We start from the raw sequence: 57,671 nt of genomic DNA, 5'->3' as shown, positions 1-57,671 counted from the left end.
ACCTGAGTACGTTGACATTAATTCAATTGAGGACTTGAAATAGGTTAGGTTATAGTAAAGTGACTTCAGATTTTTTGGACGGTACCTCTGCTAATAGGGGTGGCTTTAAGGATTAATCAATAGAACAAAAAAGGGACTTCCAGCATTGGGGTCCCTTTTTTGTTGAAAGCAGGAAGTGTAAGTATTTAATTAAGTTAACAAAATAATTATTTAAATTTTTGTGATTTTAGAAAATTTAGCATTGACAATCCAATAAAACGCTTTCATAATATGGATTGTAAACGTTTCAATTTTTATTTAAATAATAATTGAAACGTTTCAAATATAAGGTATGGTGATTGGTTATGACGACAATAAAAGATGTTTCCAGGCTCTCAGGAATTTCAATTGGGACCGTTTCAAGGTATCTAAATGGTTACAAAATTAAAAAGGATAACGAGGAAAAAATTAAACAAGCCATCAAGGAACTTGATTATAAAGTGAACCAAATGGCTAGGGGATTGAAAACTAACAAAACGTATACAGTTGGAGTTTTGATCCCGAGCATTACTGATATTTTTATCAATCAAGTTATTGAAGGAATGGAAGAGATTTTAGATAACGAGAATTATAGTCTTATTGTTTGTAATTCCCGCCAATCTCTTAAAACTGAAAAAGAAAAAATTGATTTTCTAAAAGATAAACGTGTCGATGGAATTATCATGATGCCAGTATCTAATAAAAGTGAGCATGTAGAGGAAATAATCCAAAGCGATATCCCGATAGTCCTAATTGATAGGCTCATTCCCGGAATCGTAGCGGATGCAGTTATTTGTGACAATGTAAACGGTTCCTATAGGGCTGTTGAAGAGGCAATCCGTCTGGGGCATAGAAGGATTGGAATGATTGCTGGGCCCACCGATATATTTACAGCGCAGGAACGGTTGAACGGTTATATCAGGGCTTTAAATGATTATATGATTCCTATCGATGAGAGTCTGATTCTGCACGGTGAGTACAAGAAGGGTGGTGGCCTTGATGCCTATCAGAAGTTTACTCAAATGGAAGAGCCGCCAAGTGTTATTTTTGCAACTAACTATGAGACAACCATGACAGGTATAAAATACTTTATGGAAAAAGGGATAAAAATCGGGGAAGACATCAGTCTTTTTGGGTACGACGACTCTGATGTGTTTCAAATGCTTACCCCAAAGATTTCCACTGTCAGACAGCCTATGAATGAAATTGGAGAAACAGCAGCACTGCTTTTACTTAAACGAATTGACCAAGACTACTCTCTGTTCCCGACAGTAAGCCGTTTGAAAACAAAGCTATTGGAAGGCAATTCAGTAAAAAAATTAAGTTAACTATTGGACCTTTAAGGAGGTGGTGGAGAGGGACTTTCCATCAGTTGTAATAAACAAGATTAATAATAGCTTTAATTATCCAAATGATAAACGGGGGAATATCTAATGAGAAAATTGCTGGCATTTATTTTACTCGCAAGTATGATGGTTCTTGCTGCATGTGGAGAAGAAAAAACATCCGGTGAAGGCAAATCAGGTGATATCACGATAGGAGCAAGCTTGTTAACTCAGTCCCATCCATTCCAGGTGGCAATTAAAGAGGCAATTGAAAAAGAAGCTGGAAACCAAAAAGTTAAAGTCGAAGTTGCTATTGCCGACCAGGATTTGAACAGACAAATTTCAGCTATTGAAGATTTCATTAACAAAGGTGTTGACGCTATTATCATGGTTCCAGTTGACTCTGATGGAGTTAAAGGTGCTGTTATGAAGGCAAAAGATGCTGGAATCCCTGTTGTTACTGTTGATATTAAGGCTAACGGCGTCGAGGTTGATTCACATATTGCAACCGACAACTATACAGGCGGTATGATCGCTGCTGAAGCAATGGCTAAATACCTCAATGGTGAGGGTGAAGTTGGGCTGACTACATATCCTGAGGTTCAGTCTGTACGTGACCGTATCGATGGGTTTAAGGAAAATGCGAAAAATCATTCTGGTCTAAAAATTGTTCAGGAGTTGCCAGGCCGTACTCGTGAAGAGGCTAAAAAGGCATCTGAAGATATGTTGACCGCTAATCCTAACCTTAAAGGGATTTTTGGATTCGGTGATGATATGGCCATTTCGGCTGACCAGGCTATGACAGACCGTGGAGTGGATGGTGTTGTTATCGGCTTTGATGGTCTTGAAGAAGCGCGGAAGGCAGTTGATAGCGAAAATACATTTAAGGCTGTTGTAGTCCAGTTTCCTGACAAAATGGGTGAAGAAGCAGTCAAGAATGCTGTGAAACTTGCAAAAGGTGAAAAAGCTGAGAAGGAAGTTCCAATCACACCAGGACTTTACGTAAACGGAAAAGGTTTCGTTGATGTGAAGGTGGAAGATGGAAAGGTAACGATTTCAGAATAATCACTTAGGAGGAAATGTCCGCGGGCATTTCCTCCTATTTAAAGGAAGTGTTTGTATGGGGACAATTTTAGAAATGAATGACATCAAAAAAGTCTTTCCAGGTGTCGTAGCTCTTGATGGGGTCAATATCTCTCTTGAAGAGGGAAAAGTGCTTGCGCTGTTAGGTGAAAATGGGGCAGGGAAATCAACGTTAATGAAAATTTTATCTGGAGCCTATAAACCAGACGGTGGTTATATCAAGTTATTTGGAGAGAAAGTCGAGATAAAAGATGTCGTTCATGCCAGGGAACTGGGGATCAGCATTATCTACCAGGAACTTTCTTTAAGTCCGAATATGACAGTTTCAGAGAATATTTGGGCCATGTACGAGCCAGTCAAGAATGGTTTAATTGACGATAAAGAAATGAACAAAAGAACGAAGCAGCTTCTGGATGAACTGGATATACATATCTCTCCTACCAAGCTTGTAAAGGATTTATCTATCTCAAGTCAGCAGATGGTAGAAATCGCAAAGGCTGTTTCATCAAATCCAAAAATTATCATTATGGATGAACCGACCTCGGCGCTGAGCTCGAAAGAAACTAAAACGCTTTTTACGATAATTAATAAATTGAAATCACAAGGAAGTTCGGTTATTTACATTTCTCACAGAATGGAAGAGTTGTTTGAAATCACCGATGATGTGAGTGTTCTTCGTGACGGCAAATATATTGGCAGTGTAAAAACAAGTGAAACCACTTCCGATGAACTGATTACAATGATGGTTGGAAGAAGTATGGAGGATGTGTATCCTCATAAGGATTTCACCTATACCTCTGAAGAAACTCTTCTTGAGGTAAAGGACTATCACAAAGAAGGCAAGTTCCACAATATTTCTTTTTCAATAAAGCCAGGTGAAATTCTAGGATTATATGGATTGATGGGTTCCGGTAGGACTGAGATTGTACAGGGAATATTCGGCATGTTAAAGAAGGACCGGGGAGAAATGTTCCTCCATGGAAAACAAGTTAAAGTTAATACACCATTGGACGCAATTGAAAAACGGATTGCTTTCGTGACGGAAGACCGAAAGCATGAAGGATTAGTATTGACTGCCAGTGTTTATGAAAATATGACATTAGCAAATCTTGATAAGGTCTTGAGTAAATTTAAACTTATTCAACACGAAAAAGAAAAAAGCATCACAGAGCATCACATTAATAGTTTGAAAATCAAGACACCTAGCATTTATCAAACTGTTAATAAACTAAGTGGAGGGAACCAGCAAAAAATTGTTCTTTCCAAGTGGTTTGAAATAGAGCCTGAAATCCTGATTTTGGATGAGCCGACTAGAGGAATTGATGTTGGCGCGAAATTTGAGATTTATAAATTAATGATTGAACTTGCTTCCAAGGGTGTAGGGATTATCCTGATTTCCTCAGAACTTCCTGAAATCCTCAATATGAGTGACCGGCTTCTGGTCATTAGGGATCACGAAATAGCAGCAGAGTTGGATCCTAAGCAAGCTACCCAGGAAGAAATCATGACCTATATAACGAAGTCAAAATCCAAAGTAAAAAATCAACCTGTATCCTCATAGGGGGAAGGAGTGAACGTGATGAGATTAAAACAAACTTTTCAGGACAACACGGTATTAAAAACGTATGGAGGGGTCTTGGCTGCATTATTTGCCTTAGTTATACTTTTTTCTTTCCTAAGCCCCCATTTTCTTAACACAAATAATATCTTTACCATTCTTTCTCAGGTCAGCATCATTGCTATTATGGCCTTCGGTATGACATACGTACTGATGATTGGAGAAATTGATCTATCAGTAGGAAGTATAGCGGCCCTCTCAGGACTTATTTTAGGGCTTGCGCTTACTTGGGGACTTTCCGGACCGATTGCGGTTCTCGTAACACTGTTGGTAGGGGCTCTTGCCGGTTTTACTAATGGTCTTATCTCTGCCCGTCTAAGGATTCCTACTTTTATTGTTACTGTGGCAACGATGGGGATTTTCCGTGGGGTAGGTTATGCAACAACTGACGCGAAACCTATTGCTGTTGACGACTCTTTCATCTTGCTTCTAGGGAATAAAAAGCTGTTTGATATTATTCCGGTGCCAGTCCTCATCATGGCAGTTTTACTAGTGTTTTGCCATATCCTCTTGAGTAAAACAAAATTCGGCCGCCGCGCAAAAATGGTCGGTGGAAATAAGACCGCTGCAGAGTATGTAGGTATTAACACAAAGTCGCTACAAATAAAAATATTTATCATATCAGGTATGATGGCCGCCGTTTCCGGTATTCTCCTGACATCAAGGCTTTATTCAGCTCAGCCTAATACTGGCGCTGGCTATGAACTTGATGCAATCGCCGCGGCGGTCCTTGGTGGAACTAGTTTGTCAGGCGGATATGGAACTGTATTTGGAACATTCATAGGCGCATTAATTATGGGGGTCATTAATAACGGCATGAACCTAATCGGCCTACCGTATTTTTACCAGCAGATTGTAAAAGGAGTCATTATTATAGTCGCTGTTTATTTGGATGTTCGCAATAAAGGAAGGATTCTCGGTAAGTAGGAGGAGAAACGATGGCAGACATTTTAACGATAGGCGAAATCCTCGTAGAAGTAATGGCGAAAGATGTAAATCAAACCTTTGATCAAACGGGAGAATTTGTGGGCCCTTTTGCTAGTGGAGCCCCAGCGATTTTTATCAATCAAGCTGCAAAAACAGGCAGTTCCGCAGGCATTATATCCACCATTGGTGAGGATGCGTTCGGCGAATTAAATTATAAAAAATTGAGTGACGATGGAGTGGATATCTCCTTGATTAATAAATCAAAGGAACGCACAACTGGTGTTGCCTTTGTTACTTACAAAGATGGAGGAGACAGGGACTTTATTTTTCATATCCATCATAGTTCAGCGGCCCTAATCGGACCTGAGGATATAAAGAAAAGCGATTTTGAAAACTGTCAGTACTTCCACGTTATGGGGACCTCGCTATTTACTAAGGGTCTCCGGGAAGCTGTTCGAAAAGCAATTGGCTTCTGCCGTGAGACTGGAACAAAGATCAGCTTCGACCCAAATATGAGGAAAGAACTTCTGCATGATCCTGAAATGAAGGAATTTTTACTATTTGTATTAAAGCATACAGACATTTTCCTTCCTGGCAGCGATGAGCTCCTGCTTCTTATGGAAACTAGTGATGAAAAAGAAGCGGTTGCGAAGCTTCTCGAACAAGGTGTCGAATATATTGTCGTAAAAAGAGGAAGCAAGGGCTGCCATGCATATAGTAAGGATCTTGATTTTTCTGTAGAATCTCTGAAAGTTGTTGAAGTCGACCCGACCGGAGCAGGTGACTGTTTTGCAGGGACTCTGATCTCCTGCCTCAACCAGGGAATGGGGCTGCGCCAGTCTGTAATATATGCAAACACAGCTGGTGCACTCGCAGTAACCAAGAAGGGACCTATGGAAGGAAACACAACACTCGAACAGCTTAAAGCATACATTATCTAAAATCGGGGGAAATACTCATGACAATAGTATCTACGAATGAAATGTTTAGCAAAGCATATAAAGAGGGATATGCCGTTCCTGCTTTTAATATACATAACCTTGAAACTTTCCAGGTTGTTGTCGATACAGCCGCGGAATTAAATTCGCCAGTTATTCTTGCAAGCACGCCAGGTACCATCTCTTATTCCGGTGGAGACTATCTTGTTGCAATCGGCAATACAGCTGCAAAGAAATATGACATTCCGATTGCCCTCCATCTTGATCACTTTGAAACGTTTGATGAAATTAAGAAATATATAGACCTAGGCTTTAAGTCGGCGATGATAGATGCCTCTCATCATTCTTACGAAGAAAATATTGCAATTGTAAAGGAAGTCGTTGAATATGCCCACAAGTTTGGTGTTTCTGTAGAAGCGGAATTGGGACGCCTTGGGGGAATCGAGGATGACCTTGTTGTCGATGAAAAGGATGCAAAGTTTACAAACCCAGTTCAGGCCAAGGAGTTTTGCGAATTGACCGGTATTGATTCCCTTGCAGTGGCAATCGGGACAGCACATGGCCTATACAAAGGTGAGCCTAAAATTGATTTTGAGCGGCTTGAAGAAATTCGTTCAGTAGTTGAAATTCCGCTAGTGCTCCATGGCGCATCGGACATCCCTGAAGAAATGGTAAAGCGGACGATAGGACTAGGCGTTTGTAAGGTCAATATTGCAACCGACTTAAAGATTCCTTTTTCGAATGCGGTTAAGAAATACTTTATTGAGAATCCTGACGCGAACGATCCTCGTAAATATATGACTCCAGGAAAAGAAGCAATGAAAAAGGTGGTTATTGACAAAATTCTCATGTGCGGTAGTAACGGTAAAGCATGATTACAACGATTACCTTAAATCCCTCGATTGACAGGCGGTACTTTATTCAAGATTTTAGGACGGGACAGATGTTCCGGACTACTGAGTATGAAGATACCGCCGGTGGAAAGGGATTAAACGTAACGAGGGTTGTTCATCTTCTTGGTTCCCCAGTTATTGCGACTGGACTTCTTGGTGGCAAAAGCGGAGAAAGTTTAGAAGAAAAATTAAATCAGTCAGGCATTACCCATAGTTTTCTTAAAATAAATGGAGAAACAAGAACCTGCATAGCCATCTTATCAGGTGCGGAACAGACAGAAGTCCTTGAGCCAGGCCCATATGTGGCTGAGCGCGAAGTGGATACGTTTCGGATGCATTACGATAAATTGCTGGAGAGAGCAAGCGTGGTCGTTGCTTCTGGCAGTATGATGCGAGGGATGCCTGTAACTTTATACAGGGATTTGATTAACAAGTCAAAAGAGAAAGGAATACCTTTTCTCCTTGACACAAGCGGTCAAGCACTTATGGAAGCCATCGAAGCAGGCCCTAGCTTTATTAAACCCAATAAAGAAGAGCTGGAAGCCGCTTCGGGAATATTACTAAAAGATGATCAAGATATGATTCGGGCAGTGGATACCCTTTTTAGAGGAAAAGTTGAAACGGTAATGGTCTCCTTGGGTGGTAATGGTGCTCTCTTCCTCCATGAAGGGAGTTACTATAGAGTAAGAATTCCAAAGGTTTTGGTTAAAAATCCTGTGGGATCAGGTGACAGCACAGTCGCCGGATACGCCGTCGGATTAGAAAGAGAATACAGCTTCGAGAAAAGAATTGCACTCGCAGTAGCCAGCGGAACAGCCAACGCAATGGAAGAAGCAACCGGCCACGTCAACCCGGACCAAGTAGTGAATCTGATGAAACAAATAACCGTTGAAAAAATGTAGTGGATTTTTAGGGACCTTTTGGGGGTCAGACCCCTGTCGTGGACTTTTTGATGATTTGTCCGCGTGAGATGGACGAAATAAGAAAGGCCGCTGGTGATTGAGTTCACCAAGCGGTCTTTTTTGTGTTTAGGTATGAAAAGGTTAAAAGGTTCTGGAAATGTATAGAAAGGAGGATTAGGATGTGATGAGTATGCGTGGACATTCTATGGAGTCAGAATATAAGTTTTGCAACCGGTACTTCACTCCTCCAAGAATTCATTTTGAGGTGCAAATTGAAAACCGTCATTAAAGCCGACGTAGTGTTCTCTTTTTTTATGTCAGCAACTATTTCCAGAACATTTATACTTCGGCATATTTTTACAAGAAATTAATAGTAGATTAATAATAAAACTATACAATTTGATAGAAAAGGTAGATAAGTAACATGAGTAATTGCTATAAATTGGCATAATGATTTATGCACCAAAGTTTGTTTGCAAGCCTTTACTTAAGGAAAAAGATGACTTAAACTAAAAATGGTGAATTTAAGCAAAATTGGAATTAATCGAAATTAGGTATAAAAGTCAATAAAAGGGCGAATTCTCTTTTGAAAATAAAGAGTCGCAGAGTTTGACTTTTTTCACCAAATACTTAATTGACATTAGTAATAGGAGAGGGTGTACATAAAAGACATGGGATTTTAGGGTACATCCTTTTTTTTGAGGTGTAAAATTTGTGGCGCGATACCATTTAGGTTTACCTATGGTATTTTCAATAATATTAAATAGTAGAAATAGGGGGAGATAGAGTAGTACTAGACTTGATGATTTAAAGGGTTAACTGGAACAATGTAAAAAATCATGTGTTGAATCAGCGTAATTAAGCTCTTGAATTCAAGGACGGTCATGCTAACTGTCCAACAGATTGCAATTTCATGTACTGAACTAAATACAGTTCTTCTAATGATTTACAAGATTTTAAACAGGGGTTCAGAAGAAAGTTATAGTCGTATAGTGGTAAGCGCGCTGCTTCAGGAAATTATTATTCTTGGTCTATCAATCGGGTTTTAGATTTTAAGATTACTTAGGTAATAGACTTTGCATTGATTTTACCCAGAAACAAAAAAGATAAACATGACAAACGCAATTCCACACATGAGATTTATAATACGATCCAAAAGGGAGAGAAATATGAGACCTAGATTAAAAAAGAAACTTTTACCGATCATACTAGTATTTAGTTTGGTATTTTCCAGCTTCCTGGCTAATTTTGCGCCTGTTGTAAGCGCGGCAGAAGCAGCGTTTACTAATCTAATTATTTCTCAATACGTTGAGCCGGATGGTGGAAACGGTAAAGTTCTAGAAATCTATAATGGAACCGCAAATACCGTTAACCTATCCGAGTATACGCTTGAAGCATATACTAATGGAAATCCAACTGGACCTTCAACATATTCTTTAACTGGTGAATTGCAAGCGGGTAAAACAGCTGTTGTTTATAACCCTGCGCTAGATACAGAAGCAGATAGAAATTATCAAGCTTTTAAAGCAGTTAAGGATTCAGCAACAGCTGGAACTATATTCCTTAGTACAACTCGTGTGACCCAGTTTAATGGTAATGATCCTATCGTTTTAAAACATAGCGGAAATGTCATTGATTCCATTGGTAAACTAGGTTCTGCTGATAACTATGCTCTTAATGCAAATCTTATTAGAGAGTCTTCGGTAGTAGTTGGTGACACAAATACAAGTGATGATTTCACAATGGACGGCCAATGGTTTAAATTAGCCGCAAACACTTATGATGGTTTAGGTTCTCACCCGAATGACAACTTGAAACCAGAACCACCGAAAGACCAGCCAATTAAAATTGCAGATGCTCGTAAAGCAGCTTTAAACAGTACTGTAACAATTGAGGGAATCGCAACTTCCCATACTGGCCTTTGGGGCGGGGACTCATTCTATATGCAGGATGATACTGCAGGTATGTTTATCTATAATAGTCCGCAAAATGTTAAACCGGGTGACAAAGTAAAATTAACCGGTGAATTGATTACATACCAAGGTGAGCTTGAGGTTAAACCAACAAGTCTTGTTATTGTTTCCTCGGGTAATCCTCTTCCAGCAGCACAGTCTGTAAAATCAGTAGATGATTCTACACAAGCTGAATTGCTTAAGTTGGAAAATGTGGAAATCACTGAATTGACTAAAGATGGCTATGGGACTGTTCTTTTCAATGCATTGTTTGAAAGCGGAGAAAAAGTCAGGGTTATCCATGACAATCGTACAGGATCCAATTATGACGAATTCGTTAAGCATTATAAAGAAGGCGACAAAGTCCATATAGTTGGACTTGGATCTATTAATGATGGCGGATTCCACTTAAAGACTACTGGTCTAGATAGCTATGATTTGGTTAACAAGCCTGCCGTTTATGCAACTCAAACACAAGGTGTTGTTCCAGCTGGCACGAAGATTGAATTGAATTCAGGCGTTGAAGGCGCAGAAATTCATTACACAACAGATGGTACAACTCCAACTGTAGAAAGCACAAAATATGTTGAGCCGATCGCATTGCAAACAGGCGAGACTACTATTAAAGCCATTGCGGTTACAAACGGTACTGCAAGTGAAGTATTCAGCTTTACGTATAAAATCCTTGATACTACTGGCGCTAAAATCCATGATATCCAAGGAAAAGGACATGTTTCCGACTTTGCTGGAGCTTCTGTTACGAACATTACTGGTATTGTAACTCACGTATTCGGTTCAAGCAGTTTTGTTATGCAAGATGCTACAGGTGATAACGATCCTGCTACTTCAGAAGCAATTGAAGTAAGCAAATCCGCTCATGGCGTTGCTGTTGGTGACCAAGTATCTGTAAACGGAACTGTTACAGAATCTGGCGGTGGTGCTAACCTTTCAACAACACGGATTTCCGCAACTGCTGTTACAAAAACAAGTGACACTAAAGCGGAACTGCCTGCACCACTTGTTGTCGGAAAAGATATTACTCCTCCAAACAAGGTCATTGACAATGATATGATGCAATCATTTGATCCAGCAGAAGATGGCATCGACTTCTGGGAGTCCGTTGAATACATGCGCGTTTCCTTCCCGGATGCCCTTGTCGTTGGACCTCCATACAATAGGGATGTTCCAATCATTGTAGAAAGCACGACAAATAACGAATTGAATTCACTCGGCGGATTGAATATCGCAGCTGATGATTACAATCCTGAAAAAGTATTCCTGGACAATGCTGGCGAGGATTTCCGTTCCGGCGACCGTTTTGATGGCGATGTTATCGGTATCCTTACGTATTCAAGCGCTGGCTATCAGGTAGTTGCTGACAAAACTCTAGGTTTGCCGACTTTAATCAAAACAGAATTGAAACAAGAAGTTACTCATATTGAAAAAGCAGATGGAAAACTGACTGTCGCTTCTTACAATGTCGAAAACTTCTCTAATAACACATCAAACACACCTGATGCAAAGGTTGCTAAGATTGCAAAGACCTTTGTTGCAAATATGAAGTCACCAGACATTATCACTCTAGTGGAAGTACAGGATAATGATGGCGAAACAAATTCCGGCAATGCCGATGCTTCACAAAGCTATCAGCGTTTAATTAATGCAATTGTTGCTGCAGGCGGACCGACTTATAAATGGACCGATGTTGAGCCTGTAAACAACACAAGCGGCGGAGCTCCTGGCGGCAATATCCGTGTTGGGTACTTGTACAACCCTGAACGTGTATCTTTGGTTCCAGGAACTAGAGGCGGAGGTACAGAGGCTAATGCCTGGACAGCAAACGGAAACTTAACGCTTAACCCTGGATTTGTTAACCCTTCTGTATACTCGGATACTCGTAAACCGATTGCCGCAGAATTCGAATTCCAAGGCGAGCGAGTTGTAGTAATTGGTGCCCACTTGAATTCAAAAGGCGGAGACCAATCACTGTGGGGCTCAAATCAGCCTCCTGAATTAGGTTCTGAAGCTGAACGGATAAAATTGGCAACAGAAATCAATAATTTTATAAAAGCAGGTCTTGCAAAAAATCCTGCACTGAATGTTGTTGTTGCTGGAGACATTAATGATTTTGAATTCACACCGGCTCTCAAAGCTTTAAAGGGCAATGTTCTAACAAACATGGTTGATAAAGTTCCTGCTGCAGATCGTTTCTCTTACTTCTTCCAAGGAAACAACCAGGTTCTAGATCATATTTTAGTATCAAATAATCTAGTTCATGCTACTAAAGCTGATATGATCCATATCAATGCAAACTTCACTGAAGCACAAGGACAAGCATCTGACCATGACCCTGTGTTAGTTCAGATTGACTTAGCTGATAAATATGATTTAACAATTATGCATACGAATGACACGCATGCAGCTTTGGATAATATGCCAAAGACAGTTACGGCATTAAAAGATGCAAGAAAAACGTATCCTGATTCACTTCTTCTTCATGCGGGGGATGCCTTCACAGGAACATTGTACTTCAATGAATTCCAGGGTAAAGCTGACCTGGCTTTGATGAACTTAATGGGCTTTGACGCCATGACGTTTGGGAACCATGAATTTGATCTAGGTTCTTCACAAGAAGGGCATCAAGCATTGGCTGACTTTATTAAAGGGGCACAGTTCCCTTTTGTAAGTGCAAACGTAGATTTCTCTAAAGATAGCAAATTCGATGGCATCTTCAATGATTCTATTGAAACAGCTTTTGAAAACGGCGAAATTTACAATGGCATCATTAAAGAGGTGAACGGCGAGAAAGTTGGTATCTTCGGCCTGACAACAGAAGAAACCGCTGATATTTCAAGCCCTGGCTCCATTGAGTTCGAAAACTACCTTGCTGAAGCTGAAAAAGCTGTAGAAGCTCTTGAAGCAAAAGGCGTTAACCGAATTGTGGCTTTGACTCATATTGGTTACGATGATGCTGCAGCAGTCGATAATGACCTGGAGCTTGCTAAACAAGTAGAAGGCATTGACGTGATTGTTGGCGGGCATACGCATACTGCATTGGCAAAACCAACTGTGGTGGATCCAAATGGAACTCCTACCGTTATCGTTCAAACGGGCAACTCCAATGGCAACCTTGGCGTTTTGAATGTTGAATTTAATGATAATGGGTTAGTAACGTCCCATAATGGCCAATTAATTGAAATTAAATCTCAAGCTGCTGATGCTGAGGCAACGGCAATTCTTAAACCATATCAAGAAAAAGTTAACGCTGTTTCCCAGGAAGAAATCGGTGTAACAACTGAAAAAGCACTGGAAACTCCACGTACAAACGGCGATAATACAAAACCAAGTGTACGTAAAAACGAAACAATTCTTGGTAACCTGATTACAGATGCAATGCTAGAAAAAGCAAAATCCTTCACTGGCAAAAACGTAATCATGGCGCTTCAAAACGGCGGCGGTATTCGTGCAGCCATTCCTGCTGGGCCAATCACTGTCGGCGAGGTTATTACTGTACTTCCATTCAACAATACTCTTGCTACGATGGAAGTAACAGGTGCTGAGCTGAAGGCAGCTTTCGAAGTTTCTGTTGGTTCATACCCTGCAGAAAACGGTGGATTCCTGCATGTAGCCGGCGGTAAGGTGAAATTTGATTCTACACAACCGAAAGGTAATCGTGTAGTATCCGTATCTTATCTTGATGCAAATGGAAAGTATGTAAAAGTTCAGGATGACGTGAAGTACACGATCGCAACAAACGCTTTTACAGCTAAAGGCGGCGATGGCTATGATGTTTTTGCAAAAGCCTATTCAGAAGGCCGTGTGACAGACCTTGGCTTATCTGATTGGGAAAACTTCCGCGACCATTTGGTAAGTATTGGTTCTGAAGGAATCCCGACTGAAACTGAGCGCAGAATCGTTGATGTTGTAGGCGAATATGACTTAACCGTCATGCATACAAACGATATTCATTCGGCCCTTGACAATATGCCGAAGACAGTAACTGCTGTAAAAGAAGTTAGGCAGCAAAGTGCTAACTCACTTCTTCTTCATGCAGGTGACCAGTTTACAGGTACCTTGTATTTCAATGAATTCCTTGGTGCTGCTGATTTAGCAATTTTGAAGTTGATGGGCTTTGATGCAATGACTTTCGGCAACCATGAATTTGATCTAGGTTCTTCAAATGATGGCCATCAAAAATTGGCTGATTTTATCAAGGGAGCCAACTTCCCGTTCGTAAGTGCAAACGTCGATTTCTCTAAAGACACCAAATTCGAAGGAATATTCAATGATTCTATCGAAGCAGCCTACGAAAATGGTGAAATTTACAATGGAATCATCAAGGATGTCAATGGTGAGGAAGTCGGTATCTTGGGTTTAACAACTGAGGAAACAAAAGATATTTCCAGCCCTGGAGACATTACGTTCGAAAATTATCTGACAGCAGCTAAAGAAGCTGTAGCATCTCTTGAAGCACAGGGCGTCAACAAAATCATCGCATTGACTCACATTGGTTATGACGACAATGCAGCTGTAGATAATGACCTGCTTCTTGCTGAAAAAGTTGAAGGTATTGACGTAATTGTAGGCGGACATAGCCATACTGCACTGAAAGAAGCAAAAGTAGTTGCAGCGGATGAAACCCCTACAGTAATCGTTCAAACAGGCAATGCCAATGCTAACCTTGGCGTACTCGATGTAACATTTGACAACAATGGTGTTGTGGTTGAAAACAATGGCCGCCTGATTGAGATCAAATCACAAACTGCTGATCCAGAAACAGTTGAAGCGTTGGCACCATATAAAGAAAAAGTTGAGGAAATTTCAAATAAAGAAATCGGAGTAGATGCTCCAGTTGCCCTGGAAAATCCACGTACAAATGGTGATGATACAAAGCCAAGTGTACGTAAAAACGAAACAATCCTTGGTAACTTGATTACCGACGGTATGCTTGAAAAAGCCAGAGAATTCACAAAGAAAGACATCATCATGGCCCTTCAAAATGGCGGTGGAATCCGTGCCGCAATCGATGCTGGCCCAATCACTGTCGGTGAAGTAATTGGCGTTCTGCCATTTGGCAACACGCTTGCAACCATGGATGTAACAGGAGCCGAACTTAAGCAGGCATTTGAAACATCTTTAAGCAGATATCCAGGTGAAAACGGCGGATTCTTGCATATTGCTGGCGGTAAAGTCGAATTCGATTCTACGAAACCAGCCGGTGAGCGCGTTGTTGCTGTTTGGTATCTTGATGCAAACGGCGAGTATGTGAAACTTCAAGATGAAGTCAAATACACTGTTGCAACAAACGCCTTCACAGCTAAAGGCGGCGACGGCTATGACGTATTCGCAAAAGCGTATGCAGAAGGCCGTGTAACAGACCTAGGTCTTTCCGATTGGGAAAACTTCCGTGACCATCTAGTAAACATCGGCAGCGAAGGCATCCCTACTAAAGTTGAGGGCCGAATTGTTGATGTAAGTGTGGACCCAGGTGAAGATCCAGGCGAAGATCCAGGCGAAGACCCAGGTGAAGACCCAGGTGAAGATCCAGGCGAAGACCCAGGTGAAGATCCAGGTGAAAACCCAGGAAACAACCCAGGTGACAATCCAGGTAATAAACCGGGAGAAAACCCAGGCAATAAACCAGGAGAAACTCCAGTCGGAACTCCAGGGAATAAGCCAGGTGAAAAACCAGGTAATAAACCTGGTGAAAAACCAGGCAAAGAAATTAAAGTGCCAGCAGCTAAAGAGGGTAACAAGTATAAAATTGATGAAGAGGCACTTAAAGATCTTGAAGATGGAGCAATAGTAGTTGTTGAAGTTAAAGATAAGAATAATGCAACATTGACACTTACTAAAGACCAAATTCAAGCTTTGAAGGATGCGGGCGCTTCAATTGAAGTGCGAAATGGAAATGTTGATGTACTAATTCCAGCTTCTATCCTTCCATTAGTAGAAAACCTGGATATTAAAGTGAAGAAAATGGATGTAAAAGGTTCACTGGGAGTTTACGATTTTACAATTGAAGCAGATGGCAAATCATACCATGAATTCAACGGTAAAGTTAAACTTACATTCAAAGTTGATCCGAAACAAATTAAAAATCCTAACAATGTAAAAGTTTATTATTGGAATGAAGAAGAAGGAAAATGGGAACTGATTGGCGGAGAATACAAAAATGGTGAAGTATCTGTATATACTGATCACTTCAGTACGTTTGGGGTATTCGAGACAGCACCAACTTCTTCCATGGTCCCAACTCATCAACTTCCTGACACTGCAACAAACAACTTTAACATTGTACTTGCTGGGTTCATGTTACTTCTCTTAGGTGGGGTTTTATACTTCATTCAAAGAAGAAAAACCAGCTCAAATTAATAAGTAATTAATGGAAGAAGGCGTGCCCAATTTGGTGCACGCCTTTTTCTGTTAATGTCCAGACACAAAAAAGAAGCAGAGCGGACTCTGCTTCTTTAATTTGGCATTTGGCAAATGGAGAACCGCTCCCGACTAACGCAACCGATTAGCGGGAATGGCAAACCGGAGAAGCCTACTTGGTCTTTTTTGGTTTTTTGCGTTTGCGAATTTTGAATTTCTTGATTCGAATTCCGCGGATTGGCATCCATTTGATTTCCTTCTCTCGGACAAAACGGAAGACCAGGAATACGATGTACATGGCAAGTGCGATCCAGAAGAAGACTGGTATGCTTTCCAGTTTTACTTTTGCGGCCCAATACATCATATAGAAGATAAAGGCTGTAATAATGACGCCGTACCGTGGTAACGGGATTTTTTTGAAGCTTGGAATTTTAAGTGTACTGGCCATCAAATAACATAAAAGAATGTAAATAATTGCAAACAAGAGAACTGGGATACTGTTGTGAAACAAAATCAAAAACGTTACAAGGCCGCCGGCAAATGTGATTGGAACCCCCTGAAAATGGTTCAATGACACGTCGGACTGAGTCAGATTGAACCGCGCGAGCCTGTAGGCGCCGAATAATGGGAAAGCCCCGGCTAGAACGAGGCCAGTCATACCGAAATCAGCGAAGTACGTATTAATCGCCAAATACGCTGGCACCACACCAAAGGACACGATGTCCGCAAGTGAGTCCAATTCTTTCCCGAATTCATTGGATACGCCGAGAATCCGCGCAACCCTTCCATCCAATGCATCGAGCATCATCGCGATAAAAATCAGGATCGTCGCGTTTCTAATATCCCCGTGCATGATATACCCAATCGCAAGGAACCCGCAGAAAAGGTTTCCGAAAGTCAGTGCGTTGGGGATGAATCGTTTTTTTGACATGGTTGTCACCCTCTAGTTAAAGTACTTTCATTTTATCATTGAATTACTCATTTACCACCTTGAATATGCAGGAGAAACATTGTTATGCTTCATGTAATTATGTAGTATGGACTCTTTATTCATTTCCTTATCACGTATTGCTAAACATCCTAAATTCTTCTTAATGTTTCTATCCCCTTACAGCCCCTGAACAAACCCCACGCTTGACTTTATTATAACAGGTTTCAGAAACTGTTCACCTTCAAAAATAAAAGAAGAGGGCACCTGCTTCTTTTATTTTGCCCTCCTCTTTGACGGAACCAGCCTGAACATGGATACAGGCGCAGGTACGCTTATGCTGGATAATCTGAGCATCGAAGAGATTCCTCCAGGCCTGGCCTATAATAATTTCAGCATTTCAAAAAAATGAAGACTAAGAAGTAAAAAATCGTGCGGACCCGTCAAATTGATGGATCCGCACGTGCTATTTTAGGGTACTATTTTTATAGAAGAGGGAGTGTGTTTAAAATGGCTAGAGTTGTTTTTGTAACAGGAGCTAACCGTGGACTTGGCCTTGGATTGGTCCGACGGTTGTTGGAAAAGGACTGCATGGTGTTTGCAGGAATTAGGGCTGAAGCTTCATCTGAATTGGAGCAACTGAAAGCTGCATATTCTAATCATCTGGAAATCGTTGCAATCGATGTGACCGACAGTAAAAGTATTGATGAGGCCAAAGTCCGGGTTGAAGCGAAATCTAGTAAACTTGACTGGCTGATTAATAACGCGGCAATCCTTGGGGATACCAGAGCGACCGTTCTTGACAACATGGATTTTGGAGACATGATGAGTGTATTCGATACGAATACGCTGGGGCCATTGCGTGTTGCCAATGTCTTTCTTCCTCTGCTTTTAAAAAGCAAAACCAAGCTTATTGTAAACATCTCATCCGAAGCAGGAAGCATAGCAGATTGCCATCGGATTAGCAACTTCGGGTACTGCATGTCCAAAGCTGCACTTAATATGCAATCTGCATTAGTACATAATCATTTGAAGGAATATGGAGGAGGCGTTCTGATCTTTCATCCTGGCTGGGTCCAAACGTATATGCAGGGGAAACTGGATACAGCCGCACCACTAACCGCCGACGAATCCGCCAGCAAGCTCGTTGCGCTCGCAGAACAATATGAATATGTAAGAGAAGCCAAGCCCCTATTTCTGGATTACCTCGGAAATCGGCTGCAGTGGTAAAAGTGTTGAAATGGGGACGGTTCTCGCCTGCCAGAACCGTGTTGCCAAAATTCAAAAAATAATTCAAAATATTTTAGCGAAATAGATTATAATTAACTCATATTGTACTGCCATTTATGTAGGAGGAAATATATGAGTGTTGAACCTGAACTTCTGGGTTTTCCGGAGGGTATATCATTTGCACTTGATGAAACGATTGCTTTGTCCATGACAGATTCAACAGGGAAGTTTGTATACGTCAATGATGCTTTTTGTATTTTATCCAAGTATTCAAGGGATGAACTTCTTGGAAAACGTCATGATATGTTAAATTCCGACTATCATTCCGATCATTTTTTTCAAGAGGTATTGCAAACAATACAATCGGGGGCAAAATGGAAAGGTGTCATACGAAATAAAGCTAAAGATGGCAGTATTTATTGGGTACAGGATAAAATTATTCCCCAAATTGGAAAAGACGGCATTCCCGAAAGTTACATATGCATAAGTAGGGATATAACTGAGCTTATGTTCAAAGAAGAAAATTTAAAAATTAGCTTGAATTCATTATGTTCGATCGCCACAGCGCTCAATGAGTCTTCCATTATTGTAATACTTGATCCAGATGGCATAATTACCTACGCTAATGATCATTACTGCAATATTTCCAAATACAGTAAAGAAGAACTTGTAGGGGAAAAGCAAAGTATCTTGAATTCGGGACTCCATCCGGAATCGTTTTTTAGGAATATTTGGAAGGTTATCAATCAGGGGAAGGTATGGAAGGGAGAAATTTTTAAGAAGGCAAAAGATGGCTCTTTTTATTGGATTTATTCAACGATTGTTCCAGTGCAGTCTTCGGATGGCAAAATAAAAAACTTTGTGGAGATTAGCCACGATATTACATCCAGGAAAAAGTCTGAGGAAATGCTGATGAGAACGGAGAAATTATCGGTGATTGGGGAATTGGCCGCAGGGGTTGCTCATGAAATCCGAAATCCTCTCACTTCACTCCGTGGTTTCGCTAGGCTTCTAAAGGAAAACAACACGATTAACCGCGATATGTATTTGGATATTATCATTGATGAAATTGAACGAATTAATCATATTGTCAATGACTTTATGGTGCTGGCCAAGCCGTATGTTCTCGAGTTTAAAGAAAAGAAAATCCTCCCTATCGTGATGCAGGTGATATCACTGCTTGAATCGGAATGCCATTTAAATAACATCCAAATTCACCTGATTTATAAGGAGAGTTTTGACGAGGTTACAGTCCTATGCGATCAGCATCAATTAAAACAAGTATTTTTAAATCTAATAAAAAATGGAATTGAAGCCATGCCAAAAGGTGGGGATATAAATGTTTCCCTAACTATTGATGAGGAGAATGTCTGCATCGACATAAAAGACAATGGTCTTGGCATGTCAGAACAAATGATTAAAAGAATTGGCGAGCCATTCTACTCCACAAAGGAACAAGGAACCGGCCTTGGTTTAATGGTCAGCTTTAACATCATTCAAAACCACAAAGGGACCATAAACGTAACAAGCCAACCCGACCAAGGCACAAACTTCCGAATTCAGCTCCCAAAGAGCTAAATAAAGACGGTTCTCATTTGCCAACTGCAGAAGAGAACCGTCCTTATTTGTGTCTCCCGTCATGGTTATTCTAAAACCGCATATATTTTTGCTGACGAATCTTCCTTAAAGCCTCGGATCCAGTTCCTTCTCTTTTTGCTCTTCAAAAAGAAGGTTGGCGACGGTCTGCTGGAATGGCACGTTGGTTTCGTTGATAGTGCTGGCCGGGTGGGCGAGCATTTCCTTGCCCAGCCTGTGCTCGTTAAGAGACGTTTGCAGCTTTTTCGCAATCGACTTTTCCTTTAACAGCTTCCTGTATTTATGCGGGAAGGTGTAATCGTAGCCGTAAACAATCGTCAAATACTCCGGATTGCGCACCTTCATGAACGGAACCACACCCGGCGCGTCTAACTCGGGCTTGATGACCACGCCTTCCATGCCTTCGTCCATCGTCAGCGTCTGAAAAAACTCCTCCGCCAAAGCAAACGACGAATCGTCATTCAGGTTCAGTACAAGCTGGCGGTCTCCATTCACCAGCGAATAAATCTCAGACGTCCTCATCTCCGGTATTTCCTCGTGCCCATCTTCATAAACAACCTTCAGGACATTGAACGGCTTGTAATGGACTTCGGACTCCTTGCCATACAGCTCAAGCTGGCGTTTGAACACCGAGCTCGCCTTGATGTGCTCATCAACTGGGTGATACGTTTCAAGAATTTCATCCATATCCTTATAATTTCCGTAGGCAGTTGTACCAAAATCGCGGACCAAATCCTTTTTCGAGCTCTTCACCTTCGCAGCCTTAAAGCCGCTTGCTTCATACTGTTCAACAAGCTTGCCGAGCTGCTCCTCAAATCCATTTTCCTTCAAATAGAAAAGCTCCGTCTCAAGCGCCTTTTCAACGACCTTGAACTGCTTGTCTATCAAACCCTTCCCAAGTGCGCTCCACGGCAAAAGCTCGCCGTCCAGGACCAGCATCCGAACGCAGTTTCTTTCCATATAATCCGAAAACTTTCCGAGAAGAGCCTCATACACAGGCCCAAGCTCAACATGATTCACCTTGAACCCATTCCGGCTCGTCGCATAGCTTTCTTCCTTCGCCAAATAAATCGTACATCGCGACCCCATATACTTCGGTTGCAGCACAACCTCGGCGACACCCTTATTCTTGAAGTAATAGAGGCCTTCCTTCAGCGACTCCAGCACCCCGGACGCCAAATCCTTATTCGCCGGGCTCATCGTCCCCGAAATATAATTAATCTTATTCTCCAGCACATAGCCTAGCCGTTTCCTCGAAGACTCCTCCAAATTCGCAAGGTCAACTGCCTTTTCTTTTTTTGAAAAAAGGACAGGAAGTTCGGCACCCTCGCCGGCTTTGATGGTCCGATAAAATGGTTTATACCCGTTCAGCGTTACACTTGTCAGCGCATTTCCGTGCACCGCTCCGGTATCGATGCCAAGCTTGTTATTCAGCATCACCACGTCTTTCGTGGCAATATGGCCCCAAACATGGAACGGATGGTTATTCACCGCTTCCTCTTTTAAAAAGTGAAGCCCGTCCTCGATGTTGGCAAAATTGGTCGCGAACCGGCGTTGGGCTTTGCGCGAGTCCTTGTCGAGCTTCCCGAGATATTTATTTTCGCAAGGGGCATGGGTGATGTAATAACCAGGCTGAGTCAGGCCAATAAACCGGTAGAAATCCTTTGCGAGTGAAAACAGCTCCTCGAATTTGCTGCGTGACTCGGCATCCTCCTCGAAATGAGGGATGCTGTCGAAGTACAGGCTGTTGTTTTCCTTAATGTTTCCATTTAGGAAATGGTAGACGAAGTTCTCATGATTTCCTTTTACAAACAGGAAATGGTCCTTATTTTTATAAAGGAAGTCGATTGTCGCCTTTGTATTGCCACCCTTGTCGATGTAATCGCCGATCAAGACGAATTTCTTATCCTTATTTTTCTCGTCTGGGCTCATCTGGCCGTCGGTAATCGTGAAGCCGTGCTCTTTGATGAGCTCCTTCAATGCATCCACCTGTTCATGCACGTCCCCGATAATGACATAACGGTGGCCGTGCGAAAGCAGGTGGGACAGGTAGACTTCTCTGTCCGCTGCGACAATTTCAATGTCGGTAAAATTTTTCTCACGAATGCGGTGAATGGCGTCGAACCTATTCCGCTTCAGATTCGGCAGAACCTCCTGGCGCATCCGGGTCAGCTGCTGGGCAATGATCCGCTTGCTGCGGTCGGAAGCGTAGTGGTCGCGAATATTTTTGTAATCAAACAAAAGAATCTCGACCCGATAGTTATTTTTCCGGCCAATCTCGAGGATGTTGTCGCGGAAGCCCTCCGAAAGCCCTGTTGTATCGACGATTGCATAATCACAATTAATCGGGAACTGGGTGACAAGGTCAAGCTTTGTGTAAAGCAGGCTGAACGCCTGGGAGCTTGCTTCCATCATGTTTTCATTGTACTTGTCGTAGTCGTAACCAAGAATGTCCTGGCGAATGCTGTCCGATGACAGGCACTGGATGTTCGTCCGGTAGCCAGTCGCCTCATCGGCAAACTGCAGCGCCGGAATCAGTGTTTCAGTTACGAACGTTGTTTTGCCAGCCTCCGAAGGCCCTACGGTTAAAAAAATCGTGTGAGTATGTGCTGAAATCCTCATTAACCTTCGTCCTTTCCGGTTGTAAGTGCGGGTTCAGCCGACAGAGACAGGCTTCCCTTTAAGAAAGCGGTTTTCGTTGCAGGTTTTCTTTTAGAAATTACCGCCTGGGTTGTATGGATTCCGTCCACCGAGTCGCCAATTCCGACGCATTCAGCTTCGATCCCAGCAGGCAGGATGCTCTTGATCCATTTTTCAAACTCCGGGCTGCCAAGCTCCCATTTATGGTCGTCATGCCTTGAATCGATAGAATAGTAGATATTAAAGTCATGGTTCGGTGTTGTCAGAAGGAATGTGTTCCAGTTTACGGTTTGCAGAAGCTGCTTAACCAGTTCTTCCGCTTGGTCCATGCTCATATGCTCGATCACTTCGGTCAGGATGACATCGACATCTTCTCCGTCATATGTATCGAGGAACGTTTCCAGCGAGTTATAAAGCACGATGTTGTCAACTTCCCTCACGCGCATCTTGTGGGAAACTTTAGCGCGTGCCTCGTCATCGATGTCGATGGCGTGCACGAACTGCGGAGCAATTTTTTTCGCATACGGAAGGCTGTAAGCTCCCTCGCCGCAGCCGAGATCAAGGATTGGCCGCTCAAATGTAAGGTTTTTCGTAATCCAGGCTTGCCGCTGCTGAGCGGTGCTTCCATAGGCGAGATCGAGCTTATAACGGTTCGTCTGCTGCAAATCTTCCTTATATTTATAAAATTTCTCCTTCGACACGAACGCATTCCGCGCGAACAGGTAGCGGATGAAATAGGGCGCATCGATCGTGTTAATGCTCCGCAGGAATTTTTCAACGATTTCATTATTCAAGTCAATGTATTCCTTACCCATAATCGTCAGGAACAGGAATAGCACGTTGGCATAATTCAGGAGCTCGTGAATCGATTTTGTCGTCGAAACTCTGATCCGCGCGTGTTTATGGGCAAGCCATTCCCACTCAATCTCGTAATCTTTGAAATGAGTTTTAAAGAATGAGAGATAGTGCTCGTTTTCGATATGGGTCATGTTGACGGTGAAAGTATTAGTGAAGCCCTCGCCGTCCTTTTCATGCCGCTTTTTCGAGGCTGTCGAGAAAAAGTCCGCAATCACGGTAAGCGGAATCCGCGGCGAATTATACCGCGACACATTCAGATACTCAAACTTCTCATCTTTATTTTTTGGAAAGGAAATCTCATTATCGGCATCCTTGAAATAAATGCTGTACGTAGTTGGGTTCGGATACCACCCGAACGCCCGTCCCTTGCGAATTCCCTTCACCAGCATCCCGCTCGCAGGATTCTTGGAAATGATATAGGAAAAATCCGGATTCTGTGATGACACTTCGAGAATACTCATTTGGGTAAACTCCCTTTTACGTTATTACCATTAACAGTAAATGGGAAGAGGGGTGTTGGCAAGAACTTTTTTATGGCAGATTGGGGAGCGTTCTTGTTAGCCGAAGCGTTATCGGGTTTCATCTAGTAAACAGTATTTTCTAGACGAATCAGGCTTCTAGCTGTTGGGTTTCGTCTAGTAAACAGTTTTTTCTAGACGAAACAGGCCCCTAGCTCTTGGGTTTCGTCTAGTAAACAGTTTTTTCTAGACGAATCAGGCTACTAGCTGTTGAGTTTCGTCTAATAAACCGTTTTTTCTAGACGAAACAGGTCCCTAGCTGGTGAGTTTCGTCTAGTAAACAGTATTTTCTAGACGAATCAGGCTTCTAGCTAGTGAGTTACGTCTAGTAAATAGTATTTTCTAGACGAAACAGGCCCCTAGCTGTGGGGTTTCGTCTAGTAATGGAGGTGAGAACCGTTTCCAATTTTCCTGTTTTTTTTTACGTGGAAAGGGTAGAGGGAGTTGGGAGCTCTTTAAGAGCAATACATATGAAACATTAGGAGGATGATGATGGGAGATAACCGCAATTCCGAGATGAATAAGAAGCAGGAACAGCTCGAGCAGTTTAAGGTGGATGATACTGGTCAGAAGCTGACGACGAATCAAGGTTTAAAGGTGTCAGAGGATGAGTTTTCCCTGAAAGCCGGTGTCCGCGGACCAACGTTGATGGAAGACTTTCATTTCCGTGAAAAAATGACTCACTTTGACCATGAACGGATTCCGGAAAGGGTCGTTCATGCCCGAGGATTTGCTGCTCATGGTGAGTTCCAGGTGTACGAGTCAATGAGGGAATATACAATGGCGAAGTTCCTGCAAGATCCTTCAAAGAAAACGCCAGTCTTTGTCCGGTTCTCGACAGTTCAGGGATCGAGGGGTTCGGCGGAGACGGTCCGTGATGTCCGCGGGTTTGCGACTAAGTTTTATACAGAGGAAGGGAACTATGATCTGGTGGGTAACAATATGCCGGTTTTCTTCATCCAGGATGCGATTAAGTTTCCTGACTTTGTGCACGCTGTGAAGTCGGAACCGCATAATGAAATGCCACAGGCGGCGACCGCGCACGACACGTTCTGGGACTTTATTGCCAATAATCAAGAATCGGCGCACATGGTGATGTGGGCAATGTCGGACCGCGCTATTCCACGCAGCTATCGGATGATGGAGGGTTTCGGTGTTCATACATTCCGATTTGTGAATGAGCAGGGCAAGGCACACTTCGTCAAATTCCATTGGAAGCCAGTGGTCGGTGTGCATTCACAGGTGTGGGACGAGGCCCAGAAGGTTGCTGGGAAGGACCCGGATTTCCATCGCCGCGATTTGTATGAAGCGATTGAAAGAGGCGATTATCTCGAGTACGAACTGGGTGTGCAAATGATTCCTGAGGAAGAAGAGTTCCGGTTTGAATTTGATATTCTTGATCCGACCAAGCTATGGCCTGAAGAAGAGGTTCCGGTCAAGCTTATTGGAAAAATGACATTGAACCGGAATGTTGACAACGTGTTCGCCGAGACTGAACAGGTTGCATTCCACCCTGGCCATGTTGTGCCAGGAATAGATTTCACGAATGACCCGCTGCTGCAGGGAAGGTTGTTCTCTTATACTGATACACAGCTATTGCGGCTCGGCGGTCCAAACTTCCACGAGCTGCCGATCAATCGTCCTGTCTGTCCGTTCCATAACAACCAGCGCGATGGCTTTGGTCGCCAGACTATCAACAGGGGTCAGGTAAGCTACCACAAGAATTCTCTTGCGCAAAATACGCCAGCACCAGCTTCTGCTGAGGAAGGCGGTTATGTGCATTATCAGGAGAAAGTCGATGGACAAAAAATCCGGGCTCGCAGTGACAGCTTCAAGGATCATTTTTCCCAGGCGTCGATGTTCTGGAACAGCATGAGCCCGCCTGAAAAGCAGCACATCATTGATGCGTTGACCTTTGAACTCGGCAAGGTGAAATCACCGGATGTACGCCAGCAGGTTGTTGATATGCTCGCAAATGTCAGCATGGACCTGGTAACCCCGGTTGCCAAGGGGATTGGAGCCAGTGTGCCGGAGCCAAGAGAACCTGCTTCGTCCAAGTCATCACCGGCGCTAAGCATGGCCAATACGGTAAAAACCGCAAAATCTCGCATGGTTGGTGTTCTGATTGAAGAAGGGTTTAATGGAAATGAAATTAAGGGTATCCTTGATGCTTTGAAAGCAGAGGGAGCCATCCCTGCGATTGTCAGCGAAAATCTTGGTTCCATCCGAGGGACTGATAACTTTGAGCTTCCAGTTGAATACTCCTACGTGACAGCCGATTCTGTAATCTTTGACGCAATTTATATCGTTGGCGGAGCGGAAAACAGCCCGAAATTCAAAAAGACAGCCCTGGACTTTGTACAGGAAGCCTTTGAGCACTACAAGCCAATTGGCGCCACGCATGCCGGTGCGGAAATCGTAGAACAAGCCGGTATTCTCGGACAGCCTGGTGTCATTACGGGATCAGACCCCTCAGAGTTCGCTGCCCAGTTTGTTCAGGCAATTGCAGCCCACCGTTTCTGGGACAGGGAAGTTATGTAAGTGCATTAAATCTAACAAACCCGCTAAGCCAATACGGTTTAGCGGGTTTGCTTTTAAGAAATAGATATTTGCCTGTCGCTGGGTGTTGTGGCAGAAGAGAACCGTTCTAATTAGCCCGCCCGGAAGACGAGAACCGTCGCTAGTTCCACCCTTTTTGGCTAAGTTGGTCCTCAATCTGGATAATTTCTTCCTTTGTGTCGCCTGCGAGGATGGCGCTGATTCTTGTTTTCGCGTCTTGCCCATCTTCTGGCTTGTAGATGGCAAGGGGGAAGAGCTCACGATTTTGGATCAGCTGTTTGCAGTCGTTGTAAAACTCCTCCCAATCGGCCTCGATTTCCCATGTCCGGTACAATAGGTATTCTTTATCCGTGGAACGAAGGATGCTGTCCTTCAGCAGCAGGGCAGGCGTTGAAGCGTTCAGCCTGAAGTTGAGATCGATGCAGACAATTCTCCCATCCGTCGTGGTCAGGATGTCAAATCCGCCTACACCGACATAGTCGAGCTTGGCGGCGTTTTCCATGATTTTTTCGCCAACGGCCATGACTTCATCAGGTGCCGCCTCACAGTCACTTATCCAATTTCCGCGGTGATTTCCTTCCTCTGTCGTGATTTGCTCGGCTGCTCCAAGGCAGACAATCTCACCCTTGTGCGTCCTCGCAAATTGAACGCAGTAGTTTTTCTCGATTTCCACCAGTTCCTCCACGACAATTTGTTCGCTATCCTTGAATTCTTCCCAGGCCTTCGCGACATCTTCTTCCGTTTGGCAGAGGGCTACATCGATGCCGCCTCCATTCGGAAGGTCGGTTGCTGTTTTTAAAACAAACGGCAGTTTCCATTCCTTCTTAACGCGGTCGAACTCTGTTGGCTTGACTGCCATCCGGCGCGGATAGTGGCCTTCGGGGACAAGTTCTGACAGACTCGCTTTGTTGTTCAGGTATGAGAGCAGGTCGGGCTTGATCCAATAGCCTTTCGCCGGAATTTCCTCGGGAGGGTAAATTTGATTGATGACTTGTTTCGTTCCTTTTTCCACACAAGAGTTTATCACGCTTTTAATCGACTCTTCGTCGTTGTATACATAAAGGTTGGCCGGCTCGCTCATACCGGCAAGCCGCATCAGCTTAAGCGACTCTTCCGTAATGACACGTTCATTGGCCACCACTGGCATCTCACCTGCAATCGACAGCGGAGCACCAGTGCGGAAATCATCAAAGTCGACGTTATCGGTCGGTATCCAGCCAAAGCCCGAGTACGATGTCCGGGGGTTGAGAATAAATTCTGGTCCATATATATCAGCCAAAGTTAAATTTGGGTTTACTTGCATGCTTCGTCACCTCTCTGATGTGTCCTAGATTGCTTGTATATGAAATAACCGCTGACAGGAACATTCAAACGTGCTAAATATAGGAAGATAGTTGAGCGTTGGCATGAAACGGGCAGCGGGGAGCGTCGACCGATTTTTCAAAAAAGAAAAGAACTAGGGTAAAAGTCTTATAAGAATATTCTGAATATTAGTAATTTAGTTGGTTGTTTTTGGGAGAATAGGTGGGCTAGGATATAGGTGTGACTACGAGACTGCTGATCAGAGATTAGTAGTCTATTATTTTAGGGGGGATTGGATGGTTTTTCGGAGGAAAGGGTTAAAGGTTGCAGCTTCATTATTGGCGGTGTCGATGGCATTTGGTTCGGTGGGGTATGCGGCGAATGATGGGGCGGGTAAATCGGCCTACTCGCAGGATCAGAAGGTGGTTGCGCGGGTCGATGCTGAGCGGGCGATTGAGCATGTCCGGTATTTATCCGAGGAGATCGGGCCTCGTCCGGGCGGGCTTGAGGCTGAAAAGCAGTCTGCCGACTATATCGCTAAGGTTCTGAAGGGATATGGTTACGATGTCGAGTACCAATACTTCCCGGTTGCCGATCAATACATAGGGGCTGCTAGTTTTGGTGACGGCACATCGTGGCAGATGGGCGCCGCTCCGAATGGGAAGATTAGCAGCGAGGGCGTGACAGCAGAGGTGATTTTTGTGGAAGGCGGAACGAACCTGAGTGACTTCCCGGCCGATACGGCTGGAAAAATTGTTGTCATGGCAAGGGGAGCCTCAACTGCAGATTACCGGGCACAGGTGAACAATGCAGTTACAAAAGGGGCAGCCGGTGTTATTCTCCAGAGTTTAGTAGGCAGCCGCGGCAATTATGGGCAGACGTTCAATCCTAGCTTAACTGCAAAAGTCGATGTCCCTGTCTTTGGCGCAGCATTTATTCAAGGGGAGTGGATCAAGGACAAGCTAGAGAAGGGGCCTGTTAAAATGACGTTGACAGCCGAGCAATTTAGCAACCTTCAATCGGTGAACGTCATCGCAACAAAACCAGCGAAATCAAATGGCGATGGAAAACAGGTCATCCTTGGCGCACACCATGACAGCGTCGTCGGTGCTCCCGGAGGCAACGATAATGCCTCGGGTGTCGGCTTGATGCTTGAGCTAGCGCGTGTGTACAAGGGCTACAATACCGACAAGGAAATGAAGTTTATCGCATTTGGCTCGGAAGAACGCGGCCTCCTTGGTGCTAGGCATTATGTGAACCAGCTGTCTCAGGCTGAGAAGGACAATATTGAAGCGGTCTTTGTTCCGGATATGGTTGCGACCAGCTACGGACCAGCGAAAAACCTGTATGCGATGACACCTGACGGCAGCAAGAATGCTGTAACGGATTCCACTACGGCGGCAGGCGCGCGTCTTGGAAATTCTGATATTTTACCAGGAACGTTCGGCTCCAGTGACCACGTTCCGTTCCACCAGGCTGGAATACCGGCGGCGCTGTTCATCTGGATGGGTGTCGACAGCTGGAATCCGCTCGTCTATCACATTGAAAAAGTCTACCATACTCCTCAGGACACTATCGAAGACAACATCTCGGTTGAACGGATGCAATCCGCTCTCGACGTCATCGGCTCTGGGTTGTTTGATGTCGTTAGGAAGGATGTACCGGCGTTGAATAAGTAAAATAACGAGAAGGCATTGATTCGCTCAATGCCTTCTCGCTTTTTCTAGATTAATATCGTCCCCGCTACGAACACGCTGAACAGCAGTCCCAGCAATGTAGCAAACAGGGCAGCTCCCATCAGAATTGCTCCATGGGCGCGGCTCCGGTCAAAAAATGTCATTGCGCCCATATATAATGCTGCCCCGCCGAAGAGAAGCGGCAGAAACACTACTGAAAGAGCGACGAACAGCCACCCTAACAAAATATAAAGAAACCCCTTTTTATCCTGTGCTTCCTTCTCAACTACAAATGCAGCCTGCCCGCAGTGTTGGCACACATTCGCTTCCATCTCCATCATCCTTCCGTTTAATATGGTTTTCACTATAATGGTGTTAAAAACTATATAAGTATAATATTTCCTCTGTTTTAATTTTATTACAATTGTCAGAAAAAAGACAAATAAAATTCACAAAAAGTTCAAAAAACATTTAAATTTGAGAAGGTCTGTTTCGGTTGGTGTGGAAAGTAGCTACGTAAGCCTGGAAACTTAGGAATTGGGCATGCCGGGCGAGAGAAGCAAAGCCCTGCTGCGTTTTTGGCGTAGGATTCCGGCTGACGATGGCGCATTTTTCGCGTCGACCAATTTTTCCAAAAGGGAAAGGATGAGAGTATGGCATACAAAATTCGGTGTAAGTCAAAAAAGCTTGTCATTTATGATTCGCTGGCGGTGAGGATGAAGTTGTCTGATGACGAGTGGTCGTATTATTGTAATTTGGTAAAGGGATTTGAAGGGGAGGTGCAGTTTGATGGTTTGACGGAGCAGCTGCAGTGTGAATGCATTGTACTGAATGATTTGCTGCTTGAGGTTGGCGGCCGGTTGTTTCAGATTGATACGCTGATAATTACGGCGGACCTGATTTATTTGTTTGATGTGAAAACGTTTGATGGTGAGTATTTTTATGATTCTCGAGAGGATCGCTTGTTTAAACGGCCAAAATATGAGGTCGATAATCCTCTAACCCAGTTGAAAAGATGTGAAACTGCGCTCCGTCAGTTGCTCCGCGAGTTAGGCTATTCTTCATTCCCCATTAATGCTTCGGTTGTTTTCGTCAATTCCGAATTTACTTTGTTCCAGGCTCCTCTTGACAGACCTTTCATTCTTCCGACTCAGGTTTATCCTTTTTTGCGAAAATTAAATAATGCGCCTGCCGGTTTGGGTGATAAGCAATGGCGGCTGGCGGAAAAACTGGCTGCCCTGCATCAAAATGAGTCACGTTATGATAAGTTCCCAACGTATACGTTTAAGGGTTTGCTGAAGGGATTTAGATGCTGGAAGTGCGGGTCTTTGCTGGTGACAGTGGTGGGCAAGAAATGTGTCTGCGCATGTGGCGAGGAGGAAAAGGTGGTTGACGCGGTAATCCGGCATGTGAGGGAATTCCAGTTGCTGTTTCCGGATGAACCGATTACCACTGATGTAATTTTTGACTGGTGTGGCAAAGTACGATCTAAAAAGAGAATAAGCGTTATTCTAAAGGACGCTCTAACCAAAGTTGGAGTTTACAAGGGTGCTTATTTTAAATAATTCTAGAGGGGGCTTGAGGAGTTTTTAGACAGACACGGGGTCGGCGCGTGTGGTTAGTCTGGAAAATATATTTACTAGACGGATAGAGGGTTGTCGGAGTGAGCTTCGTCGAGAAAAGATTTACTAGACGGAACCAGGGCTAGCGGAATGAGATTCGTCGAGAAAAAGCATTTACTAGACGGAACTATGGCCAGCAGAGTGAGATTCGTCGAGAAAAAGGTATTTACTAGACGGAACGAGGGCTAGCGGAATGAGATTCGTCGAGAAAAAAGATTTACTAGACGGAACTAGGGCTAGCGTAGTGAGATTCGTCGAGAAAAAAGATTTACTAGACGGAACTATGGCCAGCAGAGTGAGATTCGTCGAGAAAAAGGTATTTACTAGACGGAACTAGGGCTAGCATAGTGAGATTCGTCGAGAAAAACGAAGTAAATAAATAATGTAGAGGCGCGTCCCCAATTCGGTGACGCACCTTGAAAAAGTTATAACCAGGTCTCCCCAATCAACATCACCTTCAAACGCTCCTCCGGCAGCCCATGCTCCGCCCATGCGCGCAGCAGCCGTTCGAGCGCTTCGGGGCCGGTGTCGTCGGCTAACCGGTAGGCGCCGTAGTGCATGGGAACAAAGTGGCGTGCACCCAACTCAATAAACGCCTTAACGCTGTCCTCTGGTGAAATGTGCGAGGCGGCCATGAACCACTCAGGTTCGTAGGCACCAATTGGCATGAATACCGTATCGATCTCGAACTTGGCCGCAATCTCTTTGAACCCGCGGAAATACCCGGTATCACCAACGAAGTAGAAAGTTTCGCCATCCCGCTCGAACACCCAGCCGCCCCAATGGGAGGTATTCATATCGTTCAGCGACCGCCTTGTCCAATGCTGGGCCGGTACAAAGTGGATTCGCAGCCCGCCAAACTCCTCGCAATCCCACCAGTTCATTTCGACAACTTTTCCAAAGCCTTTTTTTAAAAAAAGAGCCTTTAAGCCTGCCGGGACGAAGTATTGTGGATTGCCCTTGAGTTTCCGGAGGGTAGGGAAGTCGAGGTGATCAAAATGCCCGTGGGAAATCACTACGATGTCAATTTCCGGGAGTTCGTCCAGTCGAAGGCCAGGCTCGGTCAATCGTTTTTGAAATCCCATTCGTTTCGCCCAAACTGGGTCGGTCAGGATATTCAAGTCATTCAGCTGAATTAGAAAGGTAGAATGGCCAATCCATGTGTAGGACGTCCGACCGCGATTGCCTAACAGTTCCTTTACTTTTTTAACAGGGCTCTGTTCGATGTTGACCGTTAAATCCTTCACCTTACTGCGGCGTTCCTTTTGCCATCGCCGCATGTCCCGAAATGTTTTGTTGTTTGACACGTTGTCTAAATTGGCATACCTCTTCATAATGAACCACCTTAAATCCAGGAATTGTATTGTGAGTATAGCAGAAAACCTGTTGGAGAGTACATTTCTACTATCGCAGGTGGCTTAATGTATAGGGTTTGCTCACCGACCGACCCTAATTAGCAAAACCTTCAAGTGGACACTAGACTGATTCTGCCCTACACTAATATAATATTTTCATCGTTAGAAAGGTGTTTTGGTGTATGTTGAAGAACCCGACAGGAAGACAGCGGATTGGTTTGGCATTTCTTCTTAGTATGCTTTCTATTTTGGGTCCGTTGAATATTGATATGTATTTGCCGAGTTTTCCGGAAATCGCGGAGGACCTCGGTGCACAGGCATCACTCGTGCAGCTCAGCCTTACAGCTTGCTTGCTTGGGATAGCGGTCGGACAGCTTATTGTGGGACCAATTAGTGATTCGAAGGGGAGACGGAAGCCGCTTTTGATTTCCGTTTTTCTTTTTGCGCTCTCTTCACTGTTTTGCGCCTTCGCGCCAAGTATTGAGATGCTGATTGTTGGCCGTTTCATGCAGGGATTGACTGCGGCGGGAGGAATTGTCCTTTCCCGGGCAATTGTGAGGGATATTTTCGATGGAGAGGCTCTGACGAAGTTTTATTCGCTTTTGATGGTAATTACGACAGTAGCACCGCTGGTTGCGCCGATTGCGGGCGGGCTGATCCTCCTATTGCCATTTGCAAATTGGGGAACGATCTTTTTGTTTTTAGGCTTAATAGGATTCATCATCCTGGCTGTAGTTGGTATCAAATTAAAGGAAACATTGCCTGAGGAGCAGCGGACACCAAGCTCGATCGGCTCGACTTTACGGGCAATGGGCGGGTTGTTAAGGGACCGTTCATTCATGGGATATGCCCTTATTGTCGGCTTTGTCCACGGCGGAAGTTTTGCTTATGTGTCAGGGACTCCTTTTGTTTACCAGGGAATTTACGGAGTTTCCCCGCAAACCTTCAGTATTCTTTTTGGCATAAATGGTATTGCTTTGATTTCAGGAAGTTACATCACTGGCCGTTTTAGCGGGCGGGAGAGGGCACTCTTGCGTACGGCGGTGCTTACAGCATTAACTGCCACGGCAGTCCTTTTGATCATGACATTTGTAAAAGGCCCGCTAGCTTCTCTAGTAATTTCGATTTATATTTACATGACCGCGATGGGTGTGGTCCTGACCAGCTCTTTTTCACTTGCGATGGAAAAGCAGGGGCATCGGGCTGGAAGTGCCAGTGCGTTTTTGGGGATGTTCCCTTTATTGATCGGCTCTGCTGTTTCTCCGCTCGTCGGAATCGATGAAACAACCGCGGTGCCGCTGGGAGCAATCCTTTTTACTACTACATTAATAGGGGCAATCTCCTTCTTTACATTAACGAAGGGGACACAGGAACCACAAAAGAACGTTGCATAGAATCGCTATTAAATCGACCGAAATTTCTTTGCAGGTGAGAGTTACTTTATTTACATTCTAGATGACCGAAATTTCACTGAAGGTAAGAGTCCCTTCCTAAATAACCTACGGAAATCTATTTGGGGGCCGCTATAAATTGTGTGTGAAGCAGGGAGTGTTCCCTGCTTCTTTTTCTATGTGGTATACTCTATAAAATATTAATTAAAAATTTTGAAATCTACATATCAAGGGGGACTCGACACAATGAATCTAGTTGCTTCCGCTAAAATGGAAAAGTTGACGACGGGAATTTTCACGGAGCTTGCCGAACGCAAACAGGGATGCTTCATGCGAGGTATGGATGTTATTGATTTAAGTGTAGGCAGCCCCGATTTGCCCCCGCCGAAACAGGTTATGGAAACAATAGCAAAGTACAGCATGGACCCGGCGAATTATGGCTACACGCTAAAAGGGACAGCTGAATTCAATGAGGCTGTCAGCTATTTTTACAAGAAGCGGTATGAAGTTGAACTTGATTCGAAGACAGAGGTCCTCCAGCTGATGGGATCGCATGACGGGATAGCGCACCTGGCTATTGCAATGGTTGATCATGGTGAATATGTTCTTGTACCCGACCCAGGCTATCCAATATACGAAGCGGGTGTAACGATTGCCGGTGGGAACATCTATCCAATGCCCCTGCTTGAGGAGAACGGGTTTTTCCCCGTTTTCGAGGATATACCGGAGGACGTTTTAAAAAGAACAAAAATGATGATTCTTGGCTATCCGGGAAATCCTGTCCCGCAGTTGGCTGACCGCCGTTTTTTCGAAAAGGTCGTTGAATTTGCCAGGAAGTATGAGATTCTCGTTGTGCATGACTTTGCCTATTCCGAGCTCATTTTTGATAACAATCCCCAAATTAGTTTCTTGTCGGTCGAAGGGGCTAAGGAGGTTGGAATCGAGTTCAACTCGCTGTCGAAAACATTCAATGTTGCCGGGTGCCGGATTGGCTATGTTGTTGGGAATGCCCAGGCGCTGCAAATCCTTGCCTCACTTAAGTCTCATATGGATTACGGGGTGTTTCTGCCAATCCAGAAGGCAGCCACTGCAGCCTTGACTGGGGATCATTCCATCCTGGATGAACAGGTAAATGTTTATGAAGAGCGGCGGAATGCCTTAGTAGAAGGATTAACAAAAGGTGGGTGGAAAGTCGATTCACCGCCTGCAACGATGTTTGTATGGGCCAGGATTCCTGAAGGGTGGACGTCCCGTCAGTTTGCCTTCGATTTGATTGAAAAAGCCGGAGTGGCTGTCATCCCGGGTGACGCGTTCGGCAAACAGGGAGAAGGGTACGTACGCATCGCGCTTGTCCAGCCAGTTGATAGGCTTGCTGTGGCAACCGAGCGGATCCGGCAGTTTTTAATAGCTAACCCATCTGGGGAAACAGTCGAAGTATAGTTATGGCTAATTAGCTTCACTACAAAACGAAAGCAGCAGGACTTCAGTGTCCTGCTGCTTTTTAAATTACTGAAGAAATAACAATATTCATATTTGGCTAAATTAGTTGGAAAATTAACAGAGTTGATTAAAGCGGAAGGCGCAAAGGCATGTTCGAAAATCTTCATTATCCAATACTACCTCATAGTTTTCGTGCGAGGATTATTCTCCGAAGCTTGGCTTTGTTGAGTGGAAATCAATCGTTAATATGACCTTTATAAAAGAAGCGTTTGGAGCATACTAAGAGCGGTGATGAATATGCTCTGTAAATCAAGCGAGGAATTGAATGCGCTGGTGGAAAAAGCGCGCCCTGTTACGAAGGAAGGGAAGGTGGCCGATTATATCCCGGAGTTGGGGAAGGCGAACCCACATGACCTGTCAATTGCTGTCCATTATCCGGATGGAAATTGCATTGCGGCAGGAGATGTAAATAAGAAAATCACCCTTCAAAGTGTTTCAAAGGTGATTAGCCTGGCTCTGGTGCTGATGGATCGCGGGTATGACTATGTGTTTAAGCGGGTTGGAATGGAGCCGACGGGTGACCCGTTTAACTCGATTGCCAAACTTGAAACGATGGGGATTGCCAAGCCGTTGAATCCGATGATCAATGCAGGAGCGCTGGCGGTGACGCATATGATTAAGGGGAGCTCGGTTGAAGAAAGGCTCGAGCGGCTGCTGAGGTTTATCCGTGACATGGCGGACGCCGAGAATATCGGCTATAACGAGGATGTCGCGAGATCTGAATTTGAAACGGCTCATTTGAACCGGGCGTTATGCTATTTTTTAAAACATCACGGAGTTGTTACCGAGGATGTCGAACCGCTCATGGATTTATATACAAAGCAATGTGCGATTGAAATGGATTGCCGCGACCTGGCCGATATTGGTTTGGTATTTGCGATGGACGGAGTTAATCCGGCAACAGGCAAGAGAATCATGCCCCAGGATGTTGCGAGGATTTGCAAAACCTTCATGGTCACTTGTGGTATGTACAATGCCTCTGGCGAATTTGCAATCAAGATTGGCATCCCCGCGAAAAGCGGTGTCTCCGGCGGAATCATGGGCGCCGTGCCCGGCAAAATTGGAATAGGAATCTTTGGCCCCGCCCTGGATGAAAAGGGCAACAGCATCGGCGGAATCAAACTGCTGGAGCTGCTGTCCGAAAAATATAGCCTGAGTATGTTTTAGGCAGGGGAAGCAGTAACCACAGAGAAGGTGCGTATTAGTGTGCGCACCTTTTCTATTTATAAAGCTTTTTCCGAATATCGTGAAGGATTGATATCATCTCTGCAATAGCATACAAAATGATAAAGCTAAAGGTTCCGCCTGCAGCATAGGTAAGGAATTTTTTCCAAGCGAAGTTTTTTGAGGTATTGGTAATATAGTTATAGGGTGTTTCCTCTATCGCCAGGTAAAAACCGACGACAATTGCCAGGGTTAAAATCGTGCCTGCCAGAAATCTTACTAGCAGAGCCCACGTGTTTTCCTCTTCCCCCATGAAATTTCCCCCTTTACTTATGTCTATTATAATTTCAAAAGTGGAAAAAAACTCCATAAATTTATTTATATTTTTTCATATGCGGTATATCAAAGGCAAACAGAGAGTATGAGTTAAATAGAAATGATTTCCATAAGGGAAGGGATGCTGGATGGAGCTTGTAGGGAAGGGTCCGGGAATGGTGGGGAGTAAACTTATTAAATGGTTGGTGGCTTTTATGCTGGCCATTGGAATCTTTGTCCCGTTCAATCGTGTTGAGGCGGCAGCAACGACAGGTGTCATCGATGTGAAGAGCGGCCTGTTGAATGTGCGAAGTGGCCCGGGAACGAAGTATAAGGTTATTGGCACGCTAAAAAACAAAACAAAAGTAACTGTTTATTTTATCAAAAATGGCTGGGCGCAAATCAAGTATAAGTCGAAGAAAGCGTATGTGAGCGATAACTACTTGAGATTTTACAAAAAGATGTCTGCAGCAACAGCGAAGAAAATCACCGATCGGGCTATCAGTATCCAAAGGGTGACGTGGGAGCGGAATTATACAAAGGCAAAGATTTACTCAATTATGGCGCCTGCATTTACGAAGGGGTTTACAGACAGGTACTTTAAGCAGCAATTCCGGACAGCTGGGAAGGATAAATCCGGCACCCCTCTCTTCCATGTGATTGAAACGGAAATTTGGGGTCTGGCGATTTACCCGATTGATTGGGAGTTGGACTATGAACCGAAGAAACCAACCATCAGCAACTATGTGAAAAATGGCAGGGAATATCTCGCGGTTTCCCAGTACCACGTTAATGAAATGAGAGGGAATTTTACCTCGACGATTTATTTTTATAAAAGTGGATCGAAATGGCTGGCGTACGATCATAAAGATTAGAATAGAAGAAACCACCCGGTCGAACTGGGTGGTTTTTCGTTTACACCTAAGGATTTCCGTTCACGAATGACATCTTTTCCCGAAGTTCAGTGATAAGCTTCATGTCTTCCTCATACATAAGGTCGTCTCTGTATTCCTTGGTGAACGTGTGTTTTTCAGATCCTGTATCAAGAACGAGCTCCACTTTTATGTGCAGGGAGTCACCTGCAGTGCTGTCCTCATCTCCGAGGGGGGTTCCTTCTTTAGGGATTTCGCTTTCGTTCAAAAATAACGTTGCTTGCCCTTTTGCATCTTCCGCTTTTGACAAAAAGTCAGTAAGTGTTTGGGTTTCAGCCATTCTTATCACCTCAATTAACCTTTACCTTTCGGTTACTATTGTTAAACTGCCCAACTGGGATATTAACCATGCAGGATAGAGTTAGTTCGTGATTATAGTAGAAAAGAACTATTTCGGAAGGATAAATTTTCAATTTAATGATAAAAATAGTCTTTTTTTATGGTTAAATGGTAATAAGGGACGGGGAATTTTGGGGGAATTTCCAGTCTCGCTACATTACATATAAGGATGGATGACGATGTTTTTGAATGAGTTGACAGCTGAGGAGAAACAAACGTTTTTGGAGTTGGCGCATTTAATTGCGAACTCGAATGGAATCATAGATGAGGCTGAACAGCAGCTTCTGCATGCCTATGAACAGGAAATGGGTGTGGAGGTTGCCAGTTTTGATTTCAAGAGGTTGACCTTAAAGGAGATGATTCCCGCATTTTCATCCGAAACATCACGACGGATTACATTTGTCGAGGCAATTGCGATTGCTTTTGTTGATGGGGACTATGATGACGGGCAAAAACAAATGATTAATGAATTAAGGGAAGCATTTGGTTTCACAGTGGAATTTTACGAAAACGTTAAAGCATGGCTCGTGGAGTTTAACAATGTTTATAGAAAAGGATATGAATTGACCCGTGGAACCGTCGTTTCCATGTAATTCATGTGGTCTCTGCTGCCAGAATATCCGTCATATTGAGGAACTGAAAGAGTATGACCGGGGGGACGGCGTCTGTGTTCATCTGATTGATAACCTTTGCTCCATTTATGACGGGAGACCAGGCATATGCCGGGTCGATTTTATGTTTGAAAACTTTTACAAGGACAAGTTTCAATGGGACTTTTTTATAAAAGAGAACCTGAAAGCCTGCAGGATTCTTCAGGAACATGCGGGGATTCCGGACGAGCTAAAAGTTAGGATTGCAGGCGATCATAAAGTCCGGATTCGGGACGAGCTTTAAGTCAGAGTTCCAGGCGATCGTAGAGTCCGAATTCCAGATAAGTAAATATATGGGGGAAACAAAATGCCACTGCCGTTTTTAGCTGCAGCTGCTGTTATAGGTGTTGGGAGTATCATCGGTGCAGCTGCCAAATCTGTTAATAACGATTATGAAGATGAGCTAAATTCCATTAACTATAAAGCTGAGGAATTGGCCAGAAATACCGAAGACAGTTACCGAAGGACACAAATTAAAACTGAAGAAAAGCTCGACCGCTATATTTTATTGAAAAATGAAATTTTTGAAACGACATTGAACGAGTTTGTCCAAAGCTTCCGCAAAATTAAGAACGTTGAGCTTTCAAATAATACTGCCTTGATGGAAAAGGTACATATGCTGGAAACACTGTCGCTCGATTTTGAGAACAATGCGACAGCCTATCGTGTAAGGGATGAGAGGACAGAGGCAATCAAGGGAGCAGTGCTTGGTTCTGTGCTTGGTGGTGCTTATTTGGTTGGCAGCGTGATTAAAGGGGTTAGGCTTCAATATGCGATCGATGAGGCGAAAGCTAATTTTTCAAAGCTGAAGGTCGAGGCTGAAAAGGTTAAAAAGAAAGAAATGAAGCTGAAATTGATTGGAAAAAGAGCGGATGAGCTTGCTTCGGTCATGAATACCCTGAATCAATTATTCAGGCTCGCGATTCATGAGATGAACAAAAATATTTCCGCTGCTGGTACGGATTATGGCTCATACAACCAAAAGCAGCGTGAGCAGGTGTTCCTTGCTGTCCAATTTGCTGAAGCCGCCAAGAAGCTGCTTGATGTTTCAATTGTCAGTCCAACCGGCGCGACAACTTCCGAGTCAAAAGCGGTTTTGGAACAAACGCAGAGCCTGCTGGAGGCACGCTAATGAGTACAAAAGAGCTTACAGTGCAGAAGGATGGCATTGATACCTTTTTAAAAGGGTATTTCGGAGAAAATGAAACAAGGGCCAGGCAGGACTCCGCTGTGAATATCGGCATTGCGGTTTCGGCCAGTGACCAGATTAATCTATACAGCCAGGTTATTGAAGAAAACTTTAAGCTTTTTGAAAAGTTGGATCGTGACAAGCTTCAGGGCAGCCCGCTCCAAAAGCACGGAGATGCTGCCGAAAATATGGGCGTACGGGATTACAACAGGAAACAGATTCTCAGCGGATCTGATAAGCGGATGGAGCTGTCAGGCTCTAAGACAGACCCCGCTACTGACTCGCTTATTAAGGATGGGTCTGGCAAGGTGATTGAGCGTGCCCAAACAAAGTACTATAACGATTATAAAAAGACGGCAGAGGCATTAAGTGAAACTCGTTACAACAAAAATAATGCCAAGTATGCCCCGCCCGAGCAGGTTGACCAGATTAGGGATTTCGCACAGCAGCAAGCAAATCTTTTGAAAAAACAGGCTCTGGAAGCCAAGCGGAATGGAAATCTCCAGGAGTACGAGGCGAAGATGCAGCAGTCGAGGAATTATCGGCATACTGCTAAAACCGTAAAAGGGCTGGATCGTAAGTATGATGAAGCAATTGACGCCAGCAAAAACAATTTTTCCCGCTATAAGGTGGTCGGGAAGGATACTTTGCTTGATGCACATGAAGCAGGGATGAAAGGGCTCGATAAAGCTGCAATCCTTAGTGCAGGTGTCTCAGGTGCCCAGAATATTACTCTTGTCGTGAAGGGTGAAAAGGAACTTGGCAAGGCGGTGGTCGATACAGCAATTGATACAGCCAAGGGAACTGCGATGAGCTATGGGGTAAAAGCGACCGGTTCACTCGTTAAGGCGGGGGCGAAGCAGGCCGGGGAAAAGTTGGGATCGCAGGCGTTGAAGGCTTTTGCCAATAGTGCCCGGGGACCCGCTTTGTTTGTAACTGCAACTGTTGAGACCGGAAAATCCCTGAAAAAATACATGGACGGGGAACTTGGTGCTGCCGAGCTGTTCAGTGAGCTTGGCGAAAAAGGAACCGGGATCGTTTGTGCCGAAGCCGGAACGGTTCTTGGTGAAGTAGTTGGGGTATCAGCGGGTGCGGCAATTGGCGGATTGATCGGTACGTTTTTGCTGCCGGGAGTAGGTACTGCCGGCGGAGCAGCAATGGGTGCTAAGATCGGTGCTATCGCTGGTCCCTTGATTGGAAGTATGGTCGGCTACATGGTCGGCACCCAGCTTTATCAGGCAGCAAAGAGCCTGATTGGCAGCCTCGATTTTGAAAAACAGCAGCGATTGCAGGCAATTTATGAACAAGCATATGAACGGATGAAAGCAGAAAGGCTGGAAATGGAACGAATCATCCAGCAGCACTTTGCAGACCGCTATGTCATGTTCCGCCAATACTTTATTGAAATGGAAGAAGGCTTACTCTCAGGCAACGTCAACCAAGTATCCTTCGACCTCGACAACATCCTTGGCGCATTCGGCAACACCCTCCAATTCAAAAACTTCCAGCAATTCGACACCTTCATGCTCGACAGCGGAAGCACATTGAAATTGTAGTATAGGGGTTAAATAGGGGTCAGACCCCTGTTGTGGAAATTTTGTTAGAAGTGTCCGTGTAGTATGGACAGGGTGGATGGTTGTTTCTATTATTAAGAGATGTCCGGTGGGATGCCTCTTTTTGTTTGGGATTAAGTTAGTGAAAGGGGCTTGCTTTTTGTTTTGCTTTATTTTGCGTTGTTAGGCCACAGGGTTAGAAGAGGTTTGCGATGGTTTTGATGTATTCGGGTTTATTGTAGAAAAGCCAGATAGCTAGACCGAGAATGAGAATGATGGCTATGTTCAAGGCATATAAACTCCTCACGATCCAATCGGACTTTGTAGATTTATACTTTTTCATGTCGCTCGCCTTCTTGCATGGTTTTACATTAATAGACGGTTTACTTTGGCTGGAGGTTTCGTTTTTTTAGCGGAGAGAGCGGGAAGCTGTAAATTTTAAGAAGCAGTCTGATTTTCTTAGAGAATTAAACCATATTACTTTGAATTTGGCAGCGTTTCTGAAAGTGAAAAATTCAGAACAAAGAAAGGAAGATGAAAATGCGAGTTTAAACCTTTTCGGTCATACATATTATTGAGTTGGTTGGCGAAATGCCAAGTAAAGACAAATATATAACAAACAAGCGGCTATTCATTAATAGCCGCTTGTTCAAAATTTAGTTTATTTCGAGGTGCTGTTTCAGTTCGGTCTGTATTCGGGCATGTTCTTCCTCAGGAACCAGATAGTAATAAATCTTATTGATTAATTTGCCGCCGCCTTTGATTTCCATCTGCTGAACATCACCGACGACAGATCGGTAATTTTTCTGGATATCCATCATTTGTTCAAACTGGAGGTTGGTACGAACGTTTTTACCTAGTGCTCCGAAAATATCGCCATAGTTAGTTAGGGAAGAAAGGGACGCACCTTCCTTAATTACCGCCTGGATAATATCGCGCTGTCTGTTCTGACGGCCGAAGTCTCCTCGTGGGTCCTCGTATCTCATTCTTGCATATTTTAGCGCGGAGTCTCCATCTAGCGTGATTTGGCCTTTCGGGAAAGTTTCACCATCGGAGGAGAATTCGAATGAATTCATGACTGTTACTCCACCTACAGCATCAACGATATCCTTGAACCCTTCCATATTTATTTGAGCATAATAATCAATCGGAATATCAAGAAATTGCTCAATACTGTCCATTGACATTTCCACACCGCCGAAGGCATAGGCGTGATTTAGTTTATCCTCTGTTCCTCTGCCAACAATTTCAGCACGAGTATCACGGGGGATACTTAGCATTTTAACAGAATTCTGGTTAGGGTTTACGGTCAGGACGATCATTGTATCGGAGCGGCCACGGTCACCTTGACGCTCGTCAACACCGAGAACCAGGATAGAAAAAGGTTCTTTTTTAGTTAGTGTTACTTGTTCAGTCCGTTTTGGTGATTTGTCGCGGTTAATTGGCAGATGCATATCATCAACTGCAGCGTTTAATGATCTATATACTGTAAAGGCATATGTTCCTACCGCTAATGCTAAAACTAATAAAGTGACAAGGGTGAATTTAAGCCAGCGTTTCTTTTTCTTTTTTTCAGTTCTCAAGGTTGTATCCTCCAAAATTAGTTAAAAGGCTTCTACTAGAATACCAAAAAATTGAAGTCGTGACTATAGTATTATGGAGAAATTTATATTTTTGTCAAAAGGTGTAAAAAAATGAAAAACCATCCCTATTCCGAAGAATTGGGATGGTTGATTGTTAGAATCTAATTTTCCTAGTTCTAATAGCAATCAGAAGACCAGCAGTAATCATTAATGCACCTAGCATCATATAGTTGTTAGCATTTGTTGCGGTGTCTGGAAGTTCATTAGTTTCTTTGCTGTTTGTTTCCTCTTCTGCTGGTGTTGCAGTCTCATCTGTAGTTTCTTCATCATTTGTTATAGCTTCATCATCAGGAGTGACAGTTTCATCATCAGTTGCTGGTTCTTCGCCAGTAGTAGGTTCTTCACCAGTAGTAGGTTTTTCACCAGTAGTAGGTTCTTCACCAGTAGTAGGTTCTTCACCAGTGGTAGGTTCTTCACCAGTGGTAGGTTCTTCGCCAGTGGTAGGTTCTTCACCAGTGGTAGGTTCTTCGCCAGTAGTCGGCTCTTCGCCAGTGGTAGGTTCTTCACCAGTGGTAGGTTCTTCGCCAGTACCAGGTTCTTCGCCAGTGCCTGGATCGGTTGTGCCTGGGTCAGTTGGCGTTCCAGGATCAGCTGGAGTACCAGGATCGGTAGGTGTTCCAGGATCGGTAGGTGTTCCAGGATCAACTGGAGTACCAGGATCGGTAGGCGTTCCAGGATCGGTTGGAGTACCAGGATCAGTAGGTGTTCCAGGATCGGTTGGAGTACCAGGATCGGTTGGAGTACCAGGATCGGTTGGAGTACCAGGATCAGTTGGAGTACCGGGATCTTCTGGAGTTACAGGTTCTTCAGGAGTCACAGGCTCTTCCGGTGTTCCAGGATCTTCAGGAGATGCAGGCTCCTCAGGAGTTGCAAATTTAATAACTGTTAAACCGTCTATAGCAGTGAAAGCATCAATACCAGTAGCACTGAAAGTACCGGTTACTTCAACAAGTTTGCCTTTGTTTTCAGGGTGTGAAACTAAACCGAATGCTGAAGCATTATCACCTATTAATTTTATAAAAATAATATTTCCCTTTGCTGTTTCTGTTGCACTGTCTGCAATCAAAATGTTTGAATCACTTTTTGGTGTCCTGATATTGCCCGAAACAGAGGAACCAACGATGTATCCTCTGATGGTTTTTTCTGTAGCATCGCCAGCTTTGTAATTGGCAATGGCTTTAGCAACAGTAATAGGTTCAGTCGTACCAGGATCAGTTGGAGTACCGGGATCTTCTGGAGTTACAGGCTCTTCAGGAGTCACAGGCTCTTCAGGAGTTACAGGCTCTTCAGGAGTCACAGGCTCTTCTGGAGTTACAGGCTCTTCCGGAGTCACAGGCTCTTCCGGAGTCACAGGTTCTTCAGGAGATACAGGCTCCTCAGGAGTTGCAAATTTAATAACTGTTAAACCGTCTATAGCAGTAAAAGCATCAATGCCAGTAGCACTGAAAGTACCGGTTACTTCAACAAGTTTGCCTTTGTTTTCAGGGTGTGAAACTAAACCGAATGCTGAAGCATTAACACCTTTTAATTTTATATAAATAATATTTCCCTTTGCTGTTTCTGTTGTACTGTCTGCAATCAAAATGTTTAAATCACTTTTGGGTGTCCTGATGCTGCCAGAAACAGAGGAACCAACGATGTAACCTCTAACTGTTTTTTCTGAAGCATCGCCAGCTTTGTAGTCGGCAATTGCCTTAGCAACAGTAATATAGCTTGTTTCGGCTAATGCTACCTGAATGGTTGGGGCCACGGTACCTGATAGCAGGCCGAATAATACAGTAAGAACTATCCACTTTTGTTTGAAAAATCTCAAGATTTTCCCTCCTCTAGGAATCCTTGGCCAGGTGAGTGTACATCTTTTCAGATTTAACTCTGGCCTTCTCTTTTTTCTCTAAAGCTTAATTAACCTACCTAAAAAAATTGACATGAGACGTTACCATCTAGCTGTTTTTCATCCCTCCAAACACTTTTGTAAAATAAAAACCTACTAAAATTTTAATCCTTATTTTTTGCTAATTCTACAATATTTTACATTATCTACAAATTATTCACATAATGGTTAGGAAAGCGACAAATTTCCTTATTTTCTCTTGACAATTTGTCCGATTAAATTCATTGGTTTTCTGTAGCTACTATTAAATTGGAGGCGTAGGTGAGTTGCCATTTTTAAATAGGATTTTTGATGGTGGAGGCCAATTTTCTAAATAGGTTTGAAAAAAAGAGTACTTCCGGGGTGACGGCGATGTCCGCGAGTACATGGGGCCTCAGGGGAGTCGCTGTGCCAAACAGTATTATTAATGAGGGATTACGGATTCCTGCCAACAAGAACGTTTGAGCACTTGGTTTAGGCTCTCCAAAAGATCTTCTAAGGTATTTTTTCTGGTGGGATGAATTTGTGATTAATAGAAAGGGGAGAAGCGTACTGCCTCTCCCTAGTTGTTTTAATTAGGCTGAACCGTTTTTAGTTTTTCCAAAATTTCAACTGTGGTGATGATAGTCGCAAACTCGTCATGCAAATTTGCCATGGTCATATCATGAATCATTTGTGCGGGAAATAGCTTTCCATCCGGGCCAAGACGGTCGAAGGTGGCTGTGGCATCAGTGACCAAGTAAGGACTGAAACCAAGATTGCCGGCCATTCGGGTTGTAGTTTCTACGCAATGGTTTGTTGTAAGCCCAACGATGATCACGTTTTGTGCTCCCATATCCCTAAGCCTTTGCTCGAGGTTGGTCCCGATGAAGGAGCTGTTGACGGTTTTGCGAAGAATAGGTTCGTGTGGGAGCGGATCGAACCCAGTTTTTGGCTCACGCATTGCTTTTTCGTAATCTGACCAGGTACTCTCTGGGGTTTCCGATATGTGGTGAATGTGGATGACCGGTCTTCCGGTTTCGCGCCATGCTGCAAGAAGCCTGAGCATGTTTTCTTCTGCATGCGGGTTGTTCCGCTTGCCCCACCTTGGATTATGGAAAAATTTCTGTACATCAATGATAATCAGCGGTACATTTTGCTCCAGTGTAGTTTGAACCATCGTTAAAGATCCCCCTTTGGCTTAATAAATGAATTTTACAATTGATTCGATTCCGGATACATCGGATAATTAAGGTGGAACTAATTATTTACATTAATTTCTTATGAATTATTTGGGATTTACCTTTAAGTTGAAAGAGGGGTTTTCATGGACGAAATCGATGGGTTGATTTTACAAAGGTTGGCCGAAAATGCGAGGGTACCGATGACGGAGCTTGGAAAAGCAATTGGCCTGACAGCGCCGTCAGTGACAGAACGTGTGAAGAAACTTGAGGACCGAGGGGTTATTGCCGGTTATTCGGCTTCCATAAATCAAAAGAAATTAGGTAAGCACATTACTGCGTTTGTCCTGTTTGATACAGATAAATGCAAGCAATTCGTCCAATTTTGCGAAGGGTATCCCGATGTCGCTGAATGCCACCGTCTTGCCGGGCAATACAGCTACCTGGTCAAGGTTGTCACACAGGACGTTAGCACACTTGAAGCCTTCATTGACCAGACAATGAAATACGGTAAATCATCGACGTTAATCGTCCTCTCCTCACCAGTTGAGCAAAGGCAGGGAATTAATGTTGCTGTGCAAAAGGGTTGAGGGTTTTGAGAGAAATAGCATAGAAGGCGATGACAAAAATTAGGCGGCATCAAACTCTGTGCAATCAATCCTAGAACCGCTAACCTCTTCTTGGTGTTCGATAGAAAAAAACGTGACGTCCACTCCAAACGGACAAAGCGGGTCGGAAGTCCACAGGAGGGGTCTGACCCTTACCCCTCCCCCCTATATGATGCCATCCTCTTTTGCTTTGTATATGGCTTTGGGGCGGCTGGTGACTTGCATTTTTGAGTAGATGCTGGAGATGTAGTTTTTGACTGTGCCTTCGGTTAAGTATAGTTTCCGGGCGATTTCTTTGTTTGTTGAGCCCTTGGCGAGATGTTGCAGGATTTCGGTTTCGCGATCTGTCAGGCCGTATGACTCCGGTTTTACGGGGTGAGTCGTTCCCGGTTGGGCTTTGATTCTGGGGTCAAACCCCTGCTGGATGGTTCCGGGGACAGACCCCTGAGGCTCCTGATTCCTTACCGGGTTGATCCATTCGGAGATTAGCTGTTTGGCCACTTCCTGGGTGATGAGTGTGCCGCCGTGGTGGACGAGGCGAATGCCAGCGGCTAAGTCTTTGGGATGAACGGCTTTCAGAAGATATCCTTCAGCTCCCGCTGCGAGTGCATCCCGGACGGTGTCGAGCTCCTGGAATGTTGTCAGCATGATCACTTTTACCTTAGGGAAATCTTCTTTAATTTTCCGCGTCGCCGAAACTCCGTCCATTTCGGGCATATTAATGTCCATCAAAACAATGTCCGGAGCATGCAGCTGAACTTGGTCAATGGCAACTTTTCCGTTACCGCACGTGCCGACAATATCAAAATCCACCTCCCCGCCGAGGACAATCGAAAGGCTCTCACGAATCAATTCCTGATCATCGGCGATTAGCACTTTAATCATTTTCCATCCTCCTCTTTAAAATGGGTACTAAGCAGGTGACCTTAGTTCCCGATCCTGGCCCCGACTCAATTTTAAATTCTCCATTGAGCGCGTCGATCCGCTCTTTCATTCCATTTAACCCGAATCCAAAACCTACAGTATCCATGCCGGTGCCGTTGTCCTTAATAGTGAGTGTGACCCTCGACTGATCTTCATTGAGAGCGACTAGAATCAATGTTGCTCCACCATGGCGAACTGCATTTGTAAGCGACTCCTGCAGGCAGCGGGTCAGCGTCAGTGTCATATTCAAGGACGCGGTGGCAGGACCCTTTACTGTATGCTCGAAATCAACTTGGATGTTGGTGTGCAGGACGAATTGGCTGGTGACTCTTTTTAGCTGTGCCGCCAGTTCTTCGGGTTCTCCGGCGGGGGCAATCTGGTGGATATGGGTCCGTATTTCACCCAGTGATTGGCGCATGACATCCCCGAGCCGTTCAACCTGTTCTTTTGCTTTAGCCGGTGAGGTTTCAATCAGGTACGATGCGGCATCCAGTCCCATTATGACCGAGGTAAAGGTATGGCCGACTGTGTCATGAAGGTCCCGCGCTAGCCTGTTCCGTTCCTCCAGCAGGGTGATTTTTTCGATCTGCTTCGCGTATTCCTCCAAAAGCTGGTTCTGCCGGCGGTTTTCTTCTAATAAACTATTCGCCCTTCGCTCAGTTTCTAGCACCTTTGCAATTGCAATCCCGATACCGTAAAAGAATACCCCTTCAATGACGCCCATCCCGAAGTGATCAAGTCCGACGGCAAGCACAGCCAAGAAGGGCACTATCGAAAATGCAGCCCAAAGCCAGGCTCTTTTTTTGCCAGAAGTGCTGTAAATCCCTGCACAAAGGGCTGGATAGGCGAGAAAGGACGAAACTTCACCGAGAAAATAGCAACCAACAATTAGGAATAAGCCGCTGAAAACTAGTTCAAGGACTGGATGATAGGAAAAACTGAAATCGGCCTTTCTTTTTCCAGGCCATTGTGGGAGTAGGAAAGCTGCAAAGAACAAGGGCAGCACAATCCATAATGATGGGGACGATTCCATGAATACAGGCAAAAGCACGAGGTGGAACAGGAACCAGATAATTCGGATGAGCTGTGCGGTTTTATAGACCCAATGGGCTTCGGTTTTTTTATCCATGAACAATTCCTTCTTTTTGTAAAAATAGGACCTTCTTACTAATTCGGCACGTTGTGGCATTCTCCTTTAATAGTCATAAAAAGTCATATGACCAGCTTTATGACTAAGTTCACTGTTTGGTGTGACCAGCCATGCCCGATAATGAAGCTACAAAGTTTCCTAGGGGGATGGATGATGAAGACTGTAGTGAACATGGAAGTGAAGGGGAAAGAGGGCAAAGCAGGGAAGCCCTTTTTAACATATTTACTTGTTGCGCTGATTTTGATTGGTGCGATAGCGGCGAGTTTTTTGCAGCTGAGGACGCCCGAAGCAGTTGAGGTGACGGATGATGCTGGTGAGTTTTCGGCAGACAGGGCGTTTTCATATGTGGAGGAGTTTGCGGTTCGGCCGCATCCGCTTGGGTCTAAGGAACATGACAGGGTCCGTGATTATTTGGTTGAGACGCTCGAAGGCTTTGGATTGGAGCCCGAGGTGCAAAAAACAGCTGTAGTCCACATGCCAAAAGGCTTTGTCACGGGCGGAACGGTTGAGAATATTGTCGCGCGGATTGATGGGAAGGACTCGTCTAAGGCGATTATGCTTGCCGCTCATTACGATTCAGTGCCAGGGAGTCCAGGTGTTTCGGATGACGGGGCAGGTGTGGCGGCGATTCTTGAAACGGTCAGAATTTTAAAAGAAGAGGGACCTTTGGCGAATGATGTGATCATTCTTTTAACAGACGGCGAAGAAAACGGGATGCTTGGGGCTAAGGCTTTTGTCGGGGAGCACCCATGGGCCGATGAGGTCGGGCTCGTCTTGAATTTCGAAGCGCGCGGGAATGAAGGACCATCATTCATGTTTGAAACGAGCGACAACAACAGCTGGCTTGTGAAGGAGTTTGCCGAGGCCGCGCCATCGCCGGTTGCACATTCTTTTATTTATAGCCTATATAAGATGCTGCCGAATGATACCGACCTTTCGATTTTCAAAGAGGCGGGACTTGCTGGGATGAATTTCGCGTTTGGTGAAGGGGTCAGCCACTACCATACGACGAGTGACAGCCTTGAGGAGCTTGATAAGGATAGCCTTCAGCATCACGGAGAGTATATGCTGAGTCTTGTAAGGCATTTCGGCGAGTTGGATCTTGGAGAGGACCGGAAAGGAAATCAAGTGTTCTTCAATCTTGTGGGCGGGGTGATGGCTACCTATCCGGAGTCAATGGTATTCCAATTGATGCTGGTTGTGGTTGCGCTGTATGTTCTAACTATGGTGCATGGTTCAAATCGCGGTTTGCTATCGGTTAAAGGTACGGTTGGCGGCTTTGCCGTTCAGCTTGGCGTGATAGCCGGGGCGTTCCTGATGGGGCTTGGTGGCTGGAAGTTGATGACTGCTTTATTTTCAGATATGGCGTGGCTGATGGGTACGGACGTTTTGTTTGGAAAAATATATCTCGTTGGGTTTTCGTTAATTGTGTTTGCCTTCCTCGGCTTTGTATATGCAAGGGCAGGGAAGAGGATGAAATTGGGCAGCTTGGCGATGGGAGCTTTGCTGGTTTGGCTAGTCTTTGCTATCGCGACAAGCTTGTTTTTGAAAGCGGGAAGCTATGTGTTCGTCTGGCCGCTTCTATTCGCTCTGGTTGGGATGAACGTGGTGTTCTGGTTAAAGAAGTTTACTTGGAAGAGCATGGTGGTCGCGGCGGTGGCAGCTGTTCCGGCCTTCCTGATTGTTGTTCCGGTCATCTATTTGGTGCATATGCTCGTTTCAATTAATTTGGTCAGTGTGCTGATGGTGTTGGTCTCACTGCTGGGAGCCTTGCTGGTGCCAGTGTTTGGTTTGCTTGGTGGAGTTTCAGGCGTTGGGAGGGACGACAGACGGATTCAGGGGTTGCTGCTTAGTGTCAGGCAGGGTGGAGGTGCAGTTCCGGCTTTGCTGTTGGTGACTGGCCTGGTTGTGGTTGGGGTCAATACTGTGAGCGTCGTGTCCCAGCCTACTGAAGAACATCCAAAGGCTAGTGACATCACGTATTTGATGGATTCAGATAAGGGGGAGGCGTACTGGGTGGCTCGCCATTCACTGGATGAATATTCTTCACACTATGTGAATGGAGACGTGCAGAAAGGGAATGTGAATGAAATCTTTCCGATACTGAACTGGCCTAACAGTTCCTTTGCTAAGGCTGAAATGTTTGGGTTGAAAGGCCCTGAAGTCAAGGTTGTGGCCGATGAAGTGAAAAATGGTTTACGTGAGCTGGAATATGAAATTTCATCAGGCAGTGCGGCTGAAGAAATCATGGTCAAGTCGATGACAGGGCTTACCGTATCATCGCTTGAAGTCAATGGTAAAAACGTCGACCTTCCTCAGAAAAAATTTCCAAAGGATAAACCGTTCCTGATGACCTACGTCGCCGGACAGACAGAAAAGCTCAACATGAAAATTACCATCGCCGCAGATGATAAAATCGACTGGATCATTGCCGACCGCGCCTATAAAATCCCCGTAGAAAAAGCAAAACGGGGAGACCAATACAGCACCTACGGTGACAACACATTTATAATGACGAGGATTAAATAGGGGGTCAGACCCCTGTCGTGGACATTTTAATGATTTTGTGCGTAGGGAGTGGACAGTTCCACTCCCTTAGGCTTTTTAGTATGGGTGGGGCGAAAAAGCATCCGTTTTTGGAATGAGTTGCCGAACTGAGGGCGTTGGCCCATTTTGGTTAAGTAGTAAAAATTTTTGGATTATCCTGGATATCACTGCTGATCATTTGTCCGAGTTTCCGGGATTGGGCAGTGGCTTCCTTAATGCAGTTAATCAGGCTTTCGTGGACGTGATGGTTTTCAAGGACGCTGATGCCTGCTTCGGTTGTGCCTCCAGGGCTTGTGACTTCCTGCCTGAGCTGGCGCGGAGGTTTTTCGGATTCCTTGAGCATTTGGGCAGCGCCTATCAAGGTTTGGACGATGAGGTCTTTTGCTAACTGACGGTCAAGGCCAATTTCGGCTGCAGAGTTTTCCATCGCCTCGACGAGATAATAGATGTAAGCAGGCCCGCTGCCTGAAAGTCCAGTGACTGCATCCAACTGGGTTTCCTCAACGAAGGTGGCAAGGCCGACAGTTTCGAACAGTTTTTTTGCCTGTTCGGCTTGTTGAGACGTGACGTGTCTGTTTAGGGCGAGTCCTGTGGCTGATTTTCCGATAGCGGCGGAGGTGTTTGGCATGGCACGGACGATGGCAAAATTTTTGTTTGCCATGGTTTCTATGGTTTCGGTTGAAAGCCCGGCGAGGACAGATATGACCAGCATTTGATCAGTTATAAAAGGCAGGACAAGAGGCAAGCCGGCTTTGGCGTCCTTTGGCTTCATGGCGAGAATCACGGCGTCAGCATTAGCAAATAAGTCGTGCTTTTCGTAGGTTACCGTGACGCCATAGGTCTTGCTGAGAAAATGGAGGCGTTCCTCGTCGCTTCTGTTTGTTACCCAGATGTTACGGCTTTCAATCAGGCCATTTGCAATGATTCCTGAGATCAACGCTTCCGCGATCGATCCAGCTCCGATTAAAACTAGCTTTTTCATAGGAACTCCTCCTTTTTTAATGTCTAGCTCCAGCGCCTAGCGCCTAGTGTACTTCGGTCCCCTCGTTACGATAAGTCAACATCGATTCGCTAGCGCTCGCCGTGTTTCCTTTAACTCCTTCGAGGCCCTCCACAAGGAAGGCTTCGGCAGCATCAGCATCGCACGAAGAAAAAGTGATAGCTTTTTCGAGGTGTCCATACGGTGCTGGTCAAGGCGCTTGCGCTTTTCTTGTAAAAATAAATGCAAAAAGGCCTTTCATCCGCAAAGGACGAAAGGCCATTCTTCCGTGGTACCACCTTTATTAGCCTAAATGCTTGGTTGTGCGGCACAATGGCCGGACTTACACATTTGGCTACTCAACTCCTGTATCGCTGGAGGGGCGGCCAGGTTTGCCTGGCAGCTCATAAGGTAGGTTCAATGTTCCAGAGGACGGTGAAGCCTTTCAGCCGGTGGGCTTCACTCTCTTTCGCCATGTTCCATTTACTGGCCTTAATCATTGCTTTGCTATATAGGTAAGATTGTGTGAATTTTCTGAGTTTAATTGTCATTATGAGGGTAGGGAGGGTTGTCTGTCAAGGATGTTTTACTTTTTTTAAACCTTTTCTTACTTAAAGAGTTTTTCAAGGATGCGTTTTAAGGATTTTCCTTTTTTGTAGTAAATATCATCACGAACCTTTTCGTTAATGGCCTGCCAGAGCATAATTTCAACATCTGTTAATGGAGCTGTGTCTTCCTCCTTAATGAAAGCGGTAAAATACTCAAGTGGAACGCCATAAAATCTTGAAATATCCGCCATGATCTCAAAGGATACAGATTTTCGATTTCCTTTTTCAATCATACTTAAATATTGGAGGGAGACACCTGTACCGTGTGCCACATCCTCCAACCTTAACCCCTTTTCCTGCCTAAGTCTTCTCAATTCCTGCCCCAATGGCGTTGACATATGATTTCCCACTTCCCTAAGTAGATTCGTACTGTCTATTTTTAAGCGTTACAATGTAGTACCAGCTGATGATTGCTTCACAAAAGGTGACGATAACTTCTTCGCCTTTTTTTGGAAGGTTATATTTTCTCAAATGAAAGTGAAGCAATTCGTGTATAAGTGTCTGTAACTGCTCGGGATAATCAAGTTTTTCATTAATGACTACAAGCCGTTCTCCTGCATGAAAAACGCCCTTTATTTCCTTTAAGTCGAGGAAGAGAACATTGATATTGTAGTTGTATGTAATTTTTTCAGTAATTGCATCAATATGAGCCTGGTTTATTGAAATCAGCTTCTTATGAAAATAACCAATAAATGTATAATAGGATAAAAAGAGCAAAAGGACTAGATTTACAATCAACTGGTCAAAGAAAGCAAGAATAGGAAAAATTAATAACACTTCGAATACCATCGGACCGAATCTTTCCAGAAAAAGCTTAGTTGACACGATTCCAGTTTCGAGGAATACATAAAGATATTTTAACAGAATGGTTAGGAGTAGCATACCCAAAGTCGTTAAATAGCGAGCCAAATAATCCTTGTCACTATATTCATTATAGATTTCATTGCAAAAAATAATGATCAAAAGGTAGATGGATGTAAGTGAAATGATGGTGTGTAGGCGTCCGCGTTTTTGAATAAGGATTGATACTAGTGCATCCAACAAGAGATAAAGGATGCCGTATACAATTGAAAACCTGTCAAAGATGATTAAGGACAAGATCACGTTAAAGAAGGAATAACCAAAGCCTGAAAATACCTTGAGATTGACTTGATCAAAAATGACCATGATAAACAGGAATAAAATGATATTCCATTCTAATTCTTTCGGAATGTCAATGTATAGGATTGTAGCCCCAATACTGGGGAGAAGAAAAATGAGAAAGATATAATTGCGTAGTGTAGTAGTCATCAGGTTCTCCTGGTTAAGTGATGTATCTTTCTTGTTTTCATCTTACAAAATTAAGCCAGTGATTTTAATAACTTTCCTTCTACAAAAAATGCGTATTTACTGCGATTTTTGTCTGCTAATTATCCTTTTATTCAACAATTGTTTAATTTATACTTGTGGGGAGGGACAATTAGTAGGTTCCTTAGCAGTTCGTTTCTACCTCCTCACTTTTTATGCATTGGCCGTAGTCAATGCTTTTTTACTTTTAATTTTTGTCGTTTGTAAATTCTCGGCTGTCGAACGAAAAGGTCATCATTCAACTATTGCTTAATTTACAATAAAGTTAGTTGTTCTTTATTAAGAATTTCTGTTCGCGAAAAATGATCAGCTCTATCTATCTGGGTTAGGAAACCTAGTAGTGGAAGGGGCTGAACTTTCCGAAGTTGGGGATGAATATCCAGGGAAATCAGGCCAAACCGTAATTTCCGTGGAAAAAGTCTCAAGCACTGTCGGATTGTATGTAGATGGTGTCCTCCTTCAACAATAGTCTCGTGCAGTTTAGGTTGGATGCTGGCAAGAGGGCGTAGCCCGATTTTCAAAAAAGTAAAGGCCAGGCAGCCGCCTGGCCTAATTTGCTACAAATACATATGCCTATTTAGCGACTTAGCGTCGGTAAAGACCTGCTGGATTTCTTGGCGCTGATGCTCTTCAACTTCGGCGAAGATAAGAATATTGCCTTCTTTAACGAATTTTTCGTATTCCTTTGCTTCCGTTTCGGAAACGCCAGCCCCAGTGAGGGCGCCGACAATTCCTCCGCCAGTTGCACCGATTGCTGCTCCGGTCAGAGTTGCCGCCAATGGACCAGCTGCGGCTAACGGGCCGATTCCAGGGATTGCGAGCAGTCCGATTTCAGCAATCAGCCCGGTAACTCCGCCGATGACGCCGCCAGTTCCGGCTCCGATCCCAAAGCCCTTACCCATTTTTTTAGTTGGATTTTCTTCACTGTCAACTGGTTCAACGTCAGTCTGTACCTCGATTTCATCTACAACATCGTTGCTTTTCGCAAAAACAGAGAGGTTGTTCGGGTCAAAACCCTTCGCCTTCAGCGTTTCAATCGCCCGAACCGCTTCGTCCTGGCTCTCAAACACACCACCGATAATTTGCTTCTCCATAATTGTTCCTCCTCCTTCATACTAACGACCTACAAAGCATGCCATTTCCACGAACATGCCCCATACATAACACGTTCCCCTTAGGATAAGGGGATAAACTTTTTAGGGGTCAGACCCCTCCCGTGGACTTTCTTACTCTTTTGTCTTTTTCAGGTGGACAGGTGTGCGGGAGGCGGGGGTGTTTAATGAGTTGTTCGAGGAATTTTTGTTGTTGGGAAGGAGGAGTTTCGTGCTGGTTGGTGGAATTTGTAAAAGGTACGGGTTTGGATGTATCCGCGGATTTTTTCTTCTACTAATTCTTCTGATTCTTCAAAGTTAAGGTCCTTCTATTTTTTCTTCGCGCTGTTTCTTCTATTACTCTATTTTTCTCTTATACAATCGATTTAGTTGATTTCGATTTAAGGCGGGAGGTCACCCAAGAGGCTAACTAGCTCTAAAAACCGACTGGCGTATACTATGATTTTCACTGGAATTAAGCATTAGGAAACCAATCGGGCTTTGCGGGACTGGCAATCCAATCAAAAGTGAGATTAAGACCCCCCACACTATTAAGGGTTCCCTTTACTAGCCCGGTTTTTTATGTTTTTTATTTCTATTTTTAGGAGGTATGGATTTTGCCGCGAAAAAGACGAAGCTGGTATCCTGGAGCGATCTTTCATTTGACTAGCAGAGGAATTCGGAAAGAGATGTTATTTTTTGATGAGGAGGATTATCTGAAGTTTTTGTGCCTGTTGGAAAAAGCGAGAAAAAAGTACCATTTTGTGCTTCATGCCTTTTGTTTGATGACGAACCATGTTCATTTGCAAATTGAGACAATAAATGACCCGCCATGGAAGATTATGCAATACTTGAACTCCTTGTATGCAGCGTATTTTAACAAGAAGTATGATTATGCCGGGCATGTGTTTGACAAGCGCTACGGTTCGGAATTAGTCGATTCTGTGGACTATGAGGTGGACCTGAGCAGGTATATCCATCGTAATCCGTTGAAGGCCGCTATGGTCATGAGTCTGGAAGAGTATGAATGGAGCAGCTATCGGACATATGCCGGTTTGGAGAGTTCTCCTTATGTAAAGACTGACAGAATTTTGGGTTACTTCCCCGAACCACAAACTGCAAACTACATCCACTATGTTAACACTCCAACAATTGATCTTGAATTCACTGAAAGTCCTCTCCCTTCTATATTCTTCCTTTAGCAGTTAATAGGTGTCTTTTTATTTCGGAACATATTTTGCATGTGTTTAAAAACCTTGCGGAAAAATTATAATAACAGAACGAATCAGCCCGCCTGCATGTTGAGAATCTTACCGGCGGGCATCTTGCTTGCAAAAAAGACCAACATATTAGTTAATAGAGCTAAAACAAGTACGGATTTGTTAGCCTCATATTGTCCACTACAGAAGGACACACCCCCTAAGAATGCGGGTTTGAGAGGCAGAATGTCCACGAAAGGGGTCTGACCCCAAATGTTAAATGACATTAAGCTGTTGTTTAAGGGTTCGGTTTTGGTGGCGAATGTGCTGCCGGTGTTTAGTGGGTTTTGGTTGGCGGTGTGGTGGAATGGGTTTTCGTTCTTGGCACACTTGGATGTGTTTTTGCTGACGGTTGTGGGGAGTACGCTTGTGATGGCGGGGGCGCTTGTGCTTAATAACTGGTACGATGTTGACATTGATCGGATTATGGAGCGGACGAAGAAACGGCCAACGGTAACGGGGCGTTTTTCGCTTCGAGCCGTTCTTATTACCGGGCTTGTCTTGTCCGTGATCGGCCTGGCCATGCTTCTGTTTGTCTCGCTTGAAGCAACACTTTATGCCTTGGTCGGCTGGGTAACATATGTGCTTTTGTATACGATGTGGTCGAAGCGCCGCTACACATTGAACACAGTAATTGGAAGTATTTCCGGTGCAGTTCCGCCGCTGATTGGCTGGAGCGCACTCGATTCGAGTTTTCAGGTGATCCCAATCATCCTGTTTCTGATTCTGTTTTTCTGGCAAATGCCACACACCTTTGCAATTGCAATCAGGAAACATGATGAGTACAAAGCTGCTAAGGTGGCAATGCTGCCAGTCGTACACGGGATGGCTGTCACGAAGCGGCAAATCCTCATTTATAGCCTGTGCCTTGTGCCGCTGCCATTTTATTTATGGCCGCTTGGCTGGGTATTCGTCGGACTGGCGACCATCATGAATATCGGTTTCCTGGCCATCGCGATTAAAGGTTTTTTTGCAAAAAGTGACTTGAAATGGGCGAGGCTGCTGTTTCTTTATTCCGTTAATTACATTATGATCATCTTTTTACTTATGATCATCGTGACACTGCCCATATATTAGGTTAGGGGGCCCCCAGGTTTGCACTCAACTGCAACCGGGCGGGGGCCTTCTTTATTTTCC

At 44.2% G+C, this 57,671-nt stretch carries 44 protein-coding genes and 1 pseudogene (1 of these 45 cut by a window edge); 28 read left to right on the top strand and 17 right to left on the bottom strand.

From position 1 onward, the window contains the following. The 9 genes from TY16_RS06455 to TY16_RS26850 form a co-directional block, all read left to right on the top strand. Positions 1-43 carry the end of a glycine betaine ABC transporter substrate-binding protein gene (locus tag TY16_RS06455; RefSeq protein WP_043930999.1) on the top strand. Its footprint begins 1,685 nt before the window's first position, so only the last 43 of its 1,728 coding nucleotides appear in the window; the start codon falls outside the window, past its left edge; the stop codon is at positions 41-43. A gap of 301 nt (positions 44-344) precedes the next feature. Continuing rightward, complete coding sequence (locus TY16_RS06450; protein WP_052342621.1) at positions 345-1,346, top strand: LacI family DNA-binding transcriptional regulator; 1,002 nt, start codon at positions 345-347, stop codon at positions 1,344-1,346. A gap of 105 nt (positions 1,347-1,451) precedes the next feature. Then, entirely contained in the window at positions 1,452-2,408 is a 957-nt protein-coding gene (locus TY16_RS06445) for a substrate-binding domain-containing protein (RefSeq protein WP_043930998.1), read from the top strand. A 55-nt stretch (positions 2,409-2,463) separates the two neighbouring features. Beyond that, entirely contained in the window at positions 2,464-3,987 is a 1,524-nt protein-coding gene (locus TY16_RS06440) for a sugar ABC transporter ATP-binding protein (RefSeq protein WP_043930997.1), read from the top strand. 18 nt (positions 3,988-4,005) lie between these two features. Next, on the top strand, positions 4,006-4,971 hold the full coding sequence (locus TY16_RS06435) for an ABC transporter permease (RefSeq protein ID WP_043930996.1): 966 nt from the start codon (positions 4,006-4,008) through the stop codon (positions 4,969-4,971). Positions 4,972-4,982: 11 nt separating this feature from the next. Further along, positions 4,983-5,912 (top strand): sugar kinase, encoded by a 930-nt coding sequence (locus TY16_RS06430; RefSeq protein WP_043930994.1) that lies wholly within the window; start codon positions 4,983-4,985, stop codon positions 5,910-5,912. A 17-nt stretch (positions 5,913-5,929) separates the two neighbouring features. Further along, a complete protein-coding gene (locus tag TY16_RS06425; RefSeq protein WP_043930993.1) occupies positions 5,930-6,784 on the top strand; it encodes a tagatose bisphosphate family class II aldolase in 855 nt (284 codons plus the stop codon). Continuing rightward, positions 6,781-7,704, top strand: a complete 924-nt coding sequence (locus TY16_RS06420; protein WP_043930992.1) for a 1-phosphofructokinase family hexose kinase — start codon at positions 6,781-6,783, stop codon at positions 7,702-7,704. Before TY16_RS06425 ends, TY16_RS06420 begins: the two co-directional genes overlap by 4 nt. 1,169 nt (positions 7,705-8,873) lie before the next feature. Next, the gene (locus TY16_RS26850; protein ID WP_052342620.1) at positions 8,874-16,031 is read left to right on the top strand and encodes a 5'-nucleotidase C-terminal domain-containing protein; all 7,158 of its coding nucleotides are present in this window, start codon (positions 8,874-8,876) and stop codon (positions 16,029-16,031) included. A 172-nt stretch (positions 16,032-16,203) separates the two neighbouring features. On the opposite strand, the gene pssA is transcribed toward TY16_RS26850, so the two are convergent. Further along, positions 16,204-16,962, bottom strand: coding sequence for a CDP-diacylglycerol--serine O-phosphatidyltransferase (gene pssA / locus TY16_RS06405; protein WP_043930991.1), 759 nt, complete (start codon positions 16,960-16,962; stop codon positions 16,204-16,206). Between the two features lie 507 nt (positions 16,963-17,469). Here pssA and TY16_RS06400 point away from each other — a divergent pair. Next, positions 17,470-18,189 (top strand): SDR family NAD(P)-dependent oxidoreductase, encoded by a 720-nt coding sequence (locus TY16_RS06400; protein WP_043930990.1) that lies wholly within the window; start codon positions 17,470-17,472, stop codon positions 18,187-18,189. A 132-nt stretch (positions 18,190-18,321) separates the two neighbouring features. Further along, complete coding sequence (locus TY16_RS06395; RefSeq protein WP_052342619.1) at positions 18,322-19,767, top strand: PAS domain-containing sensor histidine kinase; 1,446 nt, start codon at positions 18,322-18,324, stop codon at positions 19,765-19,767. A 105-nt stretch (positions 19,768-19,872) separates the two neighbouring features. Here TY16_RS06395 and TY16_RS06390 read toward each other — a convergent pair whose 3' ends face one another. Both TY16_RS06390 and TY16_RS06385 read right to left on the bottom strand, forming a co-directional pair. Further along, the gene (locus tag TY16_RS06390) at positions 19,873-22,407 is read right to left on the bottom strand and encodes a metallophosphoesterase (protein ID WP_043930989.1); all 2,535 of its coding nucleotides are present in this window, start codon (positions 22,405-22,407) and stop codon (positions 19,873-19,875) included. Further along, positions 22,407-23,744: a class I SAM-dependent methyltransferase gene (locus tag TY16_RS06385; RefSeq protein WP_081772904.1), complete on the bottom strand. Its 1,338-nt coding sequence runs from the start codon at positions 23,742-23,744 to the stop codon at positions 22,407-22,409. The genes TY16_RS06390 and TY16_RS06385 overlap by 1 nt, the downstream gene beginning before the upstream one ends. Before the next feature lie 549 nt (positions 23,745-24,293). Here TY16_RS06385 and TY16_RS06380 point away from each other — a divergent pair. Beyond that, positions 24,294-26,342 carry a catalase gene (locus TY16_RS06380; RefSeq protein ID WP_043930988.1) on the top strand — a complete coding sequence of 683 codons (2,049 nt, stop codon included), beginning with the start codon at positions 24,294-24,296 and terminating at the stop codon, positions 26,340-26,342. Positions 26,343-26,481: 139 nt separating this feature from the next. Here the strand turns inward: TY16_RS06380 and TY16_RS06375 are convergent, their stop codons facing one another. After that, positions 26,482-27,663: an ATP-grasp domain-containing protein gene (locus TY16_RS06375; protein WP_043930987.1), complete on the bottom strand. Its 1,182-nt coding sequence runs from the start codon at positions 27,661-27,663 to the stop codon at positions 26,482-26,484. 295 nt (positions 27,664-27,958) lie between these two features. Here TY16_RS06375 and TY16_RS06370 point away from each other — a divergent pair, with 295 nt between their 5' ends. Continuing rightward, complete coding sequence (locus TY16_RS06370) at positions 27,959-29,341, top strand: M28 family metallopeptidase (RefSeq protein WP_043930985.1); 1,383 nt, start codon at positions 27,959-27,961, stop codon at positions 29,339-29,341. A 44-nt stretch (positions 29,342-29,385) separates the two neighbouring features. Here TY16_RS06370 and TY16_RS06365 read toward each other — a convergent pair whose 3' ends face one another. Next, positions 29,386-29,670 carry a hypothetical protein gene (locus TY16_RS06365; RefSeq protein WP_043930984.1) on the bottom strand — a complete coding sequence of 95 codons (285 nt, stop codon included), beginning with the start codon at positions 29,668-29,670 and terminating at the stop codon, positions 29,386-29,388. 321 nt (positions 29,671-29,991) lie between these two features. Here TY16_RS06365 and TY16_RS06360 point away from each other — a divergent pair, with 321 nt between their 5' ends. Further along, positions 29,992-30,903, top strand: a complete 912-nt coding sequence (locus TY16_RS06360; protein WP_043930982.1) for a nuclease-related domain-containing protein — start codon at positions 29,992-29,994, stop codon at positions 30,901-30,903. 482 nt (positions 30,904-31,385) lie between these two features. Here the strand turns inward: TY16_RS06360 and TY16_RS06355 are convergent, their stop codons facing one another. Further along, entirely contained in the window at positions 31,386-32,297 is a 912-nt protein-coding gene (locus TY16_RS06355; RefSeq protein WP_043930981.1) for an MBL fold metallo-hydrolase, read from the bottom strand. Between the two features lie 200 nt (positions 32,298-32,497). Between TY16_RS06355 and TY16_RS06350 the strand changes: the two genes are divergently transcribed. The 3 genes from TY16_RS06350 to glsA all read left to right on the top strand — a co-directional run bounded on the left by TY16_RS06350 (position 32,498) and on the right by glsA (position 36,373). Next, positions 32,498-33,709 (top strand): Bcr/CflA family efflux MFS transporter, encoded by a 1,212-nt coding sequence (locus TY16_RS06350; RefSeq protein WP_043930980.1) that lies wholly within the window; start codon positions 32,498-32,500, stop codon positions 33,707-33,709. Positions 33,710-33,952: 243 nt separating this feature from the next. Then, complete coding sequence (locus TY16_RS06345) at positions 33,953-35,146, top strand: LL-diaminopimelate aminotransferase (protein ID WP_043930979.1); 1,194 nt, start codon at positions 33,953-33,955, stop codon at positions 35,144-35,146. A 297-nt stretch (positions 35,147-35,443) separates the two neighbouring features. Next, on the top strand, positions 35,444-36,373 hold the full coding sequence (glsA, locus tag TY16_RS06340; protein ID WP_043930978.1) for a glutaminase A: 930 nt from the start codon (positions 35,444-35,446) through the stop codon (positions 36,371-36,373). A 52-nt stretch (positions 36,374-36,425) separates the two neighbouring features. Here the strand turns inward: glsA and TY16_RS06335 are convergent, their stop codons facing one another. Further along, complete coding sequence (locus tag TY16_RS06335) at positions 36,426-36,683, bottom strand: hypothetical protein (RefSeq protein WP_043930976.1); 258 nt, start codon at positions 36,681-36,683, stop codon at positions 36,426-36,428. Between the two features lie 151 nt (positions 36,684-36,834). On the opposite strand from TY16_RS06335, the gene TY16_RS06330 reads away from it, so the two are divergent. After that, positions 36,835-37,560: an SH3 domain-containing protein gene (locus TY16_RS06330; RefSeq protein ID WP_043930975.1), complete on the top strand. Its 726-nt coding sequence runs from the start codon at positions 36,835-36,837 to the stop codon at positions 37,558-37,560. Positions 37,561-37,606: 46 nt separating this feature from the next. On the opposite strand, the gene TY16_RS06325 is transcribed toward TY16_RS06330, so the two are convergent. Beyond that, the gene (locus TY16_RS06325; protein WP_043930974.1) at positions 37,607-37,897 is read right to left on the bottom strand and encodes a hypothetical protein; all 291 of its coding nucleotides are present in this window, start codon (positions 37,895-37,897) and stop codon (positions 37,607-37,609) included. A 238-nt stretch (positions 37,898-38,135) separates the two neighbouring features. Between TY16_RS06325 and TY16_RS06320 the strand changes: the two genes are divergently transcribed. From TY16_RS06320 to TY16_RS06305, 5 genes and pseudogenes are all read left to right on the top strand, one after another. Then, positions 38,136-38,549 carry a TerB family tellurite resistance protein gene (locus tag TY16_RS06320; RefSeq protein ID WP_043930972.1) on the top strand — a complete coding sequence of 138 codons (414 nt, stop codon included), beginning with the start codon at positions 38,136-38,138 and terminating at the stop codon, positions 38,547-38,549. Then, positions 38,527-38,637, top strand: a pseudogene (locus tag TY16_RS27255) (hypothetical protein); the annotation flags it as partial. The gene TY16_RS06320 and the pseudogene TY16_RS27255, both read left to right, overlap by 23 nt. Before the next feature lie 54 nt (positions 38,638-38,691). Further along, positions 38,692-38,850, top strand: a complete 159-nt coding sequence (locus TY16_RS26845; RefSeq protein WP_231505570.1) for a hypothetical protein — start codon at positions 38,692-38,694, stop codon at positions 38,848-38,850. Between the two features lie 63 nt (positions 38,851-38,913). Beyond that, positions 38,914-39,738 carry a hypothetical protein gene (locus TY16_RS06310; protein ID WP_043930969.1) on the top strand — a complete coding sequence of 275 codons (825 nt, stop codon included), beginning with the start codon at positions 38,914-38,916 and terminating at the stop codon, positions 39,736-39,738. Next, a complete protein-coding gene (locus TY16_RS06305) occupies positions 39,738-41,351 on the top strand; it encodes a hypothetical protein (protein WP_043930968.1) in 1,614 nt (537 codons plus the stop codon). Before TY16_RS06310 ends, TY16_RS06305 begins: the two co-directional genes overlap by 1 nt. Positions 41,352-42,004: 653 nt before the next feature. On the opposite strand, the gene tagU is transcribed toward TY16_RS06305, so the two are convergent. From tagU to TY16_RS06285, 3 genes are all read right to left on the bottom strand, one after another. Then, positions 42,005-42,931 carry a polyisoprenyl-teichoic acid--peptidoglycan teichoic acid transferase TagU gene (gene tagU / locus TY16_RS06300; RefSeq protein WP_043930966.1) on the bottom strand — a complete coding sequence of 309 codons (927 nt, stop codon included), beginning with the start codon at positions 42,929-42,931 and terminating at the stop codon, positions 42,005-42,007. A gap of 154 nt (positions 42,932-43,085) precedes the next feature. Then, positions 43,086-44,804, bottom strand: a complete 1,719-nt coding sequence (locus tag TY16_RS26840) for a DUF6359 domain-containing protein (RefSeq protein ID WP_155922160.1) — start codon at positions 44,802-44,804, stop codon at positions 43,086-43,088. A 628-nt stretch (positions 44,805-45,432) separates the two neighbouring features. Beyond that, on the bottom strand, positions 45,433-46,020 hold the full coding sequence (locus TY16_RS06285; protein ID WP_043930965.1) for a cysteine hydrolase family protein: 588 nt from the start codon (positions 46,018-46,020) through the stop codon (positions 45,433-45,435). A gap of 147 nt (positions 46,021-46,167) precedes the next feature. Here TY16_RS06285 and TY16_RS06280 point away from each other — a divergent pair, with 147 nt between their 5' ends. Beyond that, positions 46,168-46,611, top strand: coding sequence for an Lrp/AsnC family transcriptional regulator (locus TY16_RS06280; protein WP_043930964.1), 444 nt, complete (start codon positions 46,168-46,170; stop codon positions 46,609-46,611). Between the two features lie 183 nt (positions 46,612-46,794). On the opposite strand, the gene TY16_RS06275 is transcribed toward TY16_RS06280, so the two are convergent. Both TY16_RS06275 and TY16_RS06270 read right to left on the bottom strand, forming a co-directional pair. Next, positions 46,795-47,514: a response regulator transcription factor gene (locus TY16_RS06275; RefSeq protein WP_043930963.1), complete on the bottom strand. Its 720-nt coding sequence runs from the start codon at positions 47,512-47,514 to the stop codon at positions 46,795-46,797. Then, a complete protein-coding gene (locus TY16_RS06270) occupies positions 47,507-48,682 on the bottom strand; it encodes a sensor histidine kinase (protein WP_197028366.1) in 1,176 nt (391 codons plus the stop codon). Before TY16_RS06270 ends, TY16_RS06275 begins: the two co-directional genes overlap by 8 nt. A 174-nt stretch (positions 48,683-48,856) precedes the next feature. Between TY16_RS06270 and TY16_RS06265 the strand changes: the two genes are divergently transcribed. Next, a complete protein-coding gene (locus tag TY16_RS06265) occupies positions 48,857-51,232 on the top strand; it encodes a M20/M25/M40 family metallo-hydrolase (protein WP_043930961.1) in 2,376 nt (791 codons plus the stop codon). A gap of 148 nt (positions 51,233-51,380) precedes the next feature. Here the strand turns inward: TY16_RS06265 and proC are convergent, their stop codons facing one another. From proC to TY16_RS06250, 3 genes are all read right to left on the bottom strand, one after another. Then, a complete protein-coding gene (proC, locus tag TY16_RS06260) occupies positions 51,381-52,232 on the bottom strand; it encodes a pyrroline-5-carboxylate reductase (protein WP_043930960.1) in 852 nt (283 codons plus the stop codon). A 604-nt stretch (positions 52,233-52,836) separates the two neighbouring features. Further along, the gene (locus TY16_RS25100; protein ID WP_052342618.1) at positions 52,837-53,175 is read right to left on the bottom strand and encodes a helix-turn-helix domain-containing protein; all 339 of its coding nucleotides are present in this window, start codon (positions 53,173-53,175) and stop codon (positions 52,837-52,839) included. Positions 53,176-53,191: 16 nt separating this feature from the next. Further along, entirely contained in the window at positions 53,192-54,127 is a 936-nt protein-coding gene (locus TY16_RS06250; protein ID WP_043930958.1) for an ImmA/IrrE family metallo-endopeptidase, read from the bottom strand. 397 nt (positions 54,128-54,524) lie between these two features. Between TY16_RS06250 and TY16_RS27055 the strand changes: the two genes are divergently transcribed. Beyond that, on the top strand, positions 54,525-54,653 hold the full coding sequence (locus tag TY16_RS27055) for a hypothetical protein (protein ID WP_269320273.1): 129 nt from the start codon (positions 54,525-54,527) through the stop codon (positions 54,651-54,653). Between the two features lie 88 nt (positions 54,654-54,741). On the opposite strand, the gene TY16_RS06245 is transcribed toward TY16_RS27055, so the two are convergent. Continuing rightward, positions 54,742-55,278: a general stress protein gene (locus TY16_RS06245; RefSeq protein WP_043930956.1), complete on the bottom strand. Its 537-nt coding sequence runs from the start codon at positions 55,276-55,278 to the stop codon at positions 54,742-54,744. 614 nt (positions 55,279-55,892) lie between these two features. On the opposite strand from TY16_RS06245, the gene TY16_RS06240 reads away from it, so the two are divergent. Beyond that, positions 55,893-56,477 (top strand): transposase, encoded by a 585-nt coding sequence (locus tag TY16_RS06240; RefSeq protein WP_043930955.1) that lies wholly within the window; start codon positions 55,893-55,895, stop codon positions 56,475-56,477. A gap of 270 nt (positions 56,478-56,747) precedes the next feature. Continuing rightward, positions 56,748-57,611 carry a heme o synthase gene (gene cyoE / locus TY16_RS06235; RefSeq protein ID WP_043930953.1) on the top strand — a complete coding sequence of 288 codons (864 nt, stop codon included), beginning with the start codon at positions 56,748-56,750 and terminating at the stop codon, positions 57,609-57,611. Positions 57,612-57,671: the final 60 nt, after the last annotated feature.

Origin of the sequence: Bacillus sp. EB01 (assembly GCF_000613125.1) — a bacterium.
Taxonomy (GTDB): Bacteria; Bacillota; Bacilli; order Bacillales; family Cytobacillaceae; genus Bacillus_D.
Note: the sequence above shows the minus strand (reverse complement) of the source record. Positions and strands in the feature narration are given on the sequence as shown.

Coding starts and splice junctions, on each gene's coding strand:
- TY16_RS06450 (WP_052342621.1), top strand. CDS start 345: ATGACGACAATAAAAGATGTTTCCAGGCTCTCAGGAATTTCAATTGGG.
- TY16_RS06445 (WP_043930998.1), top strand. CDS start 1,452: ATGAGAAAATTGCTGGCATTTATTTTACTCGCAAGTATGATGGTTCTT.
- TY16_RS06440 (WP_043930997.1), top strand. CDS start 2,464: ATGGGGACAATTTTAGAAATGAATGACATCAAAAAAGTCTTTCCAGGT.
- TY16_RS06435 (WP_043930996.1), top strand. CDS start 4,006: ATGAGATTAAAACAAACTTTTCAGGACAACACGGTATTAAAAACGTAT.
- TY16_RS06430 (WP_043930994.1), top strand. CDS start 4,983: ATGGCAGACATTTTAACGATAGGCGAAATCCTCGTAGAAGTAATGGCG.
- TY16_RS06425 (WP_043930993.1), top strand. CDS start 5,930: ATGACAATAGTATCTACGAATGAAATGTTTAGCAAAGCATATAAAGAG.
- TY16_RS06420 (WP_043930992.1), top strand. CDS start 6,781: ATGATTACAACGATTACCTTAAATCCCTCGATTGACAGGCGGTACTTT.
- TY16_RS26850 (WP_052342620.1), top strand. CDS start 8,874: ATGAGACCTAGATTAAAAAAGAAACTTTTACCGATCATACTAGTATTT.
- pssA (WP_043930991.1), bottom strand. CDS start 16,962: ATGTCAAAAAAACGATTCATCCCCAACGCACTGACTTTCGGAAACCTT.
- TY16_RS06400 (WP_043930990.1), top strand. CDS start 17,470: ATGGCTAGAGTTGTTTTTGTAACAGGAGCTAACCGTGGACTTGGCCTT.
- TY16_RS06395 (WP_052342619.1), top strand. CDS start 18,322: ATGAGTGTTGAACCTGAACTTCTGGGTTTTCCGGAGGGTATATCATTT.
- TY16_RS06390 (WP_043930989.1), bottom strand. CDS start 22,407: ATGAGGATTTCAGCACATACTCACACGATTTTTTTAACCGTAGGGCCT.
- TY16_RS06385 (WP_081772904.1), bottom strand. CDS start 23,744: ATGAGTATTCTCGAAGTGTCATCACAGAATCCGGATTTTTCCTATATC.
- TY16_RS06380 (WP_043930988.1), top strand. CDS start 24,294: ATGGGAGATAACCGCAATTCCGAGATGAATAAGAAGCAGGAACAGCTC.
- TY16_RS06375 (WP_043930987.1), bottom strand. CDS start 27,663: ATGCAAGTAAACCCAAATTTAACTTTGGCTGATATATATGGACCAGAA.
- TY16_RS06370 (WP_043930985.1), top strand. CDS start 27,959: ATGGTTTTTCGGAGGAAAGGGTTAAAGGTTGCAGCTTCATTATTGGCG.
- TY16_RS06365 (WP_043930984.1), bottom strand. CDS start 29,670: ATGGAAGCGAATGTGTGCCAACACTGCGGGCAGGCTGCATTTGTAGTT.
- TY16_RS06360 (WP_043930982.1), top strand. CDS start 29,992: ATGGCATACAAAATTCGGTGTAAGTCAAAAAAGCTTGTCATTTATGAT.
- TY16_RS06350 (WP_043930980.1), top strand. CDS start 32,498: ATGTTGAAGAACCCGACAGGAAGACAGCGGATTGGTTTGGCATTTCTT.
- TY16_RS06345 (WP_043930979.1), top strand. CDS start 33,953: ATGAATCTAGTTGCTTCCGCTAAAATGGAAAAGTTGACGACGGGAATT.
- glsA (WP_043930978.1), top strand. CDS start 35,444: ATGCTCTGTAAATCAAGCGAGGAATTGAATGCGCTGGTGGAAAAAGCG.
- TY16_RS06335 (WP_043930976.1), bottom strand. CDS start 36,683: ATGGGGGAAGAGGAAAACACGTGGGCTCTGCTAGTAAGATTTCTGGCA.
- TY16_RS06330 (WP_043930975.1), top strand. CDS start 36,835: ATGGAGCTTGTAGGGAAGGGTCCGGGAATGGTGGGGAGTAAACTTATT.
- TY16_RS06325 (WP_043930974.1), bottom strand. CDS start 37,897: ATGGCTGAAACCCAAACACTTACTGACTTTTTGTCAAAAGCGGAAGAT.
- TY16_RS06320 (WP_043930972.1), top strand. CDS start 38,136: ATGTTTTTGAATGAGTTGACAGCTGAGGAGAAACAAACGTTTTTGGAG.
- TY16_RS26845 (WP_231505570.1), top strand. CDS start 38,692: ATGTTTGAAAACTTTTACAAGGACAAGTTTCAATGGGACTTTTTTATA.
- TY16_RS06310 (WP_043930969.1), top strand. CDS start 38,914: ATGCCACTGCCGTTTTTAGCTGCAGCTGCTGTTATAGGTGTTGGGAGT.
- TY16_RS06305 (WP_043930968.1), top strand. CDS start 39,738: ATGAGTACAAAAGAGCTTACAGTGCAGAAGGATGGCATTGATACCTTT.
- TY16_RS06285 (WP_043930965.1), bottom strand. CDS start 46,020: ATGGTTCAAACTACACTGGAGCAAAATGTACCGCTGATTATCATTGAT.
- TY16_RS06280 (WP_043930964.1), top strand. CDS start 46,168: ATGGACGAAATCGATGGGTTGATTTTACAAAGGTTGGCCGAAAATGCG.
- TY16_RS06275 (WP_043930963.1), bottom strand. CDS start 47,514: ATGATTAAAGTGCTAATCGCCGATGATCAGGAATTGATTCGTGAGAGC.
- TY16_RS06270 (WP_197028366.1), bottom strand. CDS start 48,682: ATGGATAAAAAAACCGAAGCCCATTGGGTCTATAAAACCGCACAGCTC.
- TY16_RS06265 (WP_043930961.1), top strand. CDS start 48,857: ATGAAGACTGTAGTGAACATGGAAGTGAAGGGGAAAGAGGGCAAAGCA.
- proC (WP_043930960.1), bottom strand. CDS start 52,232: ATGAAAAAGCTAGTTTTAATCGGAGCTGGATCGATCGCGGAAGCGTTG.
- TY16_RS25100 (WP_052342618.1), bottom strand. CDS start 53,175: ATGTCAACGCCATTGGGGCAGGAATTGAGAAGACTTAGGCAGGAAAAG.
- TY16_RS06250 (WP_043930958.1), bottom strand. CDS start 54,127: ATGACTACTACACTACGCAATTATATCTTTCTCATTTTTCTTCTCCCC.
- TY16_RS06245 (WP_043930956.1), bottom strand. CDS start 55,278: ATGGAGAAGCAAATTATCGGTGGTGTGTTTGAGAGCCAGGACGAAGCG.
- cyoE (WP_043930953.1), top strand. CDS start 56,748: ATGTTAAATGACATTAAGCTGTTGTTTAAGGGTTCGGTTTTGGTGGCG.